General features: G+C 75.0%; 45 protein-coding genes and 1 riboswitch (1 of these 46 running past the window's edge). Of the genes, 24 read left to right on the top strand and 21 right to left on the bottom strand.

Annotation, left to right across the window (positions count from 1 at the left end; all coding sequences use genetic code 11):
• Positions 1-780: the 3' portion of a zinc-binding dehydrogenase gene (locus tag ABT014_RS00350; protein WP_350635184.1), read on the top strand. 177 nt of this gene lie to the left of the window's left edge; 780 of the gene's 957 nt are visible here — the last part of the coding sequence; its start codon lies beyond the left edge, outside the window; it ends in the stop codon at positions 778-780.
• A 437-nt stretch (positions 781-1,217) separates the two neighbouring features.
• Positions 1,218-2,852, top strand: a complete 1,635-nt coding sequence (locus tag ABT014_RS00345) for a hypothetical protein (RefSeq protein WP_350635182.1) — start codon at positions 1,218-1,220, stop codon at positions 2,850-2,852.
• A 309-nt stretch (positions 2,853-3,161) separates the two neighbouring features.
• On the opposite strand, the gene ABT014_RS00340 is transcribed toward ABT014_RS00345, so the two are convergent.
• The 4 genes from ABT014_RS00340 to ABT014_RS00325 form a co-directional block, all read right to left on the bottom strand.
• Positions 3,162-4,553: a S53 family peptidase gene (locus ABT014_RS00340; RefSeq protein ID WP_350635181.1), complete on the bottom strand. Its 1,392-nt coding sequence runs from the start codon at positions 4,551-4,553 to the stop codon at positions 3,162-3,164.
• 183 nt (positions 4,554-4,736) lie between these two features.
• Entirely contained in the window at positions 4,737-5,495 is a 759-nt protein-coding gene (fabG, locus tag ABT014_RS00335) for a 3-oxoacyl-ACP reductase FabG (RefSeq protein WP_350635179.1), read from the bottom strand.
• A 128-nt stretch (positions 5,496-5,623) separates the two neighbouring features.
• Complete coding sequence (locus tag ABT014_RS00330) at positions 5,624-6,811, bottom strand: thiolase family protein (protein ID WP_350635178.1); 1,188 nt, start codon at positions 6,809-6,811, stop codon at positions 5,624-5,626.
• A 62-nt stretch (positions 6,812-6,873) separates the two neighbouring features.
• Complete coding sequence (locus ABT014_RS00325; RefSeq protein ID WP_350635962.1) at positions 6,874-8,022, bottom strand: acyl-CoA dehydrogenase family protein; 1,149 nt, start codon at positions 8,020-8,022, stop codon at positions 6,874-6,876.
• Positions 8,023-8,155: 133 nt separating this feature from the next.
• Here ABT014_RS00325 and ABT014_RS00320 point away from each other — a divergent pair, with 133 nt between their 5' ends.
• Positions 8,156-8,794, top strand: a complete 639-nt coding sequence (locus ABT014_RS00320; RefSeq protein ID WP_350635176.1) for a TetR/AcrR family transcriptional regulator — start codon at positions 8,156-8,158, stop codon at positions 8,792-8,794.
• Here ABT014_RS00320 and ABT014_RS00315 read toward each other — a convergent pair.
• The 7 genes from ABT014_RS00315 to ABT014_RS00285 all read right to left on the bottom strand — a co-directional run bounded on the left by ABT014_RS00315 (position 8,762) and on the right by ABT014_RS00285 (position 17,948).
• Positions 8,762-10,024 carry an aminoglycoside phosphotransferase family protein gene (locus tag ABT014_RS00315; protein WP_350635174.1) on the bottom strand — a complete coding sequence of 421 codons (1,263 nt, stop codon included), beginning with the start codon at positions 10,022-10,024 and terminating at the stop codon, positions 8,762-8,764. The two genes, ABT014_RS00320 and ABT014_RS00315, sit on opposite strands and share 33 nt — an antisense overlap.
• A 91-nt stretch (positions 10,025-10,115) precedes the next feature.
• Positions 10,116-11,231 carry a nitric oxide synthase oxygenase gene (locus ABT014_RS00310; protein WP_350635959.1) on the bottom strand — a complete coding sequence of 372 codons (1,116 nt, stop codon included), beginning with the start codon at positions 11,229-11,231 and terminating at the stop codon, positions 10,116-10,118.
• A gap of 327 nt (positions 11,232-11,558) precedes the next feature.
• Entirely contained in the window at positions 11,559-12,530 is a 972-nt protein-coding gene (egtD, locus tag ABT014_RS00305) for an L-histidine N(alpha)-methyltransferase (protein WP_350635172.1), read from the bottom strand.
• A gap of 157 nt (positions 12,531-12,687) precedes the next feature.
• Positions 12,688-13,446 carry an ergothioneine biosynthesis protein EgtC gene (gene egtC, locus ABT014_RS00300; protein WP_350635170.1) on the bottom strand — a complete coding sequence of 253 codons (759 nt, stop codon included), beginning with the start codon at positions 13,444-13,446 and terminating at the stop codon, positions 12,688-12,690.
• Positions 13,446-14,738, bottom strand: a complete 1,293-nt coding sequence (egtB, locus tag ABT014_RS00295; protein ID WP_350635956.1) for an ergothioneine biosynthesis protein EgtB — start codon at positions 14,736-14,738, stop codon at positions 13,446-13,448. The genes egtC and egtB overlap by 1 nt, the downstream gene beginning before the upstream one ends.
• 158 nt (positions 14,739-14,896) lie before the next feature.
• Positions 14,897-16,582: an ergothioneine biosynthesis glutamate--cysteine ligase EgtA gene (gene egtA / locus ABT014_RS00290; protein ID WP_350635168.1), complete on the bottom strand. Its 1,686-nt coding sequence runs from the start codon at positions 16,580-16,582 to the stop codon at positions 14,897-14,899.
• A 133-nt stretch (positions 16,583-16,715) separates the two neighbouring features.
• Positions 16,716-17,948 (bottom strand): aminotransferase class I/II-fold pyridoxal phosphate-dependent enzyme, encoded by a 1,233-nt coding sequence (locus ABT014_RS00285; protein WP_350635166.1) that lies wholly within the window; start codon positions 17,946-17,948, stop codon positions 16,716-16,718.
• A 291-nt stretch (positions 17,949-18,239) separates the two neighbouring features.
• Between ABT014_RS00285 and ABT014_RS00280 the strand changes: the two genes are divergently transcribed.
• The gene (locus ABT014_RS00280; RefSeq protein WP_350635164.1) at positions 18,240-18,818 is read left to right on the top strand and encodes an antibiotic biosynthesis monooxygenase; all 579 of its coding nucleotides are present in this window, start codon (positions 18,240-18,242) and stop codon (positions 18,816-18,818) included.
• Between the two features lie 51 nt (positions 18,819-18,869).
• Here the strand turns inward: ABT014_RS00280 and ABT014_RS00275 are convergent, their stop codons facing one another.
• Positions 18,870-19,799, bottom strand: a complete 930-nt coding sequence (locus tag ABT014_RS00275) for a glycosyltransferase family 2 protein (RefSeq protein WP_350635162.1) — start codon at positions 19,797-19,799, stop codon at positions 18,870-18,872.
• 291 nt (positions 19,800-20,090) lie between these two features.
• Here ABT014_RS00275 and ABT014_RS00270 point away from each other — a divergent pair, with 291 nt between their 5' ends.
• Positions 20,091-21,053 (top strand): serine protein kinase RIO, encoded by a 963-nt coding sequence (locus ABT014_RS00270; RefSeq protein ID WP_350635160.1) that lies wholly within the window; start codon positions 20,091-20,093, stop codon positions 21,051-21,053.
• A gap of 12 nt (positions 21,054-21,065) precedes the next feature.
• On the opposite strand, the gene ABT014_RS00265 is transcribed toward ABT014_RS00270, so the two are convergent.
• Genes ABT014_RS00265 through ABT014_RS00255 form a run of 3 tightly spaced genes read right to left on the bottom strand, consistent with a single transcriptional unit; the run spans position 21,066 to position 21,781 of the window.
• Positions 21,066-21,287: a hypothetical protein gene (locus ABT014_RS00265; protein WP_350635159.1), complete on the bottom strand. Its 222-nt coding sequence runs from the start codon at positions 21,285-21,287 to the stop codon at positions 21,066-21,068.
• On the bottom strand, positions 21,280-21,492 hold the full coding sequence (locus ABT014_RS00260; RefSeq protein WP_350635157.1) for a hypothetical protein: 213 nt from the start codon (positions 21,490-21,492) through the stop codon (positions 21,280-21,282). The genes ABT014_RS00265 and ABT014_RS00260 overlap by 8 nt, the downstream gene beginning before the upstream one ends.
• Positions 21,493-21,544: 52 nt before the next feature.
• Positions 21,545-21,781, bottom strand: a complete 237-nt coding sequence (locus tag ABT014_RS00255) for a hypothetical protein (protein ID WP_350635155.1) — start codon at positions 21,779-21,781, stop codon at positions 21,545-21,547.
• Between the two features lie 99 nt (positions 21,782-21,880).
• Here ABT014_RS00255 and ABT014_RS00250 point away from each other — a divergent pair, with 99 nt between their 5' ends.
• Both ABT014_RS00250 and ABT014_RS00245 read left to right on the top strand, forming a co-directional pair.
• A complete protein-coding gene (locus tag ABT014_RS00250; protein ID WP_350635153.1) occupies positions 21,881-22,645 on the top strand; it encodes a GntR family transcriptional regulator in 765 nt (254 codons plus the stop codon).
• Between the two features lie 373 nt (positions 22,646-23,018).
• On the top strand, positions 23,019-25,025 hold the full coding sequence (locus tag ABT014_RS00245) for a glycoside hydrolase family 6 protein (RefSeq protein WP_502894796.1): 2,007 nt from the start codon (positions 23,019-23,021) through the stop codon (positions 25,023-25,025).
• 130 nt (positions 25,026-25,155) lie between these two features.
• Here ABT014_RS00245 and ABT014_RS00240 read toward each other — a convergent pair whose 3' ends face one another.
• Together ABT014_RS00240 and ABT014_RS00235 are read right to left on the bottom strand one after the other, a co-directional pair.
• Positions 25,156-26,322 (bottom strand): winged helix DNA-binding domain-containing protein, encoded by a 1,167-nt coding sequence (locus ABT014_RS00240; protein ID WP_350635151.1) that lies wholly within the window; start codon positions 26,320-26,322, stop codon positions 25,156-25,158.
• Positions 26,323-26,475: 153 nt separating this feature from the next.
• On the bottom strand, positions 26,476-28,242 hold the full coding sequence (locus ABT014_RS00235) for a glycoside hydrolase family 15 protein (RefSeq protein ID WP_350635149.1): 1,767 nt from the start codon (positions 28,240-28,242) through the stop codon (positions 26,476-26,478).
• Between the two features lie 220 nt (positions 28,243-28,462).
• Here ABT014_RS00235 and ABT014_RS00230 point away from each other — a divergent pair, with 220 nt between their 5' ends.
• From ABT014_RS00230 to ABT014_RS00180, 11 genes are all read left to right on the top strand, one after another.
• Positions 28,463-29,269, top strand: coding sequence for an SAM-dependent methyltransferase (locus ABT014_RS00230; RefSeq protein WP_350635147.1), 807 nt, complete (start codon positions 28,463-28,465; stop codon positions 29,267-29,269).
• Positions 29,266-31,398: a putative bifunctional diguanylate cyclase/phosphodiesterase gene (locus ABT014_RS00225; protein ID WP_350635145.1), complete on the top strand. Its 2,133-nt coding sequence runs from the start codon at positions 29,266-29,268 to the stop codon at positions 31,396-31,398. The genes ABT014_RS00230 and ABT014_RS00225 overlap by 4 nt, the downstream gene beginning before the upstream one ends.
• 527 nt (positions 31,399-31,925) lie before the next feature.
• Positions 31,926-32,657 (top strand): glycosyltransferase family 2 protein, encoded by a 732-nt coding sequence (locus ABT014_RS00220; RefSeq protein WP_350635143.1) that lies wholly within the window; start codon positions 31,926-31,928, stop codon positions 32,655-32,657.
• Positions 32,657-33,982, top strand: coding sequence for a glycosyltransferase family 2 protein (locus tag ABT014_RS00215; protein ID WP_350635142.1), 1,326 nt, complete (start codon positions 32,657-32,659; stop codon positions 33,980-33,982). Before ABT014_RS00220 ends, ABT014_RS00215 begins: the two co-directional genes overlap by 1 nt.
• Positions 33,983-33,988: 6 nt before the next feature.
• Positions 33,989-35,356 (top strand): glycosyltransferase family 2 protein, encoded by a 1,368-nt coding sequence (locus tag ABT014_RS00210; RefSeq protein WP_350635140.1) that lies wholly within the window; start codon positions 33,989-33,991, stop codon positions 35,354-35,356.
• Positions 35,353-36,738, top strand: a complete 1,386-nt coding sequence (locus tag ABT014_RS00205; protein ID WP_350635138.1) for a lipopolysaccharide biosynthesis protein — start codon at positions 35,353-35,355, stop codon at positions 36,736-36,738. Before ABT014_RS00210 ends, ABT014_RS00205 begins: the two co-directional genes overlap by 4 nt.
• The gene (locus tag ABT014_RS00200) at positions 36,735-37,742 is read left to right on the top strand and encodes a glycosyltransferase family 2 protein (RefSeq protein WP_350635136.1); all 1,008 of its coding nucleotides are present in this window, start codon (positions 36,735-36,737) and stop codon (positions 37,740-37,742) included. The genes ABT014_RS00205 and ABT014_RS00200 overlap by 4 nt, the downstream gene beginning before the upstream one ends.
• Entirely contained in the window at positions 37,739-38,554 is an 816-nt protein-coding gene (locus ABT014_RS00195) for a polysaccharide deacetylase family protein (RefSeq protein WP_350635135.1), read from the top strand. Before ABT014_RS00200 ends, ABT014_RS00195 begins: the two co-directional genes overlap by 4 nt.
• A gap of 2 nt (positions 38,555-38,556) precedes the next feature.
• A complete protein-coding gene (locus tag ABT014_RS00190) occupies positions 38,557-40,539 on the top strand; it encodes a glycosyltransferase (protein ID WP_350635133.1) in 1,983 nt (660 codons plus the stop codon).
• Positions 40,536-41,894, top strand: coding sequence for a glycoside hydrolase family 16 protein (locus ABT014_RS00185; protein WP_350635132.1), 1,359 nt, complete (start codon positions 40,536-40,538; stop codon positions 41,892-41,894). The genes ABT014_RS00190 and ABT014_RS00185 overlap by 4 nt, the downstream gene beginning before the upstream one ends.
• A gap of 22 nt (positions 41,895-41,916) precedes the next feature.
• Complete coding sequence (locus tag ABT014_RS00180) at positions 41,917-43,158, top strand: carboxylate--amine ligase (protein WP_350635130.1); 1,242 nt, start codon at positions 41,917-41,919, stop codon at positions 43,156-43,158.
• Here the strand turns inward: ABT014_RS00180 and ABT014_RS00175 are convergent.
• Positions 43,106-44,338, bottom strand: coding sequence for an FAD-dependent oxidoreductase (locus tag ABT014_RS00175; protein WP_350635128.1), 1,233 nt, complete (start codon positions 44,336-44,338; stop codon positions 43,106-43,108). The genes ABT014_RS00180 and ABT014_RS00175 overlap by 53 nt on opposite strands.
• A gap of 153 nt (positions 44,339-44,491) precedes the next feature.
• The gene (locus ABT014_RS00170; RefSeq protein WP_350635126.1) at positions 44,492-45,139 is read right to left on the bottom strand and encodes a GTP cyclohydrolase II; all 648 of its coding nucleotides are present in this window, start codon (positions 45,137-45,139) and stop codon (positions 44,492-44,494) included.
• A gap of 185 nt (positions 45,140-45,324) precedes the next feature.
• Between ABT014_RS00170 and ABT014_RS00165 the strand changes: the two genes are divergently transcribed.
• Both ABT014_RS00165 and ABT014_RS00160 read left to right on the top strand, forming a co-directional pair.
• Positions 45,325-46,233: an NADP-dependent oxidoreductase gene (locus tag ABT014_RS00165; protein WP_350635124.1), complete on the top strand. Its 909-nt coding sequence runs from the start codon at positions 45,325-45,327 to the stop codon at positions 46,231-46,233.
• A gap of 3 nt (positions 46,234-46,236) precedes the next feature.
• The gene (locus ABT014_RS00160; protein ID WP_350635122.1) at positions 46,237-47,001 is read left to right on the top strand and encodes a VOC family protein; all 765 of its coding nucleotides are present in this window, start codon (positions 46,237-46,239) and stop codon (positions 46,999-47,001) included.
• 289 nt (positions 47,002-47,290) lie between these two features.
• On the opposite strand, the gene lnt is transcribed toward ABT014_RS00160, so the two are convergent.
• Positions 47,291-48,850 (bottom strand): apolipoprotein N-acyltransferase, encoded by a 1,560-nt coding sequence (gene lnt / locus ABT014_RS00155; protein WP_350635120.1) that lies wholly within the window; start codon positions 48,848-48,850, stop codon positions 47,291-47,293.
• Positions 48,851-48,987: 137 nt separating this feature from the next.
• The gene (gene cobN / locus ABT014_RS00150) at positions 48,988-52,602 is read right to left on the bottom strand and encodes a cobaltochelatase subunit CobN (RefSeq protein ID WP_350635118.1); all 3,615 of its coding nucleotides are present in this window, start codon (positions 52,600-52,602) and stop codon (positions 48,988-48,990) included.
• Positions 52,603-52,738: 136 nt separating this feature from the next.
• Positions 52,739-52,812: riboswitch (cobalamin riboswitch) on the bottom strand.
• Between the two features lie 140 nt (positions 52,813-52,952).
• Here cobN and ABT014_RS00145 point away from each other — a divergent pair.
• From ABT014_RS00145 to ABT014_RS00130, 4 genes are all read left to right on the top strand, one after another.
• Positions 52,953-54,185, top strand: a complete 1,233-nt coding sequence (locus ABT014_RS00145; protein ID WP_350635117.1) for a ferredoxin-like domain-containing protein — start codon at positions 52,953-52,955, stop codon at positions 54,183-54,185.
• Positions 54,182-54,808 (top strand): precorrin-8X methylmutase, encoded by a 627-nt coding sequence (locus tag ABT014_RS00140; protein ID WP_350635116.1) that lies wholly within the window; start codon positions 54,182-54,184, stop codon positions 54,806-54,808. Before ABT014_RS00145 ends, ABT014_RS00140 begins: the two co-directional genes overlap by 4 nt.
• Positions 54,805-56,328: a precorrin-2 C(20)-methyltransferase gene (locus ABT014_RS00135; RefSeq protein WP_350635114.1), complete on the top strand. Its 1,524-nt coding sequence runs from the start codon at positions 54,805-54,807 to the stop codon at positions 56,326-56,328. Before ABT014_RS00140 ends, ABT014_RS00135 begins: the two co-directional genes overlap by 4 nt.
• A 410-nt stretch (positions 56,329-56,738) precedes the next feature.
• Positions 56,739-57,671, top strand: a 933-nt coding sequence (locus ABT014_RS00130) for an NlpC/P60 family protein (protein WP_502894795.1), incomplete at its 3' end; no start/stop codon positions are given.

Genomic DNA, 57,671 nt, shown 5'->3' with positions numbered 1-57,671 from the left:
CTGATCCCGGGCAACGGCGTGGGCGGGGTGGTCGCCGCCACCGGCCCCGGGGTCGACACCGGGCTGCTCGGCCGGCGGGTGGTGTCCGGGACGGGCGGCTCCGGCGGCTACGCCGAGTACGCGCTCGCCGCCGCCGACGGCCTCTATCCGGTCCCCGAGGCGCTGGCCCTGGACGAGGCGGTGGCCCTGCTGGCCGACGGCCGGACGGCCGTGCTGCAGCTCGACGCCGCCGCCGTCAAGCCCGGGGACCGGGTGCTGGTGGAGGCCGCCGCCGGCGGGGTCGGCGGCCTGCTGGTGCAGCTGGCCCGGTCCGCCGGGGCCACCGTGGTGGCGGCCGCCGGTGGCGAGCACAAGCTCGCGGTCGCCCGCGACCTCGGCGCGGCCGAGACCGTCGACTACCGCGCGCCCGGCTGGACCGACCGGGTGGCGCCGGTGGACGTGGTGCTCGACGGCGTCGGCGGGGAGATCGGCCGGGCCGCGTTCGGGCTGCTGCGGCCCGGTGGCCGGATGGTCAGCTTCGGCCTGGCGAGCGGGGAGTGGAGCGGCATCGAGGAGGGCGAGGCCGAGGCCCGCCAGGTCACCCTGCTGCGCCCGGTGCCCTCCCCGGTGCTGCTGCGCCGCGCCACCGAGCAGGCGCTCGGCGAGGCGGCGGCCGGCCGGCTCCGCCCGACGATCGGTCAGCGCTTCCCGCTGGCCAGGGCCGCCGACGCGCACCGGGCGATGGCGTCCCGGGCGACGGTCGGCAAGACCCTGCTGGAGGTCCGCCCCACCGCCGGATGACCTGCGGCGCTCCCGGCGCTCCGGGCGCTCCCACGCCCCTGACCGGCCACGATGCGGTCGCGGATGAACCCGGGAGTCGCACCTGGCCGTTGCACCGGTGTCCGTCCGTCACGCGGGCCGGACGGTGCGGGCGTTGCGCCGCGCGGACCGTCGGCCGCGGCGGCCCGATCCGCCGGGTCAGGATTGACCCGGCCTGGCTCGCCGCCGCCGTGACCCCTTATGGTGGCGAAATCGGGCGTGGTGAGCGTGCCACAGTGGAGCGGGACGTCGCGCGGCGGCGGGCGGGGCGGTGACCGGTAGTGGCGGACGTGACGACGACGCCTGGTGGCGACGAGTGGCGGTCCTTCGGAGCCGAGCGGCCCGTGCAACCGCCGGGGGGCGGTTCTGACGACGCGTCCGCGCCGGGACGGGTGTCGAGCACGGGCTGGACGACCACGATGCCCGTGCTCAAGCTGACCCCACCGCCGGTCGCCGGGCCGGACCAGCCGGTCGGGCGCGGCGCGCGGGGCCGGATCCTGGTGGTCGAAGGCGGCTACGGCGGCTCGGGCCGCCGGCCGTGGGGCCGCGGCGGGTCGGGCCAGGCGCCGGTGCTCTCCGCGATGCTGGCCGCGGTGCCGCCGCAGATGCTGCTGGTCGCCGACGGCGTCGACGCCGTCCACCTGCCCGGGGCCAGCGACCCGCAGAGCGTGCTGGCCCACCTGCGCGCCGCGTCCCGGCACGCCGGTCCGCTGCTGGTCCACCTCGGCGGCCACCTGGTCGCCGACCGGCGCAGCGGCCAGCTGCACCTGACACTGCGTGATGCCAAGGCGGGGGAGAGCCTGCCCTGGCAGGCCCTGGCCGCCGAGCTGCGGCACCGGCCCGCCGAGTGGGACACCCTGGTGATCGCCGACCTCAGCGCCGACCACTCCGCCATGCCGCAGGTGCAGAGCGCCATCACCCCGCTGGTCGACGGGGTGCCGCTGTGGGCCGCGGTCAGCGTGGACCCGGAGCAGATCGGCACCTTCACCCGGGCCCTGATCGAGGCGCTGCACGGCGGCCGCCCCGGGCTGGAGGCGGTGCTGACCCCCGAGCAGGTGCGCCAGCAGGTGCACTCGGTGCTGCGGCCGGACGTGGTCACCATCACCGCGCACGCGCCCGACCGGCCGATCTTCCGCAACACCGCCCGCAAGCTCGCCGGCGACGGCGTGCCGCGCCCGTACGAGGGCCCGCGTCCGGCCGCCGTGATGCCCAAGCCGGCCGTCCGGGCACCGCGACCGCCGGCGCGCCAGCCCGAACCGGTGGCCGCACCGCCGCTCCAGGGCGGCCAGGGCGGGCAGGGCGCCCAGGCGGGCCAGGCCAGGCGCGCGCACGTGCCGGTCTCGCTGTTCAAGCCGGACGTCCCGCTGACCCCGCGCCGGATCCGCCCGGTCACGCTGCTCAAGACCGGGGTCCGGCCGCTGGACCTGGTCGAGCCGGACGAGGCGGTGCGGCCGGCCGAGCCACCGGTGTCGCTCGCCAAGCCCGGCGCCGCGTCGGAGCCGCTGGTCAGCCTCGACAAGGCGGCGGGGCGGCCCGCAGCGTCGGAGACCGGCCCGGAGACCGACCCGATGGCCGTCTACCGCGAGGAGATCGGGCTGATCGTCCGCAGCGCGGACACCGGCGACCACCAGCGGGCCGGCACCCTGGCCCGGGCGCTGGAGGACCGCGTGGTGGCCGCGTACGGACCGGTCGCGCCGGTGTCGCTGCAGGTCCGCCAGGTCCGGGCGCACGTCTGCCGGCTGGGCGGGCGGCCGGCGGTCGCCGCCGACCTGTACCGCGAGGTGGCGCTCACCCTGCTGCGCACCCAGGGCCCGGAGCACGCGGAGACCCAGCAGGCGGCGGCCAACGCGGAGGCCTGCTGGCGCGGGATCAGGAGCCCCGCCGAGGCGATCGGGGTGGCCCCGGACATCATCGAGCTGCGGGCCCACCTGCCCGGCCCGGACGGCCGCAAGCTGCGGGCCGCCGAGCGCCACCTTCGGCAGCTGGTCGAGACGAAGGCGGCCGCGGAGGCCGCGTCCGCCGCCGTGGACCGGGGCCCGGTGGACTGGGGCTAGGCCCTCTCTTTCGGATCTTGCCGGGCGCACGACGCCGGGCATCCCGCCTGGACGCACCGGCGAAACGCCCAAGTGCACCCAGCACGAGGACGTTCCGCCGGAACGCCCAGCCGGGCGCCCAACGCCGTGCGCTGATCCGACAAGATCCGAAAGAGAAGACCTAGGCCCACGTGCCGCGGGGCGGCGGCGCACCGAGGTGTGCGACCGCCCCGCGGGGTCGGGACGAGCGGGCCCGGCAGAGCCGGACCCCCTCACCGGACCCTGCCTCACCGGACCGGGGTCACCGGACCGGGCTCGGCAGGGCCTGGATCAGCGCCCGGCGAGCGCGTGCACGAAGCGCGCGCCGTCGATGGTGCCGAGCCCGGACGCCAGGTCGTAGCCCTTGACGGCCTGGTAACCGGTCACCGTGTCCCAGGAGTTGTCACCCGTGGTCACGTCGGTGATGCCGCTCCACTGCGAGGGCAGCAGCGCCAGACCGTACATGCGCCAGTTGAGCTGCCCGAGCCGGTGGCCGGCCAGCTGGTCCGCCAGCGCGACGACCCCGGAGAAGATCGGGGTGGCCTCGCTGGTGCCGCCGGTGAGGTGCCAGCCGACCCGGGTCGGGTCGAAGGACTCGTACGTCCAGGCGGCGCCGTCCACGGCGGCGCTCATGCTGATGTCGGGGGTGCCGCGGTGGTTGCCGGTCACCTTGGCGACGCCGAGCTGGTACCACGGCCGCTCGAAGACGCCGGAGACGCCGCCGCCGGCCGCCCCGTAGTCGTCGTGCCAGACCTTGTCGGGCGCGGTGCGGGCGCCGTTGTTGTCCAGGGTCAGCTGGGTGCCGCCGACCGAGGTGACCAGCGGGTCGGAGGACGGCCAGGAGTTGACCTTGTACGGGTACAGGTCGCTGCCGTTCTCCATCGCGTCGGTCGCGCCGGCGTCGCCCGAGGCGGCGAGCACGGTGACGTCCTTGTCGGCGGCGGCCTGGAAGGCGTAGCGCAGGTCGGTCAGCGACTTGAAGTTGCCCTTGTCGAAGCCCGGGAAGGTGTTCTCGGTGGCGCCGAAGCTCTGCGAGATGACGTCCGCCCGGCCGGCCTTGATCAGGGCCTTCTCGGCGTCCATCATCTCCGGCAGGCCGGTGACGCCCTCGGTCTCCGCCACGCCGGTCTCGACCAGGACGATGTGCGCGCCGGGGGCCACCGCGTGCGCGTACTCCACGTCCAGGGTGGTCTCCCCGGCCCAGCCGGTGTGGTCACCGTTGGTCGGGTCGAAGGGCGGCACGTTGCCCCACTTGACCACCTCGACCTGGGTGTCCGGGATGCCCCACTGCTTGTCGAAGACCTCCAGGTCGTGCTGGATGGTCGGGGATCCGAACGAGTCCACGATGACGATGGTCCGGCCCTTGCCGGTGACACCCTCCTTGTAGAGCGGCCCGAGGTTGTACGCGGTCCGGTACTGCAGCGGCGAGTAGCAGTGGATGGCCAGCTGCGCCACGCAGTCGGACGTCGATATCGGCGCCGCGAGCGCCGCCCGGCTGATGTGGCCGCTGGACGCGGGCCGGACCTGGACGGCTGCCCGACCGCTCGGGTGGCCGGCCGCGGCGGCCGCGGTCTGCGCGGTGACGGTGGCGCCGGTGAGGGCGGTGGCCCCGACGGCGAACAGCGCCAGGGCGCGCGCGGTGACGGAGCGTCGGGTACCCGCGGTGACGGGGGTGATGCCCATGGGACTCCTCGGAAGGCTGGGAGCCGGCCGAGCCGGCCGGCCCCCATATCCCATCGGCAGCGGAGCGGGCCTTCCATAGTCAGACAGGGGCCGTTCGGATGGCCCCCGCAGGCCACGGGATCAGGTAAAGGGCAGCCCTGCTGTTGGTAACCCGGCTGTTCAGGCCGTCAGCTGGGGTAAAGATCAGCGCGCGCCGCCGTTCACGTAGAGCGTCTGGCCGCTGACGTACGAGGCGTCGTCGCCGGCCAGGAAGGCGACCACGGAGGCGATCTCCTCCGGCTGACCGACCCGGCGCAGCGGGGTGCGCTCGGCGACCTGCGCCTGGTGGTCCTCGGGGGAGGCACCGACCCGCTCGGCGGTGGCGGCGGTCATCGAGGTGGCGATGTAGCCGGGGGCGACGGCGTTGACGTTGATGTTGTACGGGCCGAGCTCGATCGCCAGGGTGGCGGTCAGACCCTGGATGCCGGCCTTGGCGGCGGCGTAGTTGGCCTGGCCGCGGTTGCCCAGGGCGGAGCGCGAGCTGAGCGAGACGATCTTGCCGTACCGCTGCTGCACCATGTACTTCTGTGCCACGTGGCTGCAGTTGTAGGCGCTGGTCAGGTTGACCGTCAGGACGGTGTCCCAGTCGCTCCTGGCCATCTTGAAGAACAGGTTGTCGCGGGTGATCCCGGCGTTGTTGACCAGGATGTGCAGGGCGCCGAGGTCCTCGACGACCTGCGCGAAGACCCGCTCCACCGCGTCGTAGTCGGCCACGTCGCAGGCGTACGCCCGCGCCGTGCCGCCCTTGGCGGTGATCGCGTCGACGGTCGCCTGCGCCCGCTCGGCGGCGAGGTCGAGGACGGCCACCGCCGCCCCTTCCTCGGCCAGCCGCCGTGCGGTGGCGGCGCCGATGCCCTGCGCGGCGCCGGTGACCACGGCGACCTTGCCTGCGAAACGAGTCACTGCGTTCTCCTCGGGGTGGGCCGGCCCGGGGTGTACGGGCCGGCCGGGACGGGGTGGTCCGGACGAGGGTGGTCCGGAGGGATGGTCCGGGCGGTGCGATCGGGACGGTGGTGGTGGCGGTGGCCGGGTCAGGCGCGCTCGACCAGGACGGCGGAGCCCTGCCCCACGCCCACGCACATGGTGGCCAGGCCCCGGCGGGCCCCGGTGCGCCGCATCCGGTGCAGCAGGGTGGTGAGGATCCGCGCACCCGAGCCGCCCAGCGGGTGGCCGAGCGCGATGGCGCCGCCGGACGGGTTGACCAGCTCCGGGTCGAAGCCGAGCTCCCGCACGCAGGCGAGTGCCTGGGCGGCGAAGGCCTCGTTGAACTCGGCCTCCTCGACGTCCTCGACCGACCAGCCCAGCCGGCCGAGCACCCGGCGGGTGGCGGGCACCGGGCCGATCCCCATGTGGTCCGGGTGGACCCCGGCCGAGGCACCGGCCGCGTACCGGCCGAGCGGGTCCAACCCCAGTTCGTTCAGGGCCTCTTCGCTCACCAGCAGGAGCGCGGCGGCGCCGTCGTTCATCGGCGAGGCGTTGCCCGCGGTGACGGTGCCGCCGGGCCGGAAGGCGGGCTTGAGGGCGGCCAGCCGGTCCGCGGTGGTGTCCTCGCGGATGCACTCGTCCTGGTCGACCGTCACCCCGTCCGCCCGCAGCACGGGCAGCAGTTCGGCGTCGAAGTCGCCGTTCTTGCGGGCCGCGGCGGCGCGGCGGTGGCTGCGCAGCGCGAAGGCGTCCTGGTCCTCGCGGGTGACCCCGTACCGGGCGGCGACCTCCTCGGCGGTCTCGCCCATCGACAGGACGCCGTGCAGGTCCTTCATCCGGGGGTTGGTGAGCCGCCAGCCGAGCCGGGTGTCGAAGGTCTCCATCCGGTGCGGCAGCGCCTCGTCGGGCCGCGGCAGCACGAACGGGGCCCGGCTCATCGACTCGCAGCCGCCCGCGACCACCACCTCGGCCTCGCCGGAGCCGATCGCCCGGGCGGCGGTGGTGACCGCCTCCATGCCCGAGGCGCACAGCCGGTTCAGGGTGGCGCCGGGCACCGAATCGGGCAGCCCGGCCAGCAGGACGGCCATCCGGGCCAGGTTGCGGTTGTCCTCCCCGGCCTGGTTGGCGGCGCCCCAGTAGACGTCGTCGATCCGGGCCGGGTCGAGCTGCGGCACCTGGTCGAGCAGGCCGCGCAGCACGGCGGCGGACAGGTCGTCGGGGCGGACGCCGGACAGCGCTCCGCGCAGCCGCCCGATCGGGGTGCGGCGGGCGGCGGCGAAGTAGACAGGGCGCACTTCTTCGGGCTCCTTATCGGGACGGGACCGGTGGTGGCGGCGGCACGGCCGCCCCACCCGGCTCAGAACGCGCTGACGCCGGTGAGGGCCCGGCCGATCAGCAGCTTGTGGATCTGGCTGGTGCCCTCGTACAGCGTCATCACCCGGGCGTCGCGCAGCAGCTTGCCGACCGGGTACTCGTCGATGAACCCGTACCCGCCGAACACCTGCAGCGCGTTGTTGGCGGCGCGCACGGCGGCCTCGGAGGCGTACAGCTTGGCGACCGAGGACTCGGTGGCGAACGGGAGCCCGCGGTCGATGTGGTCGGCGACCCGCCAGGTCAGCAGGCGGGCCGCCTCGACGTCCACCGCGATGTCCGAGATCAGCTCCTGGACCAGCTGGTGCGCGGCGATCGGCTTGCCGAACTGTTCGCGCTGCCCGGCGTAGCCGACCGCCGCGTCCAGGGCGGCCCGGGCGATGCCGACGCAGCCGGCGGCGACCGACATCCGGCCCTTGGCCAGGGCCGCCATCGCCACCGAGAAGCCCTTGCCCTCGGCGCCCAGCCGGGCGCTGTCGGGCACCCGGACGGCGTCGAAGCTCAGCTCGGCGGTGGCCTGGCCGCGCAGGCCGAGCTTGCCGTGCACCGGGCGGCGCTCGAAGCCGGGCAGGCCGGTCGGCACCAGGAAGGCGGTGATCCCGCGGTGCCCCGGGCCGCCGGTGCGGGCGAAGACCAGGGCGACCTCGGCCCAGGTGCCGTTGGTGATGAACATCTTGGCGCCGGTGATCAGCCAGTCGCCGCCGTCGCGGACCGCCCGGGTGGTCAGGTTCGCCGCGTCCGAGCCGGTGCCCGGCTCGGTGAGCGCGAAGCAGCCGAGCGCCTCGCCGGAGGTCAGCCGGGGCAGCCAGTCGCGCTTCTGCTCCTCGGTGCCGAACGCGTTGACGGACTTGGCCACCAGCCCGAGGGTGACCGAGACGATGCCGCGCACCGCCGAGTCGCCCCGGCCCAGCTCCTCCAGCACCAGGCAGTACGCGAGGTGGTCGCCGCCGCTGCCGCCGTACTCCTCCGGGAGGGTCAGGCCGAGGAAGCCCAGCTTCGCCAGCTTGCCGACCACGGCCGGGTCCACCGACTCGGCCCGGTCCCACTCGGCCGCGTACGGGGCGATCTCGCGGTCCGTGAAGGCGGCCGCCAGCTCGCGGACGGCGGACTGTTCGTCGGAGAGCTCCAGGTTCATGGCGGCGGACACCTCGATAAACTAGCGGTGCAAGTTTTACCCGGACTCTAACCCGCCCGGCCCCCGCTGCAAAGGGGCCCTGCCAGAATGTCGCCCTGTCGGCCAATCGGCCTGTCGACCGGAGGAGGCGAGCATGGCCCGACCCCGCACACCCCTGCTGAGCCGCGGGCGCATCGTGGCCGCCGCGCTCGCGCTGATCGACGCGGAGGGCCTGGACGCGCTCTCCACCCGCCGCCTGGCCACCCTGCTCTCGGTCAGCGGGCCCTCGCTCTACAACCACTTCGGCACCAAGGACGAGCTGCTGGACGCGGTGGTGGACAGCGTGATGGGCGAGGTCGACCTGTCGATGTTCGAGCGGCCGGCGCCCTGGGGCGAGGCCCTGCGCGACTGGGCCCGCTCCTACCGGGCCGCGCTCGCCGCCCACCCGCACATCGTGCCGGTGCTCGCCCAGGGGCCCGGCCGCCGGCCCAACGCGCTCCGGCTGGCGGACGCCGTGTTCGGCTGCCTGGTCGAGGCCGGCTGGCCGCGCGGCCAGGCGACCAGGATCGGCGCGCTGATGCGGTACTTCATCACCGGCTCGGCGCTCGGCTCGTTCGCCGCCGGCTTCCCCGAGGACGCCAAGCTGTACGCCGCCGACTACCCGCACCTCGGCGAGGCCCACCTGCTGGCCGAGCATCAGCGCCGGATCGACGAGGGCGCCTTCGAGACCGGGCTCCAGGCGCTGCTGGACGGACTCGACCTACGCTTCCGGCGGCTCACCGCCACCGACTGAGGCGGCCAGCGCCGCCCGGATCTCGGCCGCCGGGTCGCCCGCGTGGTAGATCCGCTCACCGGGCTCGATGCCGTCGAGGAACTCCTGGTAGCGCAGCGCCAGATGCAGGTGGAGCAGGGGCCGGGCGAGCTCCAGCGCCCGGGCCGGGTCGGAGCCGGGGGCCAGCGCCGACCAGGCCGCCACCCACCGGGCCCGGACGTCCGCCCAGCGCCGCTCGGGCAGGAACGCGCGCGGGCGCAGCCCGTCGAAGGCCGGGTGGCCGTGACAGGCGTCGGAGAAGTCCAGCACCACCGTCCGGCCGTCGTGGTGGCGCCAGTTGCCGGGGTGGAAGTCGCCGTGCAGCAGCGTGTGCGGGAGCCCGCAGGCGGCCAACTCCTCGACCAGGGCGGGCAGTCGGCCGACCAGGTGGTGGGCCCGGGCCAGCTCGTCGGCGGTCAGCTCGGTCACCGCGCCGCTCGCCAGCAGCCGTTCGGCGCGCCGGGGGAGGGTGGCGGGCGAGCGGTCGGGCAGGTCCGGCGCCCCGGAACGCCCCCGGTGCTCCGGCGGCCCGGCCAGCCGCGCCTGGACCGCCGCCCACCGGTCGACCGCGTCGAGCATCGCGTCCTCGGGCACGCCCCAGCAGTCCTCCCCGGGGACGTCCGCCAGCAGGAGCCGGTACCGCCCGGCGGCCAGCACCGCCGGGACCAGGCCCTCGTCCACGGCGGCGACCGCGCGGCAGACCTCGGCCTCCGGGGCCCCGAACGCCGGCGTGGTCTTCAACCAGGCCGCGCCGCCCGTGATCGGGATCCTGAGCAGGCACGACAGGTTCCAGCTGCGGATCTGCTCGGGGTCGCCGGCCGGCGGCCGGCCGGCTCCGGCCAGCTCCCGGCGGGCCCAGTCGAGCGCGGCCCGCAGGCCGTCCGGGGTGGCCCAGGCGGCCCGCAGCGGATGCCCGTCCGGCTCGGGCCGTCCTGCCGCGCCTGCCGGGGTGGCGCCGAACTCCCGGCCGTCCGGGCGGCGCAGGGCTTCGGCGTGGTACGTGACGGACCCTCCGCGGTCGCCGTCGCCGCCCTCGGCGCGGACCAGCCGCAGCACCAGCACCGGCACCCGCAGCACCGCGCTCAGGTGCGCGGCCACCGGCCGTACGTCGTGCCGCCACGGGGTGGCCACCGGGAACGGGCCGACGGCTCCGAGGTGCTCGCCCCGCCAGGTCACGACGGCGGTGACCAGCCGTCCGGAATCAGCATGCATCCGGGCATTGTGCGCGGCGGGCCGGCCGCGCGTCACCCGGTTTCCGGCCGGGGCTGGTCGTCAGGGTGGGCAGGTCACCAGAGCGGCCGGGTCACCAGGGCGGGCGGGGCAGGAACGCGGGGCGCAGCTCCGGGTCGACCGGGTCGTAGTAGCGGTGGTAGACGGGCGTGAGACCGCCGGAGACCGGCGGCACGATCCAGCTCCAGTCCGCCGGGGTGGGCCGGCCGAGCCGTCTCTCCTGCGCGATGTGTCTCAGGAACCGCTCCGACTCGGTGTGGTGGTCCGCCATGGTGACCCCGGCCTCCTGGAAGGAGTGCAGCACCGCGACGTTGAGCTCGACCAGGGCGCGGTCCCGCCAGAGCGTCCGCTCGCTCGAGGTGTCCAGGCCGAGCCGTTCGGCGACCACCGCCAGCATGTCGTACCGGTCGGCGTCGGCCAGGTTGCGGGCGCCGATCTCGGTGCCCATGTACCAGCCGTTGAACGGCGCCGTCGGGTAGTGCACCCCGCCGATCTCCAGCGCCATGTCACTGATCGCGGGCACCGTGTACCAGCGCAGCCCGAGCGCGGCGAACCAGCCGTGCTCGGGGTGGCTCAGCCGCACCTCGGCGACGGCGTCGTCCGGGAGTTCGTACCACTGCGGCCGCGCCCACGGCCCCGACCGGACCAGCAGCGGCAGCACGTCGAACCGGCCGTCGCGGCCCTTCCAGCCCAACGCGCGCGCCTGCTCCGCCAGTTGGGCACCGGCCGGATCGCCCAGCAGACCGCCGTCCGGCTGCCGGTGCCCCGCGTACCGCACCAGCTGCTGGTTGAGCACCCGCGGCGCTGGCCGGCCGGGCAGGTCCGGGGCGAACACCGAGATCACCGGTCGGATCCGGCCGCCGTTGCCCGCCGTCCGCAGATGCTCGAAGCAGTGCTCGGCGATCTCGTCCGGGGAGTCGACGTGCCGCAGGTCGCGCACCACCAGGCTGCGCCAGTACAGCCGGCCGATGCAGCGCGCGGAGTTCCGCCAGGCGACCCGCGCGCCGAAGGCGAGCTCCTCCGGGGTGTGCCGGTAGCTGCCGGTGCGGTCGATCTCCGCCAGCACCTCGCGGATCCGCTGCTCCGGATCGACGGGGCCGGGCCGCTCGTGGTGGAACTGCCGGACGAAGGCCACCGCCTCGGCGGCCAACCGGGCCTGGGCGGAGTCCGGCGTGGTGGCGGGTGGCATTGTGGCGGCCGGTGGTGCGGGGGCCGGATCGGGCCGGTGCGGCTCGTACCGGTCGTGGGTGTGCGGGGCGCCGGGGCCGGGGTGGATGTAGGGGCAGACCCCGACGGGCGCGGGCTTCCGGGTACGAAGGCGACTGAAGATCAAGAGCACATCCCTCCTGACCACATGGGTACCGGAGGCGCGTTCCCGGCCGCAGGGAGTGGGCGATTCGGGCCCCGGGCCCGGTCGAACGGCGCTAGGGTGCGACGCCGGAGGGCGCCCGCCGTGATGACGGGCGCCCCGGCGCCGCACGTCCCCGCGCCGCGGCCGCTTCGTGGCGGGGAGGGGTCAGCGCGGAACGGCGAGCGACAGCCCGAACCGGCCCTGCTCGTCCGTCCACCACTCGGCCAGCTCCAGCCCGGCGGCCTCCAGCTCGTCGGCGACCCGGGCGTGCCGGAACTTCGCCGACACCTCGGTCCGCAGCTCCTCGCCCTCCTCGAAGTGCACCGCGAGGTCGAGGGCCTGGATCTTCACCGTCTGGGTGCGGGTCGAGCGCAGCCGCATCTCGATCCACTCCTGCCGGGCGTCCCAGAGCGCCACGTGCTCGAAGGTGCCCGGGTCGAAGTCGGCGTTCAGCTCGCGGTTGAGCACGTTCAGCACGTTCTTGTTGAAGGCTGCCGTCACCCCGGCCGCGTCGTCGTACGCGGCGACCAGCACCTTGGGGTCCTTCACCAGGTCGGTGCCCAGCAGCAGGGCGTCGCCCGGTGCCATCAGCTTGCGCAGCCCGGTCAGGAACTCGGCCCGCTCGGCCGGCAGCAGGTTGCCGAGCGTGCCGCCGAGGAACGCCAGCACCTTGGGGCCGGCGCCGGTCGGCAGGCCGCGCCCGTGGGTGAAGTCCGACAGCACGGCGTGTACCGACAGGCCCGGGTACTCCTTGGTCAGCGACTTCCCGGCCGCGTCCAGCGCGCTCTCGCTGACGTCCACCGGGATGTAGGTCTCCAGGGTGCCCAGCTCCTGCAGCGCGTCCAGCAGCAGCCGGGTCTTCTCGGAGGAGCCGGAGCCCAGTTCGACCAGCGTCCTCGCCCGGGTGATCGCGGCGATCGCGCGGCTGCGGCTGGTCAGGATCTCCCGCTCGGCCCGGGTGGGGTAGTACTCCGGCAGGCGGGTGATCTCCTCGAACAGCTCGCTGCCCGCCGCGTCGTAGAACCACTTGGGTGGGAGGGTCTTGGGACTCGCGGTCAGGCCGTGCTGCACGTCGTGGCGTAGCGCGTGGCTGAAGTGGTCGGCGGGCAGCTGCCTGGTCAGATCGTAGGAGCTCACGGTCGGTGGTCCTCTCAACTGGTCGTCCGGGGCCGGCCGGTGGGCCGGGCGGGCGAGCGGTATCCGGTTCGGCCTGGGTGGATCGGTGTGGCTCGGATGGTCGGTGGTGCGGGTGCTGTTGGTGGCATCAGTGGCTTTGGGTGGCCGCTGCGGCCGGTCAGCTGGGCCGGAGCGGGTGGACGTCGACGCCGTTGCGGTCGGCGATCAGCAGGGAGTGGTCCGGTACCGGGATCCACCCCGGGCCGTCGTCGCCGGGCTCGGAGACGACCAGCACCGAGGCGCCGTCCGTCCCGGTGCCCCCGGTGCGGTGGAACAGGGTGTCGCCCCAGGTGGTCGCCGCGATCGACGTGCCGTCGGTCAGCAACAGGTTGAGCCGTGCCTCGCCGCACGCGGCCAGCGTCCGTACGGTGTCGGCCAGCGCGTCGCCCGGTGCGGCGCCGGCCCGTAGCCGGTGCAGCACCAGGGCCCACACCAGCGCCGAGTCGGTACGTGCCTCCAGCGCGAGCAGTTCGGCGGGCGGCAGCGCGGCGGCGGCCTTGTCGTACCGCTCGGGCCAGCCGGGCAGTGCGCCGTTGTGGCTGAACAGCCACGGCCCGGCCGCGAACGGGGCCGCCGCGTTCTCCCCGTCCGCGCAGCCCTCGGTGGCCGAGCGGACGGCGGCCAGCAGCGCCCGGGTGCGCACCACCCGGGCCAGGTCGGCGAACGACCGGTCGGCCCAGATCGGCCCGGACCGCCGGTACCGGGCGGGCACCTCGTCGCCGTCCGCGTACCAGCCGACCCCGAACCCGTCCACGTTCACCGTGCCGTAGCGCTGCGAACGCGGCGCCCAGGACTGCCGGTAGAGCCCGAACGGCGGCTCCACCAGCAGCTGCCCGATCGGTACGGCGTCGCCCAGATAGGCGAGATGGCGGCACATCAGGCGTCCTCGGCGGAGCGGGCGGTGCGGAACCCGGCGAAGATCTGCCGCCGGATCGGATAGTCCCAGTTGCGGAAGGTGCCCCGGCAGGCGACCGGCGCCACCGCGAACGAGCCGCCGCGCAGCACCTTGTACTCCGGCCCGAAGAACACCTCCGAGTACTCCTTGTACGGCCACGCCCGGAAGCCCGGGTACGGCAGGAAGTCGCTGGCCGTCCACTCCCACACGTCGCCCATCAACTGCCTTACGCCGTACGCCGAACCGCCCTCGGGGTAGCTGCCCACCGGCGCCGGCTGGAGGTGCCGCTGCCCCAGGTTGGCGTGTTCGGGGCCGGGGGAGGCGTCGCCCCACGGGAAGCGGCGGGAGCGTCCGGTCGCCGGATCGTGGCGGGCGGCCTTCTCCCACTCCGCCTCGGTCGGCAGCCGCCGACCGGCCCAGCGCGCGTAGGCGTCCGCCTCGTACCAACTGACATGCAGCACCGGCTCGTCCGGCGGCACCGGCTCCACCGCGCCGAACCTGCGGCGCAGCCACTGGCCGCCCTCGCTGGTCCAGAACAGCGGCGCGGACAGGTCGGCGCGCTGCCGGTGCTCCCAGCCCTCGGGCGTCCACCAGCGGGGTTCGTGGTACCCGCCGTCGGCGATGAACCGCAGGTAGTCGCCGTTGCTCACCGGCGTGGTGTCCAGCCGGAAGGCCGGGACGTCGACCTGGTGGGCGGGGCGCTCGTTGTCCAGCGCCCACGGCTCGGTGTCGGTGCCCATGGTGAACGGGCCCGCCGGGATCAGCACCTCCGCCGGCAGCAGCTCGGCGCCGGCCGGTGCGGGCGGGGGCGGGGCGGTCAGCGCCACCGGGCCGCGGCGCAGCTGGTGGGTGATCAGCATGGTCTCGTCGTGCTGCTGCTCGTGCTGGGCGATCAGGCCGAAGGCGAAGCCGTCGTCGAGCAGCAGGGTGCCCTCCAGCGGGCTGGCGGCGAGCAGGTCGAGCACCCGGCCGCGGACCTCGTGCGCGTACGCCCGCGCCTCGGCGGGCGGCAGCAGGGGGAGGGTCGGCCGCTCGGAACGCGGGTGCTCGAAGGCGTCGTACAGCGGGTCGATCTCGGGGTGCATGGGGTCGCGCCCGCCGACGTTGCGCAGCAGCCACAGTTCCTCCTGGTTGCCGATGTGCGCGAGGTCCCAGACCAGCGGCGACATCAGCGGGGAGTGCTGGGCGGTGAGGTCGTGGTCCTCGACGCAGTCGGTCAGCCGGGCGGTGCGCTCGCGGGCGGCGATCAGCTGGTCGGCGATCAGCTCGCGCAGCGCGGCGGCGGAGGGGGCGGCGGGGGGCGGGGGCGGCGGCGTTGTGGCGGGGGTGGCCTGGGCGCCCGGGGCGCCGGGTCCGGCGGCCGCGCGGGCGCCGGCGCGGGTGTTGGTGCGGGCGCCGGTGCGGGTGGTCGACGGTTCGGGCCGGTCGGTGTTCAGCACGGTGCGGCCTCCTCGGGTACGGGGCGGGCGCCCGCTCGCAGGGTGTCCAGCTGGTCGTCGGCGGGGCAGCGGCCGCGCGCCGGATAGCGCTCGGCGAAGGCGGTCAGGCGTTCGCGCAGGAGCTCGGCGCCCGCACCCCGGGACAGCGCGCGCTCGGCGGCGCCGAAGCAGGCGAGCGCGGCCCGGCGCAGCTCGGGGTCGGTCATGCCCAGAACGGCGGCCCGCTGCCACAGCGCGTTGCGGGGGGCGTTCGCGATGAAGTCGGCGCGGGCGGTGCCGCGGGCGTTCACGGAGCGGCGCATGTTCACGGCGCGGTCACCATTCACGGTGCGGCCGGCATTCACGGCTCGGTCACCGTTCACGGCTGCGCCAGCGTTCACAGATCGGTCAGCGTTCACGGCCGCGCCAGCGTTCACGCCTCGGTCACCATTCATGCCTTGGTCACCGTTCACGGATCCGCCGTCGTTCACGGTCGGGTGAATGGTCGCGCTCGTGTGAACGGTCCCGGGCTCGGAACCATTCACGCCAGCGTGAATGTTCACCCCGTCGCGAGCGCCCGCCCCACCGTGAGCATTCACCCCGGCGCCGACGTTCACCTTGTCGTGAGCGTTCACGCCACCGTGAATGTTCGCGCCACCGCGAGCGTCGACCCCCGCCACCGCGTGCAGCCGCTCGAGCGCCTCGAGCGCCTCGTCGGCCGCCACCGGGTCGTCCAGCAGCGCGCTGACGAGCGCCAGCGGGGTGAGCCAGCCGTCACCCGGCTGGGCGTCCAGCATCCGCAGCTCCATGTGCCCGCGCGGCCGTACCGGCGGGAACAGCGTGGTGCGGTGGTAGTCCAGGTCCGCCAGCGTGGCCGGCCGCTCGCCCGCCCCGCGCAGCCAGTCCCGGAAGGTCAGTCCGGTCGGCGCCGTCCACGGCAGCCCGTCCCGCCGCTGCACGCACAGCACCCTGGCGTCCAGCACGTACCGCGCCCAGGCCGTGCGCGGGTCGCCGTCACCGTTCGGCCGCGGCGCGAGCGTGCGGCTCGGGTCCATCCGCGACCACACCATCTGCCGGGTCGACCGGTAGCCGGTCGGGCGGCCGTCCAGCAGGGGCGAGTTGGCGAACGCCGCCACCAGCACCGGCCCGAGCAGGTGCACCAGCCGCCAGCGCGCCGCCAGCGACTGCGCGCCGCCCGCCGTCCCCGCATCCACACTGACCTGCACCGACGCGGTGCCGCACATCATGATCCGGCCCCACGGCCCGGCCTGGTCGAAGTACTTCTCCATCGCCACGTACCGGGGGTGGGCCAGCTGCATCCGGCGCTCGCGGGCCAGCGGATCGGTGCCGCTCCCGGTGAGGCACAGGCCCTGGGTGGCGTACGCGGCGCGGAGGGCCGCCTGGTCCCGCAGCAGATCGGTCGCGCAGCGGGCTGCGCCTTCGGCGGGCGGGGAGCTGAGCTCGACCTGTCCGCCGGGTTCGTGGGTGAGGGTGGCGCCGGCCGGGAGCCGGGGGTCCTCGGGGTGGCCGGGAAGCGTCGCGATCGCGGCGGCTGCCCGGGCCGGGTCGACCGGGGTGTCGGGACATCGGGAGTCATGCACGAACCACTCCGTCTCGACCCCGATCAGCCGCGGAGGCCCGATCTTGAAGCAGATCCCGGCCAGGTGTTCCTCGGCCGATGCCTCGGTCAGTGGGGTCACGCTCGGTGGCGGTTCCTGCTGTGCCGTTGCCTGGTGCGGACGTGCTGGTATCACCGGACTCACCATCCCTCGGTTCGCGACTCGCGCCCGGTTCTTCCTGCTCAGTCTGCAACGTGGCAAACCTTGCCGCCGCTCAGAGTCCTTCGGCGCTGGTCAGCCGGGTGAGCGCGAGCCGCAGCCGGGCCAGCGGCAGCGCGTAGTTGAGCCGGAGGCGGCCGTGCCCGGCGGCGCCGAAGTCGGATCCGTCCGCCAGTTCGACATCACGCTGGGTGAGCAGCGCCGCGCGCGTCCGATCGGGTGGCAGGTCGGCGGCGAGCCCGGCGCGCCGGCCCAGTGCGGCCGCGTCCAGCCACAGCAGGTACGAGGCCTGCGGCCGGGCCAGTACCGCACCGCCGTGCCCGCCGCCCCCGCCGTCCCCGTCGCCGAGGGCGGTCAGCGCCAGGTCCCGGGCTGCCACCAGGTGTCTCAGCAGCCCCTCCAGCCACTCCTCGCCCTCCGCCAGGGCCGCCCGCTGCGCCACCTGTTCCAGCAGGCCGCCCTCCCACAGGCCGTATCCGGCCATCACCGCAACCAGCCGCTCCCGCAGCCGCTCGTCCGGGACCAGCGCGAAGCAGCTCGGGATGCCCGAAGTGTTGAACGTCTTGCCGACCGAGTTGAGCGTCACCGTGCAGCGGACCGCCTCGGCCGACCCACCGCCGGCGCTCGCCCCGCGCCCCGCGCCGGGCCCCGCACCCGCCGCCACCGCGACGGCCACCGGGTGCCGGGCACCCGCGTCGGGATGGACCAGGTCGCCGTGGACCTCGTCCGAGATCAGCAACCCGCCGCACTGCGCCGCGAGTTCGGCCAGCGCCCGGATCTCCGCCGCCTGCCACAGCCGCCCGGACGGGTTGTGCGGGCTGCTCACCAGCACCGCCCCCGGCCGCAGCCGGGTGAACTCCGCCAGCGGCAGCCGGTAGCCGTCCTCGGTCGGGATCAACGGCACCTCCCGGTACGGCAGCCCGGCGGCCCGGCAGACCGGCCCGAACCCGCCCCACTCCGGCGACCCGAACACCACCGGACCGCGCGGCGCCGCGGCCTCCAGCAGCAGCCGGACGGCGGTCCGCGGCCCGAACGGCAGCAGCAGCACCCAGTCCGGGTCCACCTCCACCCCGTGCCGGCGCCGGTACCACGCGGCCACCAGCTGCCGCCCACCCGGATCGCACACCGTGTACCCGAAGGCGCGGTGCCCCGCGCGGGCAGCCAGCGCCGCACCCACGGCCGGCGGACCGGACAGGTCCATGTCCGCCAGGCCGAGCGCGATCCGCCCCGTCCCGGCTCGGGCCCACTTGCTGCTCCCCGTCCCGCTGCGGTCGAACGCCTCGAACACGGCTGCTCCCTCCCGTCACCAGGCCCGTCCCTGCACGGTACGGCCCTGCACAGCCCGCCCGGCCCACGCTACGGCGCTCCGCCGCGGCGGAGCCCGAGCAGCGCCGCAGCCACCCGCTGCCTGCTACCCGCGACCCGCCACCGACCGTAGCCACCCGAACGGGCTGCGGCACCCGGCGGACTCGCTCCCCGGACGGCTCCGACGCAGGCCGCCCCGACCCCGTAGCCTGCCCGCCAGGAGCGACCGGACGCCTACGACCGGGCGCCCGCGAGCGAATGGGGGGAGAGCGGCATGGCGGTGGCGCAGGGCGTCGAGAGCGCGGCGGACGAGCAGGGCGAGGAGGTCACGCTGTTCGTGGCCCGGCGGGTCGACCCCGGGCATGAGGAGTCCTTCGAGTCCTGGGCCGCGGGCATCCTCGGTGCCGCCGCCGACCACCCGGGCAACCTGGGCACCGGGCTGCTCCGTCCGGCCGCCGCGGGCGATCCGTGGCACCTGCTGCTGCACTTCCGCGACGCCGAGGCGTTCCGCGCCTGGCAGGCCTCACCCGCCCGGGCGGCCTGCTTCGCCCGGGTGGACGGTCACCACGTGGAGGTCGCCCGACGCGAACTCCACGGCATGGAAGGCTGGTTCGCGACCACCCCGACCGGGGCCCGGCGCACCCCGCCGGCCCGCTGGAAGATGGCAGTGGCCTCCACGGTGGCGATCGCCCCGCTGACCCTGACCGCGAACCTGCTGCTCACCCCGCACCTGGCCGGCCTGCCGGTGGTCCTGCGCACCCTGCTGCTCGCGCCGCTGATCAGCACATTGATGACCTACCTCGCCCTGCCCGCCGTCACCCGGCTGCTCCGCCGCTGGCTGTTCCCGGCCTGAGCGGGCCCGGCGGCCCGGCGGCCGGCGCGGCCGACCAGGCCAGGAACCAGCTCAGACGATCGGAGGCCGGCCCGCCCGGGTCAGGCGCCACACCGTCCGCCAGCTCATCGGCCGGCGCTCCGACCGGTCCCCGCGCAACCCCTCGGCCAGGCCGCGGTACCAGACCCCGAGATTCCCGGAGGACCGGAACCGCCAGCTGCTGATCACCGTCCAGACGCCGAGGTACACCGGGACCAGCGGGAGCGGCAGCAGCCGCCGGGCGACCCAGACCCGGTTGCGCGCCACCATCCGGTAGTACGGCCCGTGCCGGGCGGGATCGGTCGCGGGGTGGTGCACCCGGACGTCCGCCGCGTACCAGCCGATCCGGCCCGCGTCCCAGAGGTGCCAGGCGAGCCAGATGCCCTCGTGGAACAGGAAGAAGTGGCCGGGCCAGCCGCCGACGGCCTCGAAATCGGCCCGGCGGACGAGCACGATTCCCTCGGCCATCACGGTGACGACGCCGGGCCTGGCCGCGTCCTTCGACCGGAGCCGCGGCACCCACCGACCGAGCGTGGTGCCGGTGGCGGGGTCCATGATCCGGGGCTGGACGTAGGCGGCGAGCGGATGCCGTTCGAACTCGGCGGCGAGCCGGGCGAGCGTGTCCGGAGCCGGCAGCACGGCGTCGTTGTCGAAGAACAGGATGAACTCGCCCGCACCGGCGCCCGCACCGGCTTCAGCGCCCATGCCGCCGAACGCCTCCGCGCCGACGTTACGGCCGCCGGGGATGCCCAGGTTCTCCGGCAGCGACACCGCCTCGACCCCCGGTGGGACCAGGTCCGGCACGCAGCCGTTGCCGACGATCACCACCCGGAGATCCACCTCGCGCTGCGCGTGCAACGAGTCCACGGCCGCACGGAGTTCGGCGGCCCGGTCGTTCATCGTGAGCAGTACCGCGTCGATGCTCGGCCTGCGGGGGATGTCCACGGCTCCGGTCCTCGGCATACGGCCATCCAACCGCATGGCCGCCGGGGATCCGGCCTCGCCGGACGGCTTCAGCGCGGCGGTCGCGAATAAATGGGTTGCGCCGTGGGGCCGGGCGGCTAGGGTACTGACGTTCTCGCGGATCCTGTGCGAGGGCCCGATGTCGAGGAGGTGTGTCCGGATGGTTGCCGCCGTGTCGCGGCGCGCCTTGGTGTGCGCGCCATACGCCCTCCTCGTACGTCATCTCCCCACCGGCTGACAGCGCGTCGTACCGGACGCGCCCCGGTGGGCCACTCCTCAGGAGCCACCGCAGTGCGCGAGCGCTTTGCCGACAGCGATTCCTTCTCCCGTATCCGCCCCAAGGGCGGGGCCCGGCGCGGCCGCCGGTCCGACCGGTTCGACGACTACGAACCCGAGTACTTCCCCTCCGAGCAGGCCGAACTCCCGGAGGAATCGGACGACTTCGCGACCGCCCCGGTGACCGACGGCCCCGCCGAGGGCGACCGCTGGTCCACCTGGGACCGGTCCACCCCCACCGAGAAGGGGCCCGAGCCGCGCCCCGACTGGGTGGTGACCGAACTGGCCGCCGTGGACACCGAACTCGGCATCGTGAAGACCGGCAAGGAGGCCGACGTCTTCCTGCTGGAACGCGCGGTGCCGGGCACCGAGCGGCGCACGCTGATGGCCGCGAAGCGCTACCGGGACGCCCAGCACCGCATGTTCCACCGCGACTCCGGCTACCTGGAGGGCCGCCAGCACAAGGAGTCCCGGGTGTCCCGCGCGATGGCCAAGCGCACCGCGTTCGGCAAGGAGGCGATCGCCGGGCAGTGGGCGGCGGCCGAGTTCGGGGCGCTGTGCCGGCTCTGGTCGGCCGGGGTCGCCGTCCCGTACCCGGTGCAGATCACCGGGACCGAGATCCTGATGGAGTTCGTCGGTGACACGGGTGGCGCCGCCGCGCCCCGGCTGGCCCAACTCCGCGCCGAGGAGGCCGATATCGAGGACCTCTGGGAGCAGCTCGGCCGGAGCCTCTCGCTGTTCGCGGTCGGCGGGTACGCGCACGGCGACCTGTCCGCCTACAACATCCTGGTCCACCGGGGACGGCTGGTGATCATCGATGTGCCGCAGATCGTGGACGTGATCGCCAACCCGCGCGGACTCTCCTTCCTGGAGCGGGACGTGCGCAACGTCGGTGCCTGGTTCGCCTCCCGTGGCCTGCCCGAGAAGCGGGTCGAGGAACTGGTCGAGTCACTCGCGGCCGACGCCCGCCTGCGCTGACCCGTCCGGTCCCTACCGGCCCCGCCCGGGCCGCTGCAAGGGCCCCCGCCCGGCGGGGCCGGCCGGGGCCGGGCAGCGCAGGTGCTGGTCGACCGCCTCGGCCCGGTCGTTGATCGCGCGGACCGGGCGGCCGAGCACGTAGTCGCGACAGTCTACGCAGTACCCCATGGTCCGTTCGGTGGGCGCCCGTTCGGCCACGGCGGCCGGCCCCGTGGCGCTGCTCGGTTCAGCCACGGGCCCGCCCCTCGTCGACGTACCGGCGGGCCCGGATCCACTGTTCGGCGCTGCCCTGGAGCGAGTAGCGCTCCAGCTCGCCGGCGGTCTCCACCCATGCGCCGCCGTGGTGGAGGTCGCGGATGCCCCAGAGCACCCGGCCCAGGGCGTCGGGCGGGAACCGGTCGACCTGATAGCGGCCAGGCTTCCAGCGGTGCTCGGTCATGGCGCGCCGCCGGGGCCGGATCCCGTTGCGGGGCAGGGGAGTTGGCGGGTGGTCACAGGTCCTCCTGGATCTCGACCCAGATCTGGGTCAGCCCTGCGGCGCCGGACGCGCCCCAGCGGTCGGCCACCGTGATGGCGCCGAGGATGTCGGCCCACCGCTCGGGGCCGCAGTCGGCGGGGACGGGTGCGCTGATCCGCAGGCCCGCTTCGGTGCGGTGCGCGGCGGCCGGCTCCCCGGTGGCCCGTTCGATGGCACTCCGCAGAGCGGCCGCGCGCGCACTGATCTGCACCGAGCTCCCCTATAGGTACGGTTGAACAGTATCGATACAGTACCCCCACCCGCGCTACCGTGTCACCCAGGTCATACCGATGCAGTAGAGAGGGACTCCGTGACGGACACCCCGCCGTACCTCCGCATCGCGGACGAGCTGCGCGCCCGGATCGTCGATGGTGGGGTGGTGGCAGGCGAACGCCTCCCGTCGATCAGCGAACTGGCCGACGAGTACGGCTACTCGGGCGGGGTCGCCCAGCGGGCGTACGGCATCCTGATCGAGGAGAACCTGGTGGTGGCGAAGCCCGGCGCCGGCTACTTCGTCCAGTCGCAGGAGCCGCCGACGTTCCTGGTGCGGCATCAGCGGGTCGGCCCGGGGCGGGGATCGCCCATCCGGGCGATGCTCGCCGAGCAGGGGGTGGAGGCGACCCGCCGCACCGAGTCCTCGACGGCCAGGGCGGACGCGGCGATCGCCGCCCGGCTCGGCATCGCGGTCGGCGAGCCGGTGGTGCACACCGGGTACGTCCATCTCGCCGACGGGGTGCCGGTGCAGCTCACCGAGTCGTGGGAGCCGATGTCCGTCACCGGGAACAGCCTGATCGTCCTCCCGGAGGCCGGCCCGCACGGCGGTATCGGCATCGCCGACCGGATGGCCGTGATCGGGATCGAGGTCGGCCTCCCGGTCGAGCGGGTGAGCGCCCGTCAGGCCACCCGCCAGGAGGCGCAGAAACTCGCGGTCCAGCCCGGGGTGGTGGTGCTGGCCGTCGAGCGCACCCACTACGACCAGGCCACCGGTCGGCCGGTGGAGACCGCCGACATCCTGCTGCTCGGCTCGCGCTGGGTCGTCGAGTACGGCCGCCGGCCCGAGCCCGCCGGGTCCTGACGCCGAAGCCGGAACCCACCCGGGCTCCCGGGTCCGGCAACGGGCCCGGCCGGCGGGGCTGGCGGGTGTGGCCGGCACGGGCGGCGGGAGCGCTCCCACTCCAGACCCCGCCTTCACCTTCCGAACTCTGCCGCACCGCTTGACGGTTGACCGCGTGCATGGCTTGATAAGCGATGAGCTCAGAACCCCCGCCCGGAACGGGCGAGTTCTGGCTGCGCCGCCGCGATCGCCGGCCCGGTCCACACTCCGCACGACGCCGGATCGCACGAACGCACGATGGGAGCGCTCCCACTTCGCACCACCGGCTCCCACCGCCGGCACCACCCCCGCACCGCACGTCAGGATCCACCCCCCCACCCGAAGGGATCCCCAAGTGCCATCCCCTCTCCTGCGCATACTCCGCGCCGCCCTCGCCGTCACGGCCGTCACCGCCGCCGGTGTCCTGCCCGCGGCCGCCGCCCAGCCGGACCGACCCGCCACCTCCGCAGCCGGATCGGCCCAGGCCGTGGACGCGGCCCGGGTCGACAACCCGTACGCGGGCGCCGGTGTCTACGTGAACCCCGAGTGGTCCGCCCACGCGGCGGCCGAGCCCGGCGGAAGCGCGGTGGCGGGCCAGCCCACCGCCGTCTGGCTGGACCGGATCGCCGCCATCCAGGGCGGTCCGGGCGCGATGGGGCTGCGCGCCCACCTGGACGCCGCCGTCACCCAGGCGGCCGGCCGGCCGTTCGTCGTCCAGCTGGTGATCTACGACCTGCCGGGCCGGGACTGCGCCGCCCTGGCTTCGAACGGTGAACTCGGGCCGACCGAACTCGGCCGCTACAAGAGCGAGTTCATCGACCCGATCGCCGCCGCGCTGGCCGACCCGGCGTACGCCGGACTGCGGATCGTCAACACCATCGAGATCGACTCGCTGCCCAACCTGGTGACCAACGCCGGCGGCACCGCGACCGCGACGCCGCAGTGCGACACCATGAAGGCGAACGGCAACTACGTCAACGGCGTCGGCTACGCGCTCGCCAAGCTCGGCGCCGTGCCCAACGTCTACAACTACATCGACGCCGGACACCACGGCTGGCTCGGCTGGGACTCCAACCTCGACCCGTCCGTCCAGCTCCTGCACCAGGCGGCCACCTCCTCCGGCAGCACGGTCGCGAACGTCCAGGGCTTCGTCGTCAACACCGCCAACTACTCGGCGCTCAAGGAGCCGAACTTCACCATCGACGACTCCGTCAACGGCACCTCCGTGCGGCAGAGCAAGTGGGTCGACTGGAACCGGTACGTCGACGAGCTCTCCTACGCCCAGGCCTTCCGGCAGCGGGCGGTCGCGGCCGGCTTCGACGCCGGTGTCGGGATGCTGATCGACACCTCCCGCAACGGCTGGGGCGGCTCCGCGCGGCCCGCCGGACCGGGGGCGCGTACCAGCGTGGACAGTTACGTCGACGGCGGCCGGATCGACCGCCGGTTCCAGTCCGGCAACTGGTGCAACCAGTCCGGCGCCGGGCTCGGCGAGCGGCCCGCGGCGGCCCCGCAGCCCGGGGTCGACGCGTACGTGTGGGTGAAGCCGCCGGGTGAGTCGGACGGCGCCAGCTCGCAGATCGCCAACGACGAAGGCAAGGGCTTCGACCGGATGTGCGACCCGACCTACACCGGCAACGCCCGCAACGGCAACCAGATGTCCGGCGCGCTGCCGAACTCCCCGCTGGCCGGGCACTGGTTCTCGGCCCAGTTCCAGGAGTTGCTGCGCAACGCCTACCCGCCCCTGGGCGGCAGCGGCGGCGGCGACACCACCGCGCCGACCGCCCCCACCGCGCTGCGCTCGACGGCGGTCACCTCCTCGGGCGTGTCGCTGGCCTGGGCGGCCGCCACCGACAACGTCGGCGTCACCGGCTACGACGTCTACCGGGGCGGCGTGCAGATCGGCTCGACCACGGGCACCTCGTACGCCGACAGCGGGCTGACCGCCTCGACGGCGTACAGCTACGCGGTGCGGGCCCGGGACGCGGCGGGCAACGCCTCGGCGCTCTCGACGGCCCTGGTGGTGAGTACGAGCGCGGGCAGCGGCGGGGGCGGCGGCAACGCGGGCTGCGCGGCGACCTACACCGTCAGCAGCGACTGGGGTGCGGGCTTCAACGCCGATGTCACCGTCACCAACACCGGCTCCGCGGCCACCACTTCCTGGAAGGTCACCTGGACCTGGGCCGGGAACCAGCAGGTCACCAACCTCTGGAACGGCGGCCTGACCCAGGCCGGCCGGGCGGTCACCGTGGTCAACGCCGGGTACAACGGCGCGCTGGCGCCGGGCGGCACGGCGGGCTTCGGCTTCGGGGCGTCCTACTCGGGCGCCAACCCGGCCCCGACGCTCACCTGCACGGCCGGCTGACCGGCTGACCGGCCACGCGGCCGCTGCGCCGTACGGGTGAAACGGCCCGGCTCCGCTCCGGCGGGGCCGGGCTCCCGCACGCGACCGACCGCCCGCGACCGACCGCCCGCGACCGCCCGGCCCCGGCGCCTCAGGCCGACAGCCGGCGCTCCAGCGGGGTGCGGAACCGCGGCGTGATCCGGGTCGCGCCGACCCAGTCCTGCAGCCGGGCGGCCTCGGTGCCGATCGCCGACTCCGCCTCCCGGCCGACCTGCTCCAGCAGTTCCCAGCGGATCTCGCCGTCCGCCCGCTGCGCCCAGCCGCCGACGATCCGGCCGTCCACCCACACCGTCGGGCCGATGTTCCCGGAGCGGTCGAAGAGTTCGGCCACGTGCGCGTCGGGCAGGAACCAGTCCCGGTACCTGGTCCCCATCGGTGCGGGGTCGAGCCCGGGGAGCAGCGCGACCCACGGCGCGGGCCCGTCCACCTCCCCGGTGTCCCCGGGCAGCACGAAGCCCTCGCCCTCGGTGAGCGCGACCGCCACCGCGTCGCAGGCGGCGAGCGCCGCCCGGACCTCGCGCAGCCCCCAGCCGGTCCACCAGCGCAGGTCCTCCACGGTGGCCGGGCCGTACGTGGCGAGCCAGTGCGCGGCCAGCGCGGCCTGCGCCCCGGCGACCGGGGCCTCGGGGTACGGCGGGTGGGGCGCCCACTGGTGCTGGCCGCTGGTCCAGCCGCCCAGCGGGCGGCGGCGGACGATCGTGCCCTCCATCCCGAGCACCCGCAGCAGCCGCACCCCGACGGTCTGGGTCGCCTGGTACGGCTTGCCCACCGCCACCTCGATGCCCTCGCGCAGCCCCGGGACCAGCTGGCCGAGCCGGGCGCCGGACGCCTCGCCGGCCGCCGCGAGCGCGGTCAGCACCTCCCGCTCCACGCCGGCCAGCCAGTCGGTGTCGAAACCGCCCCGGGCCGCGAACTCGGTGAGCCCGCGGCGCTCCTTGGCGGCCACCTTGCGGGTGGTGGACGCCTGCACGGTGGCCGCCAGGCCGGCCGGCACCACGAACAGGGTGTGCCGCATGCCGTGCATCCGCACCAGCGTGCCGTCCTGGTACAGCGCCCGCTCCACGGCGGCCACCGGGTCCGGTTCCGCCAGGCGCGCGGCCGCCGACAGGAAGACGCTGGCCGGGTCGCTCGCGTGCAGCGCGACCACGGCCTGCGCCACCCGTTCGGGGGTGTCCGCCCGGTGCGCCGGCGCCAGCAACTGCCGTACCCCCAGCCGGGTCCGGCGCTGCGCGTCGTCGATGGTCGGCCGAGCGGTCACCGGTTCCTCCAGGGGCTCGTGATGCGTACGGGGTCGATTCTGGCGCACCACCGCCCCGCACCACCGCCCCGCACCACCGCCCCGCACCACCCTCCCGCACCGCCGCCTCCGTGCCGTGGCGCCGGACCGCGGCGGACCGTGCGCGCGGCCGGTTCAGGACTCCAGCAGCGCGAAGGCCGAGTTGACCAGGGCCACGTGGGTGAACGCCTGCGGCGTGTTGCCGAGTTGGCGCCGTTCGGCCGGGTCCCACTGCTCGGAGAGCAGGCCCAGGTCGTTGCCGAGCGCCACCACGCGGGTGAACAGCTCGCGGGCCTCGTCCCGCCGGCCGATCGCCACCAGGGCGTCGGCCAGCCAGAACGAGCAGGCCAGGAAGGCGCCTTCGGAGCCCGGCAGGCCGTCCGCGTCCGGGCCGGTGCGGTAGCGCCGGACGAAGCCGCCGTGGTCGAGCTCGGTGCGGACGGCCTCGACGGTGCGCACCACCCGCGGGTCGTCCGGCGGCAGGAAGCCGGTCTTCACGATGAACAGGGTGGCGGCGTCCAACTCCTTGCCGCCGTAGTGCTGGACGAACACCCCGCGGCCCCGGTGGTAGCCGTTGGCGCAGACGTCCGCGTGCACCTGGTCACGCATGGCGCGCCAGCGGTCGACCGGGGCGGGCAGGCCGGTGGCCTCCGCCATCCGGACGGCGCGGTCGGCGGCCACCCAGGACATCACCTTGGAGTGCACGAAGTGCCGTCGCCCGCCGCGGACCTCCCACAGCCCCTCGTCCGGGTCCGGCCAGTGCCGTTCCAGGTAGCTCATCAGGCTGCGCAGCAGGCTCCAGACCTGCCGCTCCATCGGGATGCCGGCCTGCAGGGCCAGGTGCAGGGTGTCCACCACCTCGCCGTAGACGTCGAGCTGGAGCTGGTGGACGGCGGCGTTGCCGAACCGCACCGGCGCCGAATCTCGGTATCCGGGAAGCCAGTTGGCGACCGTCTCGGGCAGGCCGCGCTCGCCGGCCACCCCGTAGACGGTCTGCAGGTCGCCCGGGTCGCCGGCGATCGCCCGCAGCAGCCACTTGCGCCAGGCGGCCGCCTCGTCGCGGAACCCGCTGCGGAGCAGGGCGGACAGCGTCATGCTGGAGTCGCGCAGCCAGCAGAAGCGGTAGTCCCAGTTGCGCCGGCCCCCGATCAGCTCGGGGAGCGAGGCGGTGGGTGCGGCGACGATGCCGCCGGTGGGCTCGTACGCGAGCGCCTTGAGGGTGATGAGTGAGCGCAGCACCGCGTCCTGCCACTCGCCGGCGTAGCGGCAGTTGGCGGCCCAGTCGCGCCAGGCCAGCACCGTGCGCTCCAGCGCCTGCCCGGGGTCGGTGCGGGAGGCCATGTGCTGGTGGGAGGGCTGCCAGGTGAGCACGAACGGCACCTGCCGGCCGGCCTGCACGGTGAACTCGGAGACGGTGGCGCCGTCCTGGCCGTAGGTGTGCACCCCGGGCGGGACCCGCAGCCAGGCGGAGTCGGGGCCGGCCACGGCGACCCGGTGGTGCTCGGTGCGCCGCACCCAGGGGGCGACCCGGCCGTGGTTGAACCGCAGCCGCAGCTCGCCGCGGATCGCGACCTCGCCGCGCAGCCCCTCGACGATCCGCACCAGCTGCGGGACCCGGTCGCGGTGCGGCATGAAGTCGGTGATCCGGACGGCGCCCTCGGGTGTCTCCCAGTCGCTCTCCAGCACCAGGCTGTGCTGCCGGTACCGGCGGCCGGTGCACTCGGCGCCGCCGACGGGGGCCAGCCGCCAGGCGCCGTGCCGGGCGTCGCCGAGCAGCCCGGCGAAGCAGGCGGGGGAGTCGAACCGCGGCAGGCAGAGCCAGTCGACCGAACCGTCCCTGCCGACCAGGGCGGCGGTCTGGAGGTCACCGATGAGGGCGTAGTCCTCGATGCTTCCGGCCATTTGCCCCCATTGTGCGTCGAGGTCGCGGGAGCGGCAGCGGGAGCGCGGGGGAGTGCCGGTGCGAGCGCCGGTGCGAGGGCCGCTCCGGGGGGCCGGGCCGTGCGGGTACGACGGGTCACCGCACCGCTCCGGGCTGCAAACTCGACTTGCAAAGAAGATCGTAGGATAGGAAGATCTTTATGGCCTGTTGTCTTTTCCCATTGCCGGAAGGGGTGCCGTGATGCGGCAACCGAACTGGGTGCCCGCCGGAACGGATCTCGACAAGCCGAACGCGGCCCGGGTCTACGACTACTACCTGGGCGGATCGCACAACTTCGAGGCCGATCGCGAGATGGCCCGCAAGGCGATGGAACTCTGGCCCGACCTGCCGCAGATCATGCGCGCCAACCGGGCGTTCCTGCGCCGCGCCGTGCAGCACCTCGCCGAGCAGGGCTACACCCGGTTCCTGGACATCGGCTCCGGCATCCCCACCTTCGGCCCGGTGCACGAGGCCGCCCGGGCGATCCGGCCGGACGCCCGGGTGGTGTACGTCGACCTGGACCCGGTCGCGGTCGCGCACAGCCGGTTGATCCTCAAGGACGACGAACTCAGCTCGGTGATCGAGGGCGACCTGCGGGACGTGCCGGACCTGCTCTCCCGCCCCGAGGTGGTCGAGCTGCTGGCCCCGGGCGAGCCGGTGGTCCTGCTGCTGGTCGCCGTCCTGCACTTCGTCAAGGACGAGGACGAGCCGGAGAAGCTGGTACGACAGCTGCGGGACGCGCTGCCGCCGGGCAGCGCCCTGGTGCTCTCGCACGCCTCGCTGGAGGGCCGCCCGGACCAGGCGGGCCCGCACCAGGACCTCTACAAGCGCACCCCGACCCCGCTCACCATGCGGCCGGTCGAGCGGATCACCGGGCTGTTCGAGGGCTTCGAGCTGCTCGAACCCGGCGTGGTCTACCTGCCCGAGTGGCGGCCGGACGCGCCGGACGCCGTCGGCGCGCACCCCGAGCGGATGACCGGCGTGGCCGGCGTCGGAAGACTGCCGTGAGCGGGGAGCTGTCGGAGGCGGGAGCCGGCAGCGGACCCGCCTTCCACGACGCCTGGTCCGGGCTGCTGCGCGCCGGCCACGGCAGCGCGGTGCACCCCGGCACCCTGAGCCGGCTGGCCGACCGGACGGCGGAGCTGCTCCACCGGGCCCAGCACGGCGAGCCCTTCGACGCCCGCGCGGCCGAACAGGCGGGCGCGATGCTGGTCGACTCGCACTTCACCGACCCCGCGGTGCTGGCCCGGGCCGTCGAGCTGCTCCAGGAGTTCCCGGTGCGCGACGGCCGCGGGCCCGCGCTCTGCGGGGCCTTCGCGGCCGGCTGGGCGGCCGCGCTGCGCGAACGCACGCTGCGAGAGCAGGAGGCCATCCGGCTGGCCGCGGACACCGCCCGGCAGGAGATCGAGCGGGCCCTGAGGTCCTCCGAGGCCCGCTTCCGGGCCCTGTTCGAGAGCGCCGCGATCGGGATCGGCCTCGGCGACACCGAGGGCAACATCCTGGCCGTGAACCGCGCCCTCCAGGAGATCTTCGGCGCCGACCCGCAGGACATGCAGGGCCGCCGGGTCAACGACCTCGTCCACCCCGAGGACACCCCGGGGGTCTGGGAGGCGTACGAGGACCTGATCAGCGGCAAGCGGGACTACTTCCAGTTCGACAAGCCGTACTACCGGCACGACGGCGAGGTGGTGTGGACCCACCTGACGGTGTCGCTGATCCGCGACGAGGAGGGCGTGCCGCAGTACCAGGTGGCGATGCTGGAGGACATCACCGACCGCTACCGGCTCCAGGAACGGCTGCGCCACCAGGCCACCCACGACCCGTTGACGGGGCTGCCCAACCGGGCGGCCTTCTTCGAACGCCTGGAGGGGCTGTTCGAGGATCCGGAGCCGGGTGCCAGGTTCGGCCTGTGCTACGTCGACCTGGACGGTTTCAAGGTGGTCAACGACAGCCTCGGCCACGACATGGGTGACCAGCTGCTGGCCGCCGTGGCGGCCCGGCTGGACGCCGCCCTGACCCCGCTCGGCCACATGGTCGCCCGGCTGGGCGGCGACGAGTTCGTGGTGCTGCTGGAGAACTGCCGGGGCGAGCAGGAGGCCGTGGCGGCCGCCAAGACCGTCCTGGCGGCACTGGCCAAACCGGTGCTGATCGGCGACCACAAGCTGGCGGTCGGCGCCAGCGTCGGGGTGCTGGAGCGGCGGATCGCCACCACCACGCCGGGCGCCGCGGTCCGCGCCGCCGACCTCACGCTCTACCGGGCCAAGGAGGCCGGCCGGGGCCGCTGGACCCTGTTCGACCCGAAGGAGAACGCCCGCGCGGTCAGCCGTTACGCGGTCTCCGTGCGGATGCCGTCCGCGCTCGACCGGGGCGAGTTCTTCATCGACTACCAGCCGATGGTCGACCTGGCGGACGGTTCGCTGGTGGCGGTCGAGGCGCTGGTGCGCTGGCGCCACCCGCAGCTCGGGGTCCTCGGCCCGGAGGAGTTCGTCGGCGTCGCCGAGGAGACCGGGCTGATCATGCCGCTCGGCCGCTGGGTGCTGGAGCAGGCGTGCGGTCAGGCCGCGGACTGGGTCGACCGGTTCGGCAGTCGGGCGCCGAAGCTGAGCGTCAACCTGGCGGTCCGTCAGGCCCGCAACGCCGGGCTGGTCGGGGACATCGAACGGATCCTGCGCGGCACCCGGCTCGACCCGGCGATGCTCCAGCTGGAGATCACCGAGTCCACCGTGGTCGGCCCCGAGGACGAGGCGCTCAAGGCGCTGCACGCGGTGGTGGACATGGGCGTCTCGCTCGCGGTGGACGACTTCGGCACCGGCTGGTCCAACCTGGCCTACCTGCGCGACCTCCCGGTGTCCGGGCTGAAGATCGCGGGCTCCTTCGTCGGCGACCTGCACGACCCGGCCAAGGACACCCACCTGGGCTGGCGGATCGTCAGCGGCCTGGTCTCGCTCGCCCACACCCTCGGACTGACCGTCACCGCGGAGGGCGTGGAGAGCCGCGCGGACGCCGAACGGCTCCGCCTGATGGGCTGCGACTGGGCCCAGGGCTGGCACTTCGGCCGCCCGGTCCGCCCGGGCGAGATCGCCCGCCGCATCGCCGAGGCCAGCCTCCCCGAACAGGACCTCGCCCACGAGGCCTGAGCCGCCCGTCCCGACCCCCGGACTCCCCACCCGCCACGACCTGAGCCCCACCCGCCCAGGACCCGCGGCGAACCCCCAACGCTCCACCCCCGCCCGGCCCGCCGCAGGCGTCACCCAGCGTTACCGGTAGCGCAAAGTAAGAAAAATCGGACAAAACCCCTTGACGCCCCCCGCCCCGGCTGATGTGATGAAGCCCTGGCACCGCCTCACGGCGGACGTACATATCACGCCAGTTGCTGTAAGTGTCGGCGCTTCGGCGCCCGAGACCGGTCGGCGCACCCGAGGGGCTTCGGGGGAGCAGGACAGAAGCCCGTGGCGCCGGTGGGGCCCGTGTCTCCGCTTTCCCCCCCGGGGCATCCACCCGCCCCGTCAGGTACCCGTGTGCCGGGCCTCTGAGCGCCCGGTGCCCTTCCAAGGGACTGCCCGCGATGAGCACCACGCTGCCTCCTGACAACGTCCTTCCCTACCCGGGCCCCGAAGGCCGCCCGATGCGCCGTGCCTCCGACCGGCCCGTCACCCGGCCACCGATGCGCAGAGCCTCCGACTTCGCCGTCAGCCACAGCGTCAGCCTGGTCATCCCGGCGCACAACGAGGCCCGCAACATCCCCTGGGTCTTCGAGCAGATCCCGCGCTGCGTCGACGAGGTCATCCTGGTCGACGGCGACTCCAGCGACGCCACCGTCTCGGTGGCCAAGCACTGCCTGCCCACCGTCCGCCACGTCGACCAGGTCGGCCGCGGCAAGGGCAACGCACTGCGTACCGGCTTCGCCGCCGCCACCGGCGACTTCATCGTGATGATGGACGCGGACGGCTCGATGTGGCCCGGCGAGATCCCGCACTACCTGCACTTCCTGGCGAACGGCTACGACTTCGTCAAGGGCTCCCGGTGCATGGGCGGCGGCGGTTCGCTGGACCTCACCCGGATCAGGTCGGTCGGCAACCGCGCGCTGCTGGCCGTGGTCAACCGGCTGTACGGCGCCCGGCTGACCGATCTCTGCTACGGGTTCTGCGCCTTCCGCCGCAGCTTCCTGGACGAACTGGACCTGCGCTCCTCGGGCTTCGAGATCGAGGCCGAGATGATCGCGCACGCCCTCCGCTCGGGCCTCCGCCTCGCCGAGGTCCCGAGCCTCGAACTCCCCCGCCGCAGCGGTCGCTCGCACCTGCATGCCGTCTCCGACGGCCGGCGGGTGCTGCACACCCTGATAGCCGAACGTCCCGGTGCCAAGGTGTCGGCTCCGCTCGCCTCGGAGGAGCGATGATGAATGGCTCCGACCGGCGCACCGCAGCTGCCTGCCCCTGCCCCGCCGCCCGCGATTCGCTCTACACCCCCGTTCGGGTGGCCGAACTGGACCTGGACGAGCCGGGCGCGCTGCGCTCGCCCGGCGGTCTCGGCCCGGCCGACCCGGACGGCCGCGTGTTGGCGTTGGTGCGACTGCACGGACACCCGCTCGGCCTGGTCACCGCCACCGGAACAGCGGGCGGGTCCGCCGCGCTGTGCCGGGCGCTGGTCGATGCCGCTCATCGCGAACTGCACGTCCCCGCCCTGTCCACCTCGACCCCCGGCACGCTGCCCGACCGCACCGGCCGGGCGCCCGTCGCCGCTGCCGCACCCGCCTCGGTCAGCGTGATCGTCTGCACCCGGGACCGCCCGCACCTGCTGCCGCGCTGCCTGGACTCGCTGCTGCGCACGCCGTACCCCCGGCTGGAGGTGATCGTGGTGGACAACGCGCCCACCAGCGACGCCACCGAGCGGCTGGTCCGCTCCCGCTACGCCGGCCGGGTCCGGTACGTGCGCGAGCCGGTGCCCGGACTGGCCCGGGCCCGCAACACCGGCCTGGCCGCCGCGCACGGCGAGTACTGCGCCTTCGCCGACGACGACCTGGTGGTCGACGCCGGCTGGGTCGCCGCGATGGCCGCGGCGTTCCGCTCCGACCAGCGGATCGGCTGCGTGACCGGCCTGGTCCTGCCGTCCGAGCTGGACACCGAGGCACAGATCGCGCTGGAGGAGTACGGCGGTTACGCCCGCGGCTTCACCGCCCGCAGCTGGTCGCTGCGCGAGCGCCCGGACGACCCGCTGGTGCGGTTCTCCGTGGGCCGGTTCGGCTCGGGGGCCAACATGGCCTTCCGGACCACCGTGCTGCGCGGCATCGGCGGCTTCGACCCCGCCACCGGCGCCGGCACCGCCGCCCGCGGCGGTGAGGAGCTGCTGGTCTTCTTCCGGGTGCTGGGCGGCGGCCACACCGTGGCCTACCAGCCGGACGCCATCGTCTGGCACCCGCACCCGCGGACCATGGCGGCGCTCACCTCCCAGGTGTTCAACTTCGGCGTCGGCTTCGGCGCCTACCTGGCGGCCGCCGTCTCCCACCAGCCCGAGGTGCTGGTCGGTCTGGTCCGCCGGCTGCCGCGCGGCCTGTGGCAGTGGCAGGCGGCCCGCCGGCGCCGGGTGCAGGACGCCCCCTCCGCCCCCGCGGTCCGCGAGTCGCTCGCCGGGCTCGGCCGGCTCGAGTTCCGGGGCCTGATGTACGGGCCCGTCAGCTACCTGTTGAGCGTCTGGCACCAGCGCGGTGTCCGGACCGGGAAGTAGCCCGTGATGACCTCACCGCACCGTCCGCTCGCCGCCCCCACCCAGGTGGTCGAGCTGGACCTCGACCGGCCGCAGGAGCTGCACACCCCCGGCGACCTGCGGACCCCCTCCGCGGGCCGGGCGCTGGCCCTGGTCCGGCGGGACGGGCACCCGCTCGGGCTGGTCACCGCGACCGGCCGGGCCGGTGACCCGGCGGGGCTGCCCGCCGCGGTGGTCGAGGCCGCCTACCGCGACCTGGCCGCCTACCGCGACCCGACTCCGACCCCGACGTCGCCCCCGGCGCCCGCTGCGAACCCGATGCCCGCCGCCACCCCGATGCCCGCTGCGACCCCGGCCCGGACCACCCCCACCCCGCCGCCCGCGCCCGCCGACGACCTGCTGTCCGTCAGCGTGATCGTCTGCACCCGCGACCGCGCCGACCAGCTGGGCGCCTGCCTGGACGCCGTGCTGCGCACCACGCACCCGCGGACCGAGGTGATCGTGGTGGACAACGCGCCCACCGACGACAGCACCGAGCGGCTGCTGCGCTCCCGGTACGCCGGCCGGGTGCGCCGCCTGTGCGAGCCGGCGCCCGGCCTGGCCCGGGCCCGCAACGCCGGACTGGCCGCGGCCCGCGGCGAGATCTGCGCCTTCACCGACGACGACGCGCTGACCGACCCCGGCTGGGTCTCCGCGATGGTCGCGGCCTTCCGCTCCGACCCGCGGATCGGCTGCGTCACCGGCCTGGTGCTGCCCGCCGAGCTGGACACCGAGGCGCAGGCCGCCTTCGAACGGTACGGCGGCTACACCAAGGGCTTCACCCCCCGCAGCTGGTCGCTGCGCGAACGCCCCGACCCGCTCCTCCCGCTCGCGGTGGGCGGCTTCGGCACCGGTGCCAACATGGCCTTCCGTACCGATCTGCTGCGCGCCATGGGCGGCTTCGACCCCGCGACCGGCGCCGGCACCAGGACCCGCGGCGGCGAGGACCTGCTCGCCTTCCACCAGGTCCTGGCCGACGGCCACACCCTCGCCTACCGGCCGGACGCCATCGTCTGGCACCGCCACCGGCGCGACCTGGCCGGTCTCACCGCCCAGGTCTACGGCTTCGGTGTCGGCTACGGCGCCTACCTGACCGCCCTGCTCGTCCGCCGCCCGGGCCTGCTGGCCACCGTCCTGCGCGAGGTGCCCCGCGGCATCGCCAAGGTGTTCCGCCGCAGCCGTGACCGCTCCGACCGCTCCGACCGTTCCGACCGCTCCGGCGACTCGGGCGGAGCCGGCCGCCGCCCGCCCGCGCCGTTCGGCCTGGCCGAGTTCCGCGGCCTGGTCTGCGGACCGCCCAGCTACCTGCTGAGCCGCTGGGAGCAGCGCGGCACCAGGGCGGGCGAACCGTCGTGACCTCCGGTCTCAGCGCCCGTGCGGCCGCCACCAGGGCCGCCGCCCGGCCGTGCTCGTGCCCCGAGCCGCTGCCCTGCGAGTGCTCGTACCTCGTGCTGCTGCGCGCCAGGGTGCGGGCCGCCCGCCCGGCCCCGGCCGGGGAGCCGCTGCTGCGCAACGGGCACATCCTGGTGGCCAGCACGGTGCTGGCCGCGGCGCTGGGATCGCTGTTCTGGATCTTCTCCACCCGCTGGTTCAGCGCGGAGGTCGTCGGCCGCAGCTACGCGGCGCTGTCGGCGGCCACCCTGCTGTCCGCGCTCGGCAGCTTCAACCTGGGCAACGTCCTGGTGCGGTTCGTCCCGGCGGCCGGCCGGCACACCCGCTCGCTGGTGCTGCGCTGCTACGCCGTGAGCGCCGGGGCCAGCGCCCTCGCCGCCGTGGTGTTCCTGCTGCTGGTCCCGGTCGTCGCCCCGGGGTTGGCCTACCTGCGGGAGCCGGTGCTGGCGGTCGCCTTCGTCGCGGCCACCGCCGGGTACTCGGTCTTCGTCCTCCAGGACGGCGCCCTCACCGGACTGCGCCGCACCGGCTGGGTGCTGGGCGAGAACGCGCTCTTCGCGGTCGCCAAGACCGGCGTGCTGGCGCTGTGCGCGCTGCTCGCGCTCGGCACCGGGATCCTGGTCTCCTGGTCGGCCGGACTGCTGGTGTCGATCGTGGTGACCAACCTGGTGCTGTTCCGCCGCGCGGTGCCGGCCCACCAGCGGGCCGACCGGGCGGGCGCGCCCGCCCCGGCCCGGGTGTTCCGCTACGCGACCGCCGACTACCTGGGCAACCTGTCCAGCATCGCCGCCTACAGCGTGGTCCCGCTGATGGTGCTCAACCACCTCGGCGCCGAGCAGAACGCCTACTACTCGCTCGCCTGGATCATCGCCGACACGCTCTACGTGGCCGCCTACAGCATGGGCAGCTCGCTGGTCGTCGAGGCGGCCCGGGCCCCCGAGCGGCTGGCCGAGCACGCCCGTCGGACGCTGCGCCACACCGGCCTGCTGCTGCTCGGCGCCACGGCCGTGGTCATCGCGGCCGCGCCGTGGATCCTGCGCCTGTTCGGTCCCGGCTACTCCGCGGCCGGCACCACCGTGCTGCGGCTGATGGTGCTGTCCGCCCTCCCCAACGTGCTGCTGAGCGTCGCGATCGAGGTGTGCCGGGTCCGCCGGGCCCTGCGCTGGCTGATCGCCCTGCAGTTCACCTTCGCCGTCCTGGTCATCGTCCTGGTCGGCGCCCTGCTGCCCGCGTTCGGCCTGACCGGCGTCGGCTTCGCGTGGCTGATCGCCGGATGCGCGCTCGGCCTGCCGCTGCTGGTCACCATGCCCCGCTGGCTGCCCTCACCCGACCGGAGGCCGTCATGACCCCCAGGACCGCCCGACCCGACGACCGCGGGCCCACCCTGTCCGTCGTCATCTGCGCGTACACCCTGGACCGGTGGGAGGACCTCTCCGCCGCCGTCGCCTCGGTGCGCGCCCAGCGCCGCCCGCCCGACGAACTCCTGCTGGTGGTCGACCACTGCCCCGCGCTCGCCGAGCGCGCCGCCCGGCAGCTGCCGGGCGTGCAGGTGATCGCCAACTCCTTGCAGCGCGGCCTGTCCGGCGCCCGCAACACCGGCGTCGCGGCCGCCACCGGCGAGGTGGTCGCCTTCCTCGACGACGACGCGGTCGCCGACCCGCAGTGGACGCTGCGCCTGCTGGCCGGCTACCGCGACCCGGCGGTGCTGGGCGTGGGCGGGCTGGTGCGGGCCTGGTGGGAGAGCGGCCGGCCCGAGTGGTTCCCGCCCGAGTTCGACTGGGTGGTCGGCTGCTCGTACCACGGCTCGCCGCGGGCCCCGGCCCGGGTGCGCAACTTCACCGGCGCGAACATGTCCTTCCGGCGCGCCGACGTCCTCGAGGCGGGCGGCTTCCGGGTCGACCTCGGCCGGGTCGGCACCAAGCCGCTGGGCTGCGAGGAGACCGAGCTCTGCCTGCGGATCGCCGCCCGCCACCCGCACGCCGAACTGCGCTTCGAGCCCGCCGCGGTGGTCCGCCACCACGTGCCCCCGACCAGGACCACCTGGTCCTACTTCAGCTCCCGCTGCTACGCCGAAGGCCGTTCAAAGGCCATGGTGGCGCGGCACGCGGGGCCCCGCGCGGCCCTCTCCGACGAGCGGCGCTACCTGCGGCGCACCGTGCCGGCCGCGATCGTGCGCAGCGTCCTGCACGCCCGGTTCCGCACCGCGGGCACGCTCTGCGCCGGGGTGGGAATCACCGTGCTCGGCTACACGTCGGGCCGCGCCGGCAGCCTCCTGGCCGGCGCCGCCGGTGGTGCCACCGGCACCGCGGAACCCGCGGCCGAGAGGCGTTCGCCGAGGAGCCCGAGATGATCCCGGTACCCGTCTTCCTCTACCACTCGGTGTCGGACGACCCGCCCTCCTGGATCGCCCCCTACACCGTCACCCCGCGGGTGTTCCGCGAGCAGATCGAACGGATCGTGGACAGCGGCCTGTCCGTGGTGCCGCTGCGGCGGCTGGTCGCCGCGATCCACGGCGGGCCCCCGCTGCCGCCCAGGGTCGCGGTGCTCACCTTCGACGACGGCTTCGCCGACTTCTACTGGACGGTCGCCCCGATCCTCTCCGACCACGGGCTGTCGGCCACCCTGTACGTGACCGTCGGCGCCGTCCACCCGCCGGGCGGCACCCCCACCGGCAGCCTGCTGCCGCCGGCGCCGATGCTCAACTGGCGCCAGGTCAACACCCTGGACGCGCTGGGCATCGAGATCGGCGGGCACTCGCAGACCCACGCCCAGCTGGACACCGTCTACGGCCAGAAGTGCGCCGACGAGATCGCCGGCTCCAAGCACCAGCTGGAGGACGTGCTCGGGCACGAGGTCACCGCCTTCGCCTACCCCCACGGCTACTCCAGCCCGGCCGTGCGCCGCCGGGTCCGGGAGGCCGGCTGGACCTCGGCCACCGCGGTCGAGAACAAGTTCAGCTCGGCCGCCGACGACCCGATGCGGATCTGCCGGCTGATGGTCCGCAACGACACCCCCGAGCACGTCTTCCAGGACTGGACGATGGGCCACGGGCCGGTCACCGGACCGGTGCCGGAGAGCCTCTACACCCGCGGCTGGCGCAGCTACCGCCGCCTGCGGGCAGCGGTCGGCAGCCCGGTCGGCGGCCCGCCGCAGGAGACCTGATCATGATCGAGCCGATGCGCGGCGCGGAGCCGCAGGGCCCCGGGACGGTCGACCGGCAGGCCGCCGACGCCACCGAACCGCCCGCCGGCGCGCCCGCCGGGACCCGCCCGATCGGGCCCGCCCGCCGCCTGGTCCGCCGGCTCGCCGGCCCGTTCGCCCGGCCCGCCCGCCCCCGCTGGACCATCTGGGCCCCGCTGCCGGTCGCCCTGGGCCTGTGGCTGGTGGCGCTGTCCGGCGTGCACCTGGAGCGGATGGGCACCCTCGGCCTGCTCCAGGCCCTGCCGCCGCTGTACTGGGCCGCCGTCCTGCTGCTCACCCTCGGCTTCGTCGCCACCCTGCGCGCCCCGCGCGTCCCGCACGGCTGGGCCGCCGGGTACGTGGTGGGGCTGATCGCGGTCATCCACGCCACGCCCACCCTGCTGTACCCGACGCTGCGCTACGCCTGGGCCTGGAAGCACGTCGCGGTCATCGACGCGATGATGCGGCACAACGGCTCCGTCCCGGGCGCCCACGACATGGACGTCTACGACCAGTGGCCGGGGTTCTTCCAGCTCAACGCGCTGTTCCTGCGCGCCACCGGGCTGCACTCCGCGCTCGGGTACGCGGCCTGGTACCCGGTGCTGGCGAACCTGCTGCTGATGGGGCCGCTGCTGCTGATCTACCGGACCTTCACCCAGGACCGCCGGCTGCTCTGGGGCGGGGTCTGGCTCTACTTCGCGACCGCCTGGGTCGGGCAGGACTACTTCGCGCCGCAGGCCTTCGCCTACTTCCTGTTCCTCACCGTGCTCGCCCTGGTGCTCCGGCAACTGGCCGGGCAGCGCGCGCCCGGCGCGCCGCCACCGGATCCCGGCGCGTCCCCGCCGGATGTTCGCGGGGCCCGGGCCCTGACCGGGCCGCCCGGACCACGCCGGTTCGGCTGGCGGCCGGTGCCGTTCGCCCTGCTGATGGTCCTGGTGGCGGCGATCGTCTGCTCGCACCCGCTGACCCCGCTGATGATGATCAGCTTCCTGCTGATCCTCTCGCTGCCCCGCCGCAACCGCCGGGTGGTGCTGCCGGTGCTGGCCGGCGCCGTCGCGCTGACCTTCCTGTGGGACGCCACGGTGGCCCGGCCGTACATCTCGTCCAACCTCAACAGCCTGATCTCGGCGCTGGGTTCGCCCGACCAGAACGCGCTGCCCAACCTGTCCCGGCTCGGCACCACCGCCCACGCGCAGGTGATCGCCTCCTGGGTGGACCGCGGGCTGACGGTCACGGTGATCCTGCTGGCCGTCCTGGCGCTGCTGCGCCACCGCTGGACCCGCCGCACCCCGTTGCCCTGGCTGTTGGTGGCCCCGCTGCCGCTGCTGCTCAGCAACAACTACGGCGGCGAGATGATCTTCCGCGCGTACCTGTTCGCGCTCCCCGCCGCGGCCTTCCTGGTCGCCACCCTGCTGGTGTCCACCCGGCCCCGGCCCCGCCTCGGGTCCTGGATCGCGACCGGCGTCTCCACCGCGGTGATGCTCGCCCTGCTGGCCGGCCTGTTCGTCGGCTACTACAGCAAGGAGACGATGAACTACTTCACCCCGGACGAGGCCGCCGCCACCCGCTACCTCGCGAACGTGCCCGCCAACGGCGCCCTGGTGGTCTCGGTCACCGGCGACCTGCCGGGCGGCGAGATGCGCTACGACCAGCGGCAGCGGATCGTGTTGTCCCAGGGCAGCCTGGCCGACCGGCGGGCGCTGCTGGCCGACCCGAAGGCGGCGCTGGAGGCGACCATGGGTGATCCGCGGGTGACCGGACCGGCCTACCTCGTGCTGACCAGGGCGCAGGCGGCCGACTGCGCGCTGACCGGGCTGTTCCCGGCCGACACCGTCCAGCGGGTGAACGACGCCGCGGCGAGCGCACCCGAGTTCGTCCCGGTCTACAGCGGCCACGACGCGGTCGTCTACCGGTACGCCCCGGTGGTGAACGGCGCGCACCTGTACCCGGAGGTCGGACAGCCATGAGGACCTGGCGAAGGACCTGGCGCCCCGATCCGCTGCGGCTGCTGCTCGGCCTGTCCGGCTGGCTGGCGCTGCTGACCCTCGCCCTGCCGGCCGCCGACCCGGTGCGCACCGCCGTCGCCGGCGCGTTCGTGCTGCTCTGCCCCGGCGCGGCGGCCACCCTGCCCGCCCCGGGCCGGCCCCGCGCCACCGGGTGGCCCGAGCGGCTGACCACGGCGCTGCTCACGGTGGCGCTCAGCGCCGCGTTCGCCACCGTCACCGCCGTCGCGCTCTTCCTCGCGCACGCCTTCACCCCCGGCCGGGCGCTGGCCGTCCTCGCGCTGCTCACCTCCCTGCTGGTGCTGCTGCCCGGCCGCCGGGGCCGCCGCCCCGCCCGGGGCGTACCGGGGTCCGGGGCCGGGCCGGACGTCCCCGCGACCGCCGACCCCGTCCCCGGCGCGCCCACCCGGGCCACCCCGGCCGCGCCCGCGCGCCGCCGGCACCTCGCCGGCCGGACCGGCGTCCTGGTCTGCGGCTGCCTGCTGCTGTGCACGGCGGCCTGCGGCAGCCCGGCCGCCGCGGGCCTGCGGGTCGGTCCGCCGGACCGCAGCGGCGCCGCCCCCGGCCCGGCCACCTCCTCCGACCAGCCGGTCGCCCCCGGCCCCTGGCGCCAGGTGTTCCGGGACGACTTCGACGGCCCGGCCCTCGACACCGCCAACTGGGTGACCTGCTACGACTGGAACGACGGCGGCTGCACCAACGCGGGCAACCACGAGCAGCAGTGGTACCTGCCCGGACAGGCCCGGGTGGACTCCGGTGCGCTGGTCCTGGCGGCCGACCGCCGGGCCACCCCCGGCACCGACGGCAAGACCTACCCGTGGACCTCGGGCATGGTCAGCACCGGCCGGAGCAGCTGGAACGCCGCCCCGCTGCACACCTTCACCTACGGCTGGTTCGCCGCCGCCCTGCAGACCCCGGCCGACCCGGAGGGCATGTTCCCGGCGTTCTGGCTGATCCCCGCCGAGACCCGGGGCACCCCGCCCGAGCTGGACATCGCCGAGTTCCCCGGCAGCAGCAGCTTCGTCGACCTGAACGTGCACTGGCGGGCCCCCGACGGCACGGACGACCGGGTCGGCCACCGCTACCAGTCCACCGACTTCTCCGCGGGCCTGCGGGTGTTCGCCGTCGACTGGGAGCCCGGCTCGGTGACCTGGTACGTGGACGGGGTCGAGCAGTTCCGGGTCACCGACCCGGTCGCCGTCCCGCACGTCGCCATGGAGCTGATCCTCAACCTCGCCGTCGGCTACCCGACCTCCCCTCCGCCCTCGGTCGACGCGGCTCAGCTGCGCGTCGACTGGGTCGCGGTGTGGCAGCACTGAGCCGATGGGAGGTGACCCCGCGATGGAGCGTGCCGCGCCCGCGCCGGACCGGACCGTCCCCGTCCTGCTGGTCAAGGTCGGCCGCTACCCGCAGGCGCACAGCCCGGTCGGGGTGGCCCGCTCGTTCGGCCGGCTCGGAGTCCCGGTGCACGCCATGGTCGAGGACCGGTTCACCCCGACGGCCGTCTCCCGCTACCTGACCTCGGCGATCGTGAGCCCGACCACCGGTCGCGAGCCGCCCCGGCAGCTGCTGGACGCGGTGCTGGCGGCGGCCCGGTCGGTGGGCCGGCGCAGCGTCGCGGTGGCCACCGACGACGAGGCCGCCGTGCTGCTCGCCGAGCACGCCGAGGAGCTCGCCCCGTACCTGCTGCTGCCCGCCGTCCCCGCCGGGCTGCCCCGGCGGCTGGCCGACAAGGGCGAGTTGAGCCTGCTCTGCGCGGCGAACGACGTCCCGACGCCGCGCGCCCGCGCCCCGCGCGACCAGGCCGACCTGCTCGCCGCGGCCCGCGACTGGGGCTACCCGGTGGTGCTGAAGAACCGTGGCGCGTTCGACCGGCTGCACCGGCCGGCGGTCGGGGCCACCACGGTGGTGCGTGACGAGCAGGCCCTGCGGGCCGCCTGCCCGCCCGAGCTGGTGGCCTCGGTGCTGGTCCAGGAGTACCTGCCGGCCGAGCACGCCGAGGACTGGTTCACCCACCTGTGCTGCGGGCCGGACGGCGAACCGCTCGCCGTCTTCACCGGGCTCAAGCTGCGCTCCTGGCCGCCCGGTGCCGGGATCACCACCCGGGCCCGCGCGCTGCCCAACCCGCCGCTCGCCGAGCTCGCCGCCCGGTTCTGCCGGCAGATCGGCTACCGCGGCGTGGCCGACCTGGACTGGCGGCTGGACCACCGCGACGGCCGGTACAAGCTGGTCGACTTCAACCCCCGGACGGGCGCCCAGTTCCGGCTCTTCGAGACCACCGCCGGAGTGGACGTGGTGCGCGCCCTGCACCTGTCGCTGACCGGCCGGCCGGTGCCCCGGGGGGAGCAGCTGGCCCGGTCGTTCGCGGTCGGCCAGGTCGACCTGCTGTCCACCGCGGTCACCGCCTGGCGCGAGCGCAGGCCGCCGGCGGGCCTGCGGCCGGGCCGCGGCACCGAGCGGGCCTGGCTCTGCCGGGACGACCCACTGCCGGCCCTCGCCGAGGCCGTCCGGTTCGCCGGGCGCCCGACCCTCAGGGTGACCCGCCGGGCGATCGGCGCGGCGCTTCGGCCAGTGCGCCGCTGATCCGCCGGGCCGCGAAGCCGGTCCCGGCGACGAACCGCAGCAGCGGGCCGAAGCTGTCCGCCGCGGACAGCCCGGAGAAGTACAGGCCGGGCACCGAGGACTCGAAGCCGGCCGACAGGCGCGGTGCGCCCAGCGGGGTGCGCCGCACCGCGAGCCGCACCCGCTCGTCCAGCAGCGTCAGCCGTTCCACGTCCACCCGGTAGCCGGTCGCCACCAGCACGTGGTCGGCGTCCAGGGTGCGGGTCGGGCCCCGCAGGGTCAGTCGGGCGCCGTCGCCGTGCGCTGCGGCGGTCTCCACGGCGTGCCCGGTCAGCACCGGGAACCGGCCGTCCACCCGGGGCCGCAGCCACCAGGCGCCGGCCGGGCCCAGGACGGTCCGCACCGAGTGGGCCCGCTGCGCGTCCGGCAGGTACCGGAACGCGGCCGGGAGCCGGCTGAACGCCAGCAGCCCCCAGCCGGGGCCGAGCGGGGAGCCCGGGCCGGTCAGCCGGGCGGGCAGCGGGCGCTCGCCGCTCTCGTCCGCGGCCGGGGGCACGCCGAACAGCAGCTCGCGGGTGCGGGCGACCACGGTCGGCTCGGCGCCCGCCTCGTGCAGCAGCGCGGCGCTCTCCAGCGCCGACTGGCCGGCGCCGACGACCGCGACCCGTTGGCCGGCGAACTTGCCGAGGTCCACGTGGGCCGCCGGGTGCGAGGCCAGGCCCGCGTCCACCAGGGGACGCAGCAGCCGCGGCACGGCAGCGTACGGCTGGAGCCCGGTCGCCAGCACCACGGCGGCGCTGCTGAACGACTCCCCGGTGTCCAGCAGCAGCTGGAAGCGCCCGCCCTCGTACCGGATGCCGAGCACCTTGGCGCGCTCGACCTCGGGCACGCAGGTGCGCTCGAACCACTCGCCGTAGGCGATGAACTCCTCGATCGGGATCGGGTGCAGGTCACCGCCCTGGGGCCGGCCGGTGGCGGCCCGGAAGTCCTGCAGCCGGTGGCGCCCGGCCGGGTCGGAGATGGAGGAGGCGCGCGGGGTGGACTTGAGGAACATCCCGACCGGCATCCGGGAGCGCCAACTGTCCATCGGCTCACCGAAGATCCGCATCGGCACCCGGTGGCCCTTGAGGTGGGCGGCCACGGCCAGCCCGTACGGCCCGGCGCCGATCACCGTGACCGGGACGCTCGCATCGGCGTTCACGGCCACCTCCGGGCGGGCGCGGAGCGCCGTGCGACAGGACTGGGTCGGCGGTGCGGCCTCATCGAGCCACCTCCCTGCGAACGGGGGGATCCCCTCCCACTCCAAGGGTGCACCGCACCCCCGCCCCCGGCACGTCCACGCCCCGGCGCGGGCTCAGCCGACCAGGCCGGCGAGCGGGATGGAGTGGCCGGTGTGCTCGACCTTGGCCCGCAGGTAGCGGACGTTGCTGGGGGAGAGGTGGACGCCGGTGGGGACGCGTTCGGTGACCTCGATGCCGAGGGCGGTCAGCTGGCCGGCCTTGTCGGGGTTGTTGCTGAGCAGGCGGACGGCGTCGACGCCGAGGGTGGTGAGCATCTGGGCGGCGGCCGTGTAGTCGCGGCCGTCCTCGGGGAGGCCGAGGGCGGTGTTGGCCTGGTAGGTGTCGAGGCCGGCGTCCTGGAGGGCGTAGGCGTCGAGCTTGTTGTAGAGGCCGATGCCGCGGCCCTCCTGGCGCAGGTAGAGGAGGTGGCCGCCGGCCTCGGCGATCCGCTCGACGGATTCGCGCAGCTGGGGGCCGCAGTCGCAGCGGTCGGAGCCGAAGACGTCCCCGGTGAGGCACTCGGAGTGCAGCCGCACCAGCGGGGGTTCGGCGCCGGGGGTGCCGAGGGAGAGGGCGAGGTGCTCGGCGCCGTCGGCCAGCCCGTGGAAGGTGTGGACCTCGGCCTCGACCCGGTAGCCGTCAGGGAAGGTGAGCGGGATGCGGACCCGGGAACGCACGGTGGCGGGTGCGGGCCGCTGCGGGTCGGTCTCGGTGTGCGTCATGCCCCGGCCTCCGGAGTGGTTCAAATTCGAACTGGGTCGTCCGGCTCAGACCGTACACCTTGGTTCTAATTTGAACAACAACGGTCCCGGGAGACCACTTTCGGCCCACCATCCCCACCCGCCACCCTCGGGCACCACGCACAGTGGGGGCAGGGGGCATCGCCGCACCTCGACGAAGGGTGACCATGTCCAAGGCATTCGGCTTCACCGAGTACGGAGGCCCGCAGCACCAGGTCTTCCTGGACCGCCCGGTCCCGGTGCCGGGGCCCGGCCAGCTGCAGATCGCCGTCCGGGCCGCCGGGGTCAACCCGATCGACTGGAAGATCCGCCGGGGCCTCACCGGCAAGGGCCTGGACCTGCCCGCCGTCCTCGGGGTCGAGGCCGCCGGCGTGGTGGAGGCGGTCGGCGAGGGGGCCACCGGCTTCGCCGTCGGTGACCACGTCTTCGGCACCACCGTCGGCGGCGGCTACGCCCAGCACGCCCTGCTGACCGCCGCGTCCGCCGCCCGCAAGCCCGCCGGGGTGAGCTTCCTCCAGGCCGCCGCCCTGCCGGTCGCCGCCGCCACCGGCTACGACGGCGTGGAGGACATCGGCCTCAAGGCCGGGCAGACGCTGCTCGTGCTCGGCATCGCCGGCGGCGTCGGCAGCGTCGCCGCCCAGATCGCCCGCGAACGCGGCATCGGCGTGCTGGGCACCGCGAGCGACGCCCGCCGCGCGTACGTCGAGGAGCTCGGCGCCACCTGGATCCGCTACGGCGACGGGGCGGCCGAGCGGATCCTGGCCGCCGCACCGGAAGGGGTGGACGGCATCCTGGACCTGATCGGCGGCGCCGACGCCCGGGCCGCCGCCGAGACCCTCGCCGACCGCAGCCGGCTGGTCGCCACCTCCGACCCCGGCACCGCCGCCGAGCTGGGCGGCTCCTTCATCCGGCGCAGCCCCGCCGGCCCCACCCTGGCCAAGCTGGCCGACCTGGTCGCGACCGGCCGGCTGGACCAGAAGATCACCGCCACCTACCCGCTGGAGCAGGCCGCCGAGGCCTTGGCCGAGGTCGAGGCCGGCCACGCCCGCGGCAAGCTGATCCTGGAAGTGAGCTGAGCCGTGAAGATCACCACCCCCACCGTCGGCGCCCCCTGCTGGGTGCAGCTCTCCACCGTCGACCCGGTGGCCGCCAAGTCCTTCTACGCCGAGCTGTTCGGCTGGCGGGTCGAGGACGACCCGCGGCCCGAGGCCGGCGGCTACGCCACGTTCCTGCTCGGCGAGGCGCCGGTGGCCGGGCTGACCCCGCTCCAGCAGCCCGAGCAGCCGACCTCCTGGTCGGTCTCGTTCGCCACCACCGACGCCGACGCCAGCGCGGCGAAGGTGTCCGCGGCCGGCGGGCGGGTCCTGCTGGAGCCCTCGGAGGTCTTCGACCTCGGCCGGTTCGCGGTGGTCGCCGACCCGGCCGGCGCGGTCTTCTCGCTCTGGCAGCCCCGCTCCTTCAACGGCCAGGCGCTGGCCGACGAGGCCGGCTCGCTGGGGTGGGTGGAGCTGACCACGCGCGCCGTCCACCAGTCCAAGGAGTTCTACCCGCGGGTCTTCGGGTGGAGCGTCACGGTCGGCGAGATGTACACCCAATGGGGCATCGACGGACGGGACTTCGGCGGCATGGCCGACATGGCCGACCAGTTCCCGGCCGACGCACCGCCCTACTGGATGCCGTACTTCGCGGTCGCCGACGTGGACCGCACGGCGGAACGGGCAGCAGCCCTCGGCGCCAGCGTCCTGCTACCCCCGACCGACGTCCCGGACGGCCCCCGCCTCGCCGTCCTCAAGGACCAACAGGGCGCGGTCTTCGGCATCCACGTCACAGAACCCACACCCTGACCCGGCACCAAACCGCGGCCACGCGTCCGCTCCGGGGCACCCCCGAGGGGCGCGGGGAACTGCGCGGGATCGGGAGGCTGTGGCCTGTTTCCTTCCGCATCGCGCAGTTCCTCGCGCCCCGGGGGGTGTTGGGCTCGCCGTCCGTGTGTGGGGCACCCCCGAGGGGCGCGGGGAACTGCGCGGGATCGGGAGGCTGCGGCCCGTTTCCTTCCGCATCGCGCAGTTCCTCGCGCCCCTGGGGGTTCCTCGTGATTGCTTTCGGGGTTGCTCCCCGAGGTGCTGAGCCCCGCTAGGGGTTGCCCGCCGTGACGTCCTCGGTCGGGGCCGGGGTGGATCGGGTCTGCGGGCCGGGGCGGCGGGTGCCGCTGCGTAGGGCGGCCGCCCCGGCCGTCAGGGTGATGGCGACGGCGGTGAGCGGCACCCAGTCGCCGAGCCGGTCGTACCAGGTCAGCGCGGTGGGTGCGGTGAGCGGCAGTCGGAGGGTGAGCGCGCCGGTGGAGCCGGTGCCCAGGTGGGCGAGGCGCCGGCCCTGGCTGTCGTACGCGACCGAGTCGCCGGTCAGCGCGGCCTGGACGACCGGGCGGCCGGTCTCGGCCGCCCGGATCGCGCCGAGCGAGGCGTGCTGCGCCGGTGCCCAGGTGTCCTGGAAGGTCGACGTGGCCGACTGGTAGACGATCACCCGGGCGCCGTCCCGGGCGGCCTGCCGGGACATGTCGGGGAAGGCCGACTCGAAGCAGATCAGCGCGCCGACCGGCATCGGGGCGCCCGCCCGGTCGGTGGTCGGCAGCAGGTGGAAGGCGGTGCCGGGGGCCCGGTTCTCGCCGGCGGCGGCGCTCACCCCGGCGATCCAGCCGAGCACCGGCCGCAGCGGGATGTACTCCCCGAACGGCACCAGCCGGATCTTCCGGTAGCGGGCGGCCACCCCGTCCGGGGTGATCAGCACGGCGTCCTTGGAGATCCGGCCGTCGGCCTTCCGGGCGTCCTCGCCGACCAGCAGCTGGGCGCCGGTGAGGGCGGCCAGCGCCCGGACGTCGCCGAGCGCGGCCGGGTCGCGGTCCAGGTCCGCGGTGGTGCTGCTCTCACCCCAGACGATCAGGTCCAGCGGCTGCCCGACCAGGCCCTGGGTGATCCGGACGCCGGACGCCAGCCGGGCGTCCGGGTCGGCGGTCTGGCCGGGCTGGACCAGCGCGATCGCCGCGGAGCCGTCCGGGGCGGGCTGGCGCTGGACGGCGAACAGCAGCGGGCCCGCGACCAGGGTGGCGACCAGCGTGCCCGCGGCGAGCGCCCGGACCGGCAGCGGGTGCGCGGTGAGCAGGATCAGGACGGCGGTGTTGGCGGCCGCGACGGCCGCGCTGACCAGCCAGACCCCGCCGACCGAGGCCAGCCCGAGGATCGCCGGGTGCTCCCACTGGCTGGCGCCGAGCAGCGCCCACGGGCCGCCCAGCGCGTGCCAGGAGCGGGCGAACTCGCAGCTCACCCAGACCGCGGGGACGACCACCAGGGCGGTCAGCGCCCGCAGCGGGGTCAGCGGCGGGTGCAGGGTGCGCCAGACGGCCAGGCCCAGCGCGGCCTGGAGCGCGCCGAACAGCAGCGCGAGCAGGATCAGACCGGGTCCGATCGAGGGGATCAGCCAGTACATCGCGACCAGGATGAACCCGGCGCCGAACCACCAGCCGCGCACCGCCGCCTCCCGGCCGCTGGGCGCCCGCTGCATCGCGAGCAGCCCCGGCACCAGGGCGACCCAGGCCAGCATGGCCAGACCGACCCCCGGGAAGGCCAGCACGGGCAGGGCCCCGGCGGCGAGGGCGCCGTAACGGGCGGGCTGGGTCAGGCCGGCACGAAGGGTCATGCCGTGATTGTCCGCCTCCTGAGGTCAGGTCACGTCATTCCCGGGTCACCCGCGTGGCGGACCGGAGGTGAAGATCTGGTGCACCCTCGGCCCGCACCCCCAGCCCGCGCAACGGCCCGGCCCGGCCCCCGCGACGGTCAGCCGTCGCCCTCCAGGTCGCCCTCGGTCTCCAGGAACGCGGTGCGCAGCGCCTCGATCAGCGCCGGGTCGGGCTCGGCCCACAGCCCGCGCTCGGCCGCCTCCAGCAGGCGCTCGCTGATGCCGTGCAGCGCCCACGGGTTGGCGCCGGTGAGGAACTCCCGGTTGACCGGATCGAGCACGTACTCCTCGGTGAGCTTCTCGTACATCCAGTCCGCGACCACGCCGGTGGTGGCGTCGTACCCGAACAGGTAGTCCACCGTCGCCGCCATCTCGAACGCGCCCTTGTACCCGTGCCGGCGCATCGCCTCCAGCCAGCGCGGGTTGACCACGCGGGCGCGGAACACCCGGGCGGCCTCCTCGGTCAGGGTGCGGGTGCGGACGGTCTCCGGGCGGGTCGAGTCGCCGATGTACGCGGCCGGGTTCTTCCCGGTGAGCGCGCGCACGGTGGCGACCATGCCGCCGTGGTACTGGAAGTAGTCGTCCGAGTCGGCGATGTCGTGCTCGCGGGTGTCGGTGTTCTTGGCGGCGACGGTGATCCGCTTGTACGCGGTCTCCATCTCCTCGCGGGCCGGGCGGCCGTTCAGCTCGCGCCCGTACGCGTAGCCGCCCCACACCGTGTAGACCTCGGCCAGGTCGGCGTCGGTGCGCCAGTCCCGGCTGTCGATCAGCTGGAGCAGGCCGGCGCCGTAGGTGCCGGGGCGGGAGCCGAAGACCCGGACGGTGGCCTTGCGCTCGTCGCCGTGCACCGCCAGGTCGGCCTGGACGTGGGCCCGCACGAAGTTGTCCGCCGGCTCCTCCTCCTGCCGGGCGGCCAGCCGCACCGCGTCGTCCAGCAGCGCCACCACGTGCGGGAAGGCGTCCCGGAAGAAGCCGGAGATCCGCAGCGTGACGTCGATCCGGGGGCGGCCGAGCTCCTCCGGGGAGATCGCCTCCAGCCCGGTGACCCGGCGCGAGGCGTCGTCCCAGACCGGGCGCACGCCGAGCAGCGCGAACGCCTCCGCGATGTCGTCGCCGGCCGTGCGCATCGCGCTGGTGCCCCACAGCGACAGGCCGACCGACGGCGGGTAGGCGCCGTCGTTGTCGGCCCGGTAGCGCTCGATCAGCGAGGAGGCCAGCGCCTGGCCGGTCTCCCAGGCCAGCCGGCTGGGCACGGCCTTCGGGTCGACCGAGTAGAAGTTGCGCCCGGTCGGCAGCACGTTGACCAGCCCGCGCAGCGGCGAGCCGGACGGCCCGGCCGGCACGAAGCCGCCGTTCAGCGCGTGCAGCACCGCGTCCAGCTCGTCGGTGGTGGCGGCGAGCCGGGGCACCACCTGGCGGGCGGCGAAGTCGAGCACCTCGCGGACCGCGGCCGGGTGCCCGTCGGCGACCTTCTCCACCGCCTCGGGCGCCCAGTCCTGCGCCTCCATCGCCTCGACCAGGGCGCGGGCCTGCGCCTCGGCGGCGTCGGTGGCGCCCAGGGTCGGCGCGGCCTCGTCCAGCCCGAGCGCCTCGCGCAGGCCGGGCAGCGCGGCCACGCCGCCCCAGATCTGCCGGGCCCGCAGGATCGCCAGCACGATGTTGACCCGGTCGGTGCCCTGCGGCGCCTGGCCGAGCACGTGCAGGCCGTCCCGGATCTGGGCGTCCTTGACCTCGCACAGCCAGCCGTCGACGTGCAGCAGGAAGTCGTCGAAGCCGTCGTCCTCGGGCCGCTCCTCCAGGCCGAGGTCGTGGTCGAGCCGGGCGGCCTGGATCAGGGTCCAGATCTGGGCCCGGATCGCCGGCAGCTTCGCCGGGTCCATCGCCGCGATGTTGGAGTGCTCGTCCAGCAGCTGCTCCAGCCGGGCGATGTCCCCGTACGAGTCGGCGCGCGCCATCGGCGGCACCAGGTGGTCGACCAGGGTGGCGTGCGCGCGGCGCTTGGCCTGGGTGCCCTCGCCCGGGTCGTTGACCAGGAACGGGTAGATCAGCGGCAGGTCGCCGAGCACGGCGTCCGGCCCGCAGTCGGCCGACAGCGCGGCGGTCTTGCCCGGCAGCCACTCCAGGTTGCCGTGCTTGCCGAGGTGGATCACGGCGTCGGCGCCGAAGCCGCCGTCCGAGCGCTCGGCCGCGATCCAGCGGTAGGCGGCCAGGTAGTGGTGGCTGGGCGGCAGGTCGGGGTCGTGGTAGATCGCCACCGGGTTGGCGCCGAAACCGCGCGGCGGCTGGATCAGCACCAGCAGGTTCCCGGAGCGGATCGCGGCCAGCACGATGTCGCCGTCCGGGTTCTGCGAGCGGTCCACGTACAGCTCGCCGGGCGGCGGGCCCCAGTGCTCCTCGACCCGGCCGCGCAGGCCCTCGGGCAGCGTGGCGTACCAGCGGCGGTAGTCGGCCGCCGGGATCCGGACCGGGTTGCGGGCGAGCTGGTCCTCGGTCAGCCAGTCCTGGTCGTAGCCGCCGGCCGCGATCAGCGCGTGGATCAGCGCGTCGCCCTCGTGACCGGGATCGTCCTCGGCCCCGTCCAGGCCGGGCAGGTCGGTGCCGAGGTCCATGCCCTCCGCGCGCAGCCGCTCCAGCAGCCGCACCGCCGAGGCCGGGGTGTCCAGGCCGACCGCGTTGCCCACCCGGGCGTGCTTGGTCGGGTACGCGGACAGCACCAGCGCGAGCCGCCGCTCGGCGGCCGGGATGTGCCGCAGCCGGGCGTGCCGGACCGCGGTGCCGGCCACCCGGGCGGCCCGCTCGGCGTCGGCCACGTAGACCGTCAGGCCGTCCTCGTCCAGCTCCTTGAAGGAGAACGGCACGGTGATCAGCCGGCCGTCGAACTCCGGCACGGCGATCTGGGTGGCGGTGTCCAGCGGGGAGAGGCCGTCGTCGCTGCCCTCCCAGGCGGCCCGCGACCAGGTCAGGCAGAGCGCCTGGAGGATCGGCCGGTCGAGCGCGGCCAGCGCGCCCGCGTCCCAGGCCTCCTCGTCGCCGCCGGCCTGCGCGTCGGCCGGGCGGGTGCCGCCGGCCGCCAGCACGGTGGTGACGATCGCGTCCGCGCCGCCCAGCCGGGCCAGCAGCTCGGGCTCGGCGCCGCGCAGCGAGGAGCAGTACAGCGGCAGCGGCCGCGCGCCCTGGTCCTCGATCGCCCGGCAGAGCGTCTCGACGAAACCGGTGTTGCCGCTCATGTGGTGGGCGCGGTAGTACAGCACCGCGATCACCGGCCCCTCGGTGGTCCGGGCGGTGCGCTCCAGCGGGCCCCACTCCGGCGCGGAGGCCGGCGGCGCGAAACCGTGACCGGTCAGCAGCACGGTGTCGGACAGGAACGCCGCCAGCTCGGCCAGGTTGGCCGGGCCGCCGTGCGCGAGGTAGGCGTGCGCCTCGGCGGCGATGCCGGCCGGCACCGTGGACAGCTCCATCAGCTGGGCGTCCGGGGCCTGTTCGCCGGAGAGCACGATCACCGGGCGGGGGCCGGCCAGCAGCGCGTCCAGGCCCTCCTGCCAGGCCCGCCGCCCGCCGAGCAGCCGGACCATCACCAGGTCGGTGCCCTCGGTCAGCGCGGGCAGGTCCTCGACGGTCAGCCGGGCCGGGTTGCCCAGCCGGTACGGCACCGGGCCGGTGGCGGCGCGGGCACTGAGCAGGTCGGTGTCGGAGGTCGACAGCAGCAGGATCATGCGAGGGGCCTCCCGGCCTCGTCGGAGAACGGGCGGGGCACAGGCATGCGGCAGCGCACAGGTCAGGCCTTCCTCGGGGTCCGCGCCCCGCGGGTGTCGCCCCGGCCGAGGCCCGGGCGGTGGACGAGGACGGCCGGAGTTCCTGGCTCCCACGGCCGGTGAACCGTGGTCACAGTGGCGGGACCGCACCGGGTTTGCACCGGTTTCCTCCCCTTGCGCCGTCGCTGGCACGGGCCGCCCGAGGGCCGCCCGGGCAGCATCGTACGGGGTGCCGGACGGCCGCGGGCCGGGCTCCGGACTGTGATCTACGAGACGGGGCGGCCGGTCGGACCATCTGTATGCTCGCCGCCATGCCACCCGAACCCGCCGCCGCTGGGCCGGGCCCCGCCCTGCCCGACCGGGGCCGGGCCGACGCCTGCCCCGGCGCGCTGCGCCTGCACCGGGCCGACGACGGCGCCCTGGCCCGGGTCCGGGTGCCCGGCGGGCTGCTGACCGGCGGGCAGCTGCGGGTGCTGGCCGAGGCCGCCGAGGCGCTCGGCGACGGCCACCTGGAGACCACCTCGCGCGGCAACGTCCAACTGCGGGGCCTCGGTTCGGACGCCGGCGGCGAGCTGGGCGCCCGGCTGCGCGCGGCCGGCCTGCTGCCCTCCGACCGGCACGAGCGGGTCCGCAACATCGTCGCCTCCCCGCCGGCCGGCCTGGACGGCCGCGGCCACGCCGACGTCCAGGCCTGGGTGCGCGAGCTCGACCGCGGGCTGTGCGCGAGCGAGTGGGCCACCGGACTGTCCGGCAAGTTCCTGTTCGCGCTGGACGACGGCCGCGGCGACGTGGCCGCGCTGGACGCCGATGTGACATTGATCGCAAGGCCCGGCGGCGGCGCCCTGCTGCGCCTCGGCCGGGCCGCCACCGCCCGCCCCGTCCCGCCCGGCGCGGCCGTCGCCGCGGCCCTGGACGCCGCCCGCGACTTCCTCGCGGCGCTGCGCGCGACCGGCACCGCGGCCTGGCACCTGCGCGACGCCCCCGACCTGCTCGACCCGGGCCCGCTGCCGCTGCCCGCCGTCGCCACCGACCCGCACCCGCCGCTCGGCACCCTGCCCGGCGGCCTCGCGGTCGGCCTGCGGTTCGGCCGGGCACCCGCCGACCGCTGGCGGCTGCTCGCCGACGCGGCCCCCGACGAGCTGCGGCTGACCCCGTGGCGCGGCGCGGTGCTGCCCGGCGCGCCGGGGGAGTGGCTGCCCCGGCTGGCCGCCGCCGGCTTCCGGACCGAATCCGGCACCGCCTGGGACGGCGCCACCGCCTGCACCGGCGCCCCGGGTTGCGCCAAGTCGCTCGCCGACGTGCGGGCGCACGCCCGCGCGGCGCTGGACGCCGCGACGGAACCCGGGGCGCCGGGCACCCCGGCGCACCCCGGCCTGCCGGTGCACTGGTCCGGCTGCGAACGCCGCTGCGGACACCCGCGCGGTGTCTGGGTGGACGTCCTCGCCACCGGGCAGGGCTACCGGGTGACCCGAGGCGCGGCCTCGGGAGAAGTGACGACGCACGAGATGGCCGAGGCGGTCGCCGAGGCCCGGAGGACCACGTGATCGAGTACGAGAAGGACGGCGCCGCCATCTACCGGCAGTCCTTTGCCACCATCAGGGCCGAGGCGGACCTCGCCGCGCTCCCCGCCGACGTGGCCCAGGTCGCGGTGCGGATGATCCACGCCTGCGGCATGACCGACCTGGTCGAGGACCTGCTGTACTCGCCCGGCGTGGTGGCCCGGGCCCGCGAGGCACTGCGGGCCGGCGCGCCGATCCTGTGCGACGTCAACATGGTGGCCAGCGGCGTGACCCGCAAGCGGCTGCCCGCCGACAACGAGGTGCTCTGCACCCTCACCGACCCCGCGGTGCCGGAGCTGGCCGCGAAGCTCGGCACCACCCGCAGCGCCGCCGCCATGGAACTCTGGCTGCCCCGCCTGGAGGGCGCGGTGGTCGCCGTCGGCAACGCCCCGACCTCGCTGTTCCGGCTGCTCGAACTGGTCGAGGCGGGCGCCCCGCGCCCGGCGGCCGTGATCGGCGTCCCGGTCGGTTTCATCGGCGCCGCCGAGTCCAAGCAGGCCCTGGCCGAACACCCCGCCGCCCTGGAACACCTGGTGGTCCGGGGCCGCCGCGGCGGCAGCGCGATGGCCGCCGCCGCCATCAACGCGATTGCGAGCGAAGTGGAATGACGGAACGTCAGACCGGTCGGCTGTACGGCGTCGGGCTCGGCCCCGGCGATCCGGAACTGGTCACCGTCAAGGCCGCCGCGCTGATCGCCAAGGCCGACGTGGTCGCGTACCACAGCGCCCGGCACGGCCGGTCGATCGCCCGCTCGATCGCCGAGCCCTACCTGCGCGGCGACCAGCTCGAGGAGCAGCTCGTCTACCCGCTGACGGTGGAGAGCACCGACCACCCCGGCGGCTACCGCGGCGCCCTCGACGAGTTCTACGAGGAGGCCGCCGCCAGGCTGGCCGCGCACCTCGACGCCGGCCGCGACGTGGTGGTGCTCGCCGAGGGCGACCCGCTCTTCTACGGCTCCTACCAGCACATGCACAAGCGCCTCGCCGGCCGCTACCGCGCCGAGGTGGTGCCCGGCGTGACCTCGGTCAGCGCCGCCGCCGCCCGGCTCGGCCGCCCGCTGGTGGAGGCCGAGGAGACCCTCACCGTCATCCCTGGCACCCTGCCCGAGGAGGAGCTGACGGCCCGGCTGGCCGCTGCCGACTCCGCCGTGGTGATGAAGCTCGGCCGCACCTTCCCGGCCGTCCGCCGCGCCCTGGAGCGCGCCGGCCGCCTCGACGACGCGCAGTACGTCGAGCGCGCCACCATGCCCGGCGAGCGCACCGCGCCGCTGGCCGAGGTCGACCCGGACTCGGTCCCGTACTTCTCGGTCGCCGTACTGCCCAGCCGGATCGACCGGACGGTGCCCCCGGCCGCGGGCGCCGCTGCCGACAGCCCCGGGGACGGCGAGGTGGTCGTGGTCGGCACCGGCCCGGCCGGGCCGCTGTGGCTCACCCCCGAGGCGCGCGGCGCCCTCGCCAACGCCACCGACCTGGTCGGCTACACCACCTACCTGGACCGGGTGCCGGTGCGCCCCGGCCAGATCCGGCACGGCTCCGACAACAAGGTCGAGGCCGAGCGGGCCGAGTTCGCCCTCGACCTCGCCAGGCGCGGCCGCAAGGTCGCCGTGGTCTCCTCCGGCGACCCGGGCGTCTTCGCGATGGCCACCGCCGTCCTGGAGGCCGCCTGCGTCGAGCCGTACCGCTCGGTGCCGGTGCGGATCGCCCCCGGCATGACCGCCGCGCACGCCGCCGCCTCCCGCGCCGGCGCCCCGCTCGGCCACGACTACGCGGTGGTCTCGCTCTCCGACCGGCTCAAGCCCTGGGAGGTGGTCGCGCAGCGGCTGCGCGCGGCGGCCGGCGCGGACCTGGTGCTGGCGCTGTACAACCCCGGCTCCAGGAGCCGCACCACCCAGGTCGGCCTGGCCCGCGACCTGCTGCTCGAACACCGCGCCCCGGACACCCCCGTGGTGCTGGCCCGCGACGTCGGCGGCCCGACCGAGCGGGTCCGCACGGTCCGCCTCGCGGACCTCGACCCGGCCGAGGTCGACATGCGCACCATCCTGCTGATCGGCTCCTCGCAGACCCAGGCCGTCGCCCGCGACAACGGCACCGAGGTGGTCTGGACCCCGCGCCGCTACCCGCCGGTCTGACCGCGCCCCGCGCGAGCTGCCCCTGAAAGCCCCCGGCTCACCGGCCGGGGGCTTTCGCATGCCCGCACGCCTGCTCCCCAGCCGAGCCAGGTTCATGTGAAGTGAAAATCGATCACCATCCTCGCTGCTCCGATGTGGCAGCTATGCCCGCTTAGTGCCGCATTTATGCGCATGTTGAGCCGCTGGGTGCCAGCTGGCGACCGGAATTCCGCCCTTTGGTTTTCAATCTAGATTGACTCTTGCTGATGGTTCGTCAATGATTCACGAAGCGGCGCACCACCGGCCCCCGCATCCGCGGCCGGCCCACCGGCCGTGCGTCGACGATCCCGCGTGCTGTCCCGTCCGGGCGCTCCCCCGGCCACTCAGGCGTGCCACCACGCGAACCATCCATCAGCAAACAGGAGACACCTGTGTCCAAGAGGAACACCATGGTCCGAGGCGCGGCGACGGCGGTCGCGGCGGGTCTGGCCGTGACCGCTCTCGCCGTCCCGGCGGCGCACGCCGACACGGTGGTGTCGGGCGGGGAGTCCGTCACCTCCACCGGCACCCTGGGCCGGGGGGCCGCGCCCGGCGGCCCGGTGGGCAGGAGTCAGGCGATAGCCCGGGCCAAGGACTGGGCCGACAACCGGGTGCCGTACAGCCCGAACGGCATCAACTCGCCCTACGGTTGGTGGGCCGACAGCGCCACCGGCGGCCGCTACCGGGAGGACTGCTCGGGCCTCATCTCGATGGCCTGGCAGCTGCCCTACAGCCGTACCACCGAGGACCTGCCCGGCGTCGCCACCGCGATCAGCGTCTCGGCCCTGCAGCCGGGCGACGCGCTCAACGACCGTGCCGACGGCCACGTCGTGCTCTTCGCGGGGTGGACGGACAAGTCCGCCGGCCGGTTCGTCTACTACGCCGAGCACCGCACCGGCACCGTGACCAGCCTGGACGAGGGCAACTTCAACAACGCCAGCATCGCCGGCCACCCCACCGGCAACTACACCCCGCTGCGCTACAACAAGATCGTCGATGACAGTTCGGCTTCGGGGGATCTGCCGGTGGCGGGGAACTGGGACGGGGGTGCGGCGGGGAACGTGGGTGTGTTCCGTCCGTCGACGGGTCAGTTCCACCTGCGCAACGACGACGGCAGTCTGGTGAAGGTGGACTGGGGTCAGGCGGGGGATCTGCCGGTGTCGGCGAACTGGGACGGTGCGGGGCCGGACAACGTGGGTGTGTTCCGTCCGTCGACGGGTCAGTTCCACCTGCGGATGGACGACGGCAGTCTGGTGAAGCTGGACTGGGGTCAGGCCGGGGATCTGCCGGTGGCGGGGAACTGGGACGGGGGTGCGGCCGGGAAC

Source organism: Kitasatospora sp. NPDC094015, assembly GCF_040304075.1.
Classification (GTDB): domain Bacteria; phylum Actinomycetota; class Actinomycetes; order Streptomycetales; family Streptomycetaceae; genus Kitasatospora.
The sequence above is the reverse complement of the archived record's forward strand: the minus strand, read 5'-3'. Positions and strand labels throughout refer to the sequence as shown.

Bases quoted from the DNA above. Each gene is read 5' to 3' on its own strand.
- ABT014_RS00325 (WP_350635962.1), bottom strand. From the start codon at position 8,022: ATGAACCTGGAGCTCTCCGACGAACAGTCCGCCGTCCGCGAGCTGGCG.
- ABT014_RS00170 (WP_350635126.1), bottom strand. From the start codon at position 45,139: ATGACGCACACCGAGACCGACCCGCAGCGGCCCGCACCCGCCACCGTG.
- ABT014_RS00315 (WP_350635174.1), bottom strand. From the start codon at position 10,024: ATGCATGCTGATTCCGGACGGCTGGTCACCGCCGTCGTGACCTGGCGG.
- ABT014_RS00345 (WP_350635182.1), top strand. From the start codon at position 1,218: ATGCCCGTGCTCAAGCTGACCCCACCGCCGGTCGCCGGGCCGGACCAG.
- ABT014_RS00340 (WP_350635181.1), bottom strand. From the start codon at position 4,553: ATGGGCATCACCCCCGTCACCGCGGGTACCCGACGCTCCGTCACCGCG.
- egtC (WP_350635170.1), bottom strand. From the start codon at position 13,446: ATGTGCCGCCATCTCGCCTATCTGGGCGACGCCGTACCGATCGGGCAG.
- cobN (WP_350635118.1), bottom strand. From the start codon at position 52,602: ATGATCCTGCTGCTGTCGACCTCCGACACCGACCTGCTCAGTGCCCGC.
- ABT014_RS00280 (WP_350635164.1), top strand. From the start codon at position 18,240: ATGGCGGTGGCGCAGGGCGTCGAGAGCGCGGCGGACGAGCAGGGCGAG.
- ABT014_RS00180 (WP_350635130.1), top strand. From the start codon at position 41,917: ATGGAGCGTGCCGCGCCCGCGCCGGACCGGACCGTCCCCGTCCTGCTG.
- ABT014_RS00135 (WP_350635114.1), top strand. From the start codon at position 54,805: ATGACGGAACGTCAGACCGGTCGGCTGTACGGCGTCGGGCTCGGCCCC.
- ABT014_RS00165 (WP_350635124.1), top strand. From the start codon at position 45,325: ATGTCCAAGGCATTCGGCTTCACCGAGTACGGAGGCCCGCAGCACCAG.
- ABT014_RS00195 (WP_350635135.1), top strand. From the start codon at position 37,739: ATGATCCCGGTACCCGTCTTCCTCTACCACTCGGTGTCGGACGACCCG.
- ABT014_RS00310 (WP_350635959.1), bottom strand. From the start codon at position 11,231: ATGCCACCCGCCACCACGCCGGACTCCGCCCAGGCCCGGTTGGCCGCC.
- ABT014_RS00260 (WP_350635157.1), bottom strand. From the start codon at position 21,492: ATGACCGAGCACCGCTGGAAGCCTGGCCGCTATCAGGTCGACCGGTTC.
- lnt (WP_350635120.1), bottom strand. From the start codon at position 48,850: ATGACCCTTCGTGCCGGCCTGACCCAGCCCGCCCGTTACGGCGCCCTC.
- ABT014_RS00145 (WP_350635117.1), top strand. From the start codon at position 52,953: ATGCCACCCGAACCCGCCGCCGCTGGGCCGGGCCCCGCCCTGCCCGAC.
- ABT014_RS00210 (WP_350635140.1), top strand. From the start codon at position 33,989: ATGACCTCACCGCACCGTCCGCTCGCCGCCCCCACCCAGGTGGTCGAG.
- ABT014_RS00185 (WP_350635132.1), top strand. From the start codon at position 40,536: ATGAGGACCTGGCGAAGGACCTGGCGCCCCGATCCGCTGCGGCTGCTG.
- ABT014_RS00200 (WP_350635136.1), top strand. From the start codon at position 36,735: ATGACCCCCAGGACCGCCCGACCCGACGACCGCGGGCCCACCCTGTCC.
- ABT014_RS00320 (WP_350635176.1), top strand. From the start codon at position 8,156: ATGGCCCGACCCCGCACACCCCTGCTGAGCCGCGGGCGCATCGTGGCC.
- ABT014_RS00215 (WP_350635142.1), top strand. From the start codon at position 32,657: ATGAATGGCTCCGACCGGCGCACCGCAGCTGCCTGCCCCTGCCCCGCC.
- ABT014_RS00190 (WP_350635133.1), top strand. From the start codon at position 38,557: ATGATCGAGCCGATGCGCGGCGCGGAGCCGCAGGGCCCCGGGACGGTC.
- ABT014_RS00235 (WP_350635149.1), bottom strand. From the start codon at position 28,242: ATGGCCGGAAGCATCGAGGACTACGCCCTCATCGGTGACCTCCAGACC.
- ABT014_RS00275 (WP_350635162.1), bottom strand. From the start codon at position 19,799: ATGCCGAGGACCGGAGCCGTGGACATCCCCCGCAGGCCGAGCATCGAC.
- ABT014_RS00230 (WP_350635147.1), top strand. From the start codon at position 28,463: ATGCGGCAACCGAACTGGGTGCCCGCCGGAACGGATCTCGACAAGCCG.
- ABT014_RS00220 (WP_350635143.1), top strand. From the start codon at position 31,926: ATGCGCAGAGCCTCCGACTTCGCCGTCAGCCACAGCGTCAGCCTGGTC.